The sequence below is a fragment of the Mycobacterium sp. E2733 genome (genome assembly GCF_001667585.1).
Lineage (GTDB): Bacteria > Actinomycetota > Actinomycetes > Mycobacteriales > Mycobacteriaceae > Mycobacterium.
On record NZ_LZJZ01000086.1, the window covers coordinates 1 to 57,671 of the forward strand.

Sequence of the window (57,671 nt, forward strand, 5' to 3'; positions counted from 1 at the left end):
GAAACGTTCGCCATCCGCGCCACGTCCTGAACGCTCGTGCGCTGGATCCCGAGCTGTGTGAAGCATTCGTTTGCCGCGTCGAGAATCTGGTCGCGGCGGTCGAACTCGTCGGTGATCTCCGCTTCGCCGGTCTTCGGGTCGGTCAGCATCTCACTCCTCCACGCCCTCAGGGCTATAGCCTCACCCCTTGATGCTATGCGACGCGCGCTGTCACGGTGTTGAAGCGCACCGACACGGCGTTGTCAGCAAGACCTTGAGCGTCGGCATCAGCCGAGAAAAGTCGTCTTGGTGTCGAGGTACTCCAAGAGTCCCAGGCGACCGTTTTCGCGGCCCAGCCCCGACTGCTTCATCCCGCCGAACGGCGCGTGCGGCTGCAACGTCCAGCTGTTGACACCGACGTTGCCCGCTCGCAGGGCGCGGCTTACGCGCAGCGCTCGCCCGACGTCGCGGGTGTAGACGGCGGCTGCCAATCCGTAGGGGGTGTCGTTGGCCAGCCGGATGGCGTCGTCTTCGTCGGCGAAGGGAATCACACACAACACCGGCCCGAAGATCTCGTCTTGGGCCACGGCCATCGAGTTGTCGACGTTGACCAACACGGTTGGTGCGACGAAGTTGCCGGACGCCGGGGCGCCTGCAGCACGGCCCCCGCCCGCGGCGACCTCAGCCCCGTCGTTGACGGCACGGTTGATGTGGGCCACCACGCGGTCCATGTGCTGCGGGCTGATCATCGGGGCCGCCGACACTGCCGGGTCGAACGGGTCACCGAACGTCGCGGCGGACGCGAAGCCGATCAGAGTGTTCACCACGTCGTCATAGATGTCGCGATGCACCAGGATCCGTGACTGGCATACGCAGACTTGGCCCGATAATCCCAGGAATGCATTGCCCGCCGCGATGCCGACCGCTCTGTCTACGTCCGCGTCGGGGAAGATCACCGCCGGACTCTTACCGCCGAGCTCCAGCGACACATGCCCGATGCGGGCTCCGACACCGGCGGCGATCGCACCGCCCACCGCGCGGCTGCCGGTAAATGACACTTTGTCCACTCGAGGGTCGCCGACGAGCGCCGCTCCCACCGGATCGCCGGGTCCGGTCACCACGTTGAACACGCCCGCCGGCAGGTCAGCCTCGGCGATCAACTCCGTGATACGCAGACTGACGAGAGGGGAAAGCTCCGAGGGCTTGGCCACCAAGGTGCAGCCCGCTGCCAGAGCGGGAGCCACTTTCTGGGCAAACAGGCTCATCGGGGCGTTCCACGGGGTGATGATTCCTGCCACGCCGACTGGTTCGTGAGTGGTGAAGGTGAATGGTTGGGTGGGCTCCCACTGTGGGTAGGTCTCGCCGGTGAGCTTGTCTACCCAGCCTGCATACGTGTCGAAGACGTCGGCCGGATATTCGGCACCCATTTGATAGAAACCCACGAACGAACTTGGGGTCGCATTGTCCAGCGACAGAAGGGCATTGAGATTTGCGGCATCTGCGCGGATGAGGTCGGCAATCTTGTGCAGATAGCGTGCCCGATCCCGACCCATCAGGTGCGGCCAAGGGCCGCCATCGAATGCGGCACGCGCCGCCGCCACCGCCGCATCAACCCTCGACTTGTCGGCGTTGGGTGTTCGAAACACGCCTTCGCCGGTCGCCGGGTGGACATGTTCGATCGTGTCCGCGGCCCCGTCCACCCACGAACCGTTGACGAACATACGGGCCGGCGGCAGGTTCGCCGCGGACAGATGAGGCAGGATCGAGATCGGTGTCACAGCTCTGAACAATACGACATAGTCTGTATCGCTGTATCCAGTCTGATCGCGTATGTGGGCCCTACGTTGGTGCTAGGCATCTCGGGCCGGCTAGGCGAAGACGGCCGTGTCATCGTGCTTTGCGCGTCTACACGTGTGTGGTCGATGCCCCGGTGAGTCGTGGCGTCGACGGTCTGCAATCATCGAATAACTGAACGTATAGTGTGTCATTGTACATCGCGGCAAGGAGTGGTCTTGGCTCGTTTGGAAGACAGATACGCATTGGTCACCGGCGGATCCCAGGGGTTGGGCGGCGCGAGCGCCGAGGAACTGGCCGCCCTGGGCGCCGATGTCACCATCGTCGACCTGAACGAGGAGAAAGGGCTTGAGCGCGTCGAGCGGATTCGAGCGAACTACGGGCGCGCCTCCTTCATCAAAGCCAATGTGGCGCAACGTGAAGCGATCGAGGCCGCCGTGAATCAGGTCGCCGAACGCGGAGGCGGCCGCATTGACATCCTGGTCAATGCGGCCCAGTTCTTTGCCATGCCGAAGGCGCTCGAACTGGTCACCGAAAAGGACTGGGATCTGTCTGAGGCGACGGGCCCCAAGGCAACCTTCCGATTCATGCAGATTGCGTTTCCGTACCTACGGGAGTCGGGGCGCGCGTCAGTGATCAACTTCGTATCCGGGTCCGCCCTGGCCGGCATTGCCTACACATCCCCCTACTCGGCGGCCAAGGGTGCCGTGGCCGCACTGACGAAGGTCGCCGCCAACGAGTGGGCGCGCCACCGCATCAGGGTCAACGCGGTGTGCCCATTCGCCCTGACCGATGCCCAGCGCAAGATGATCGGTACCGAATGGGACAACTACACCCGGACCGCGGCCGCCTCGCCGATGAAACGGGGCGCCGATCCGGGCGAGATCGCACCCGCGGTCGCGTTTTTAGCGGGTGACGGCTCCGCATTCGTGACGGGAACCGTGCTGCACGTCGATGGTGGCATGACCGAGCTTTCGACGGTGGACTACTCGCAATCGCCCGGGGTCTTCGGATAGCTGCCGGGCGACGGAAAGTGCAACGCGTCACGCAGATGCCAGGGGTTGAGCGGGCTGCTCCGGCGCTGACCGAGCTGAACCGGCCCTTCTGGACTTCGGGTGCGCAAGGCGTGCTGTGTATGCAACAGTGCGCCGGCTGCGGGCGGCTGCTTCAGCCGCCAGCGCTGCGTTGCCCCTACGACCACGCGGTACCCGAATACGTGGAGCTCAGCGGTCGCGGCCGGGTGGAGTCGTGGACTATTAACCGCCACCAGTGGTTCCCCTGGCTTCCCCCGCCCTATGTGATCGCATTCGTCAACCCAGTCGAGGACCAACAGGCGCGGCTGCTGACCAACCTGGTGAATGTCAATCCCGATGAGGTCGCGGCGAACATGCCCGTGCGGGTCACCTTTGACCGACGCATCGTGGGAGACGACGAGGTGTTCATTCCATTGTTCGAGCCGGAGCGCTGATGGGTCATACGTTGACCGACCGGACCATCATCAGTGGTATCGGTCAGTCGGCAATCGGACGTCGACTGGGACGTGACGGCCTAGAACTCACTGTCGAAGCGTGTTTGGCCGCAGTCGCGGATGCCGGTCTGACTTTAGACGAAATCGACGGCCTGACAACGTATCCCGGTGCATCCCAGCCGGGCCGGGGCTTCTCCGGGGCCTCACTGCGCGACATTCACGACGCCCTGGGAATCAAGCCGAACTGGGTCGCCGGAGGGGTGGAATCACCGGGCCAACTCGGCGCGGTGGTGGACGCGATGCTTGCTGTTGCCGGCGGGCTGGCCAGTCACGTGCTGTGCTGGCGCAGCATCTGGGAGGGCACCGCGCAGGGCGCCGGGCGACGTAAGGGTTATGGCTTTGAGGGTGGACGCCCCAGCGGGATGATGGCCTGGCAGATGCCATTTGGTGCCACGGCGGCGAACCTGGCCGCACTGCAGATTCGCGCGCGGATGCTGCGATACGGATTGGCCCGTGAGGAGTTGGCGTCGATCGCCATCGCGCAGCGGGCGCACGCGGCGCGCAACCCCGCGGCGATCTATCGCGATCCGCTCGACCTGGATACTTACCTGAGCGCACGAATGGTCTCCGACCCGTTGTGCATGTTCGATTGCGACATCGCCTGCGACGGGGCGACCGCGTTTGTCATCTCGCGTGCTGAGCACGCAACGGGTCTCGATCACCCGGCGGTGACCGTCGAAGCCCTCGACTGCGCCCACCATGACCGCTTCATGTGGGAAGGGGGACAAGACATTACCCGCATCAGTTCGCGTTGGTCCACCATCTGGGAGCGCACTGATTTCCAGGTCGCCGACGTCGACGTCGCATCTTTGTATGACGGCTTCAGCGTCTTCGTGCTCTGCTGGCTGGAGGATTTCGGCTTTTGCCCGGTTGGAGAATCCGGCGCATGGGTCGCGAACCCCGCGCGCATCTCGCTCGGCGGAGAGCTGCCCGTCAACACCGCCGGAGGGCAGTTGTCGGGGGGGCGGCTGCACGGCTTCGGGCATCTCCATGAAGCTTGTCTGCAAATCCGTGGGCAGGGTGGTGCGCGACAGGTCGACAATGCCAGGCTAGCTGCCGTCGGGGTGGGAGCGGCCAACAGCGGCACCACCGCAATGTTGCTGCGGCGGGCGTGAGAATGCGGTTGAGCGAAGAGAACGTCCACTGCGAGGAGGAATACCCGTGGCCAAAGAGCAAACGCTGATGTTGGGCTTCATTGGGCTTGGGAATCTGGGTGCGCCGGTGGCCAAGCGCCTGCTCGACTGGCCCGGTGAATTGATCGTCTTCGACATTCGGACCGATGCCACAACGCCATTCGCCGAAGGCGGAGCGCAAGTCGCCCACAGTGTGCGTGACGTGTCCGCGGCTGACGTCATCAGTGTCATGGTGCTCAACGACGACCAAGTGCGCGGCGTGGTGGCCGAACTCGCCCCGCACACAACGCCGGGTACCGTCATCGCGATCCACTCTACGATCCACCCCAACACAGCGGTCGAATTGGCTAGAGAGCAGGCAGCTAACGGCATTCACGTCATTGACGCGCCAGTGAGCGGCGGCGTGGAAGCGGTTAAGACCGGCGAATTGGCTGTCATGGTGGGCGCCGAGCGTGAGGTCTACGAGCGATCAAGCCGGCGTTCAAATCGTGGGCTTCGATGGTGGTTCACGCCGGAGCTCCGGGCGCTGGGACACGGATGAAGCTGGCACGCAACATGTTGACTTCCACTTCGTTTGCGGCTGCCTGCGAAGCGATGACGCTTGCTCAGCGGGCAGGCTTGGATATTCAAGCACTCGGCCGAATAGTGCGTCATACCGATGCGCAGAGCGAAGGCCCCGGCGCGATGATGTTCCGTGACGACATGAGCCGGCCGCTCGCTGCGGATCACTTTCTCTATCAGCCCTTCCTGCATACCCTTGCGCTCGGAGAGAAGGACCTGGGACTCGCGCTGGATCTCGGCAAGGAACTGGACGTGAAACTACCGCTGGCCGAGATCGCCTTGCGGGATCTCGCCGAAGGGCTCGACGTGCCGCACTCGAATGTGACCGAGTCTCCTTGACCGACAGGCAGCGAGCACCATAGCCAGAGTGCTGCGTGGCCTACGGATCTCAGCTCGGCAAAGTCGAATCAGCTGACGCCATGCAACGTGTTGTTTAGCTAAGGCTTCCCGACGGCCGAACCCAGCTATTTCTTGTCGCGCGGTAATCGGCAGCCGGTGTAGCCGGAGACGACGAGGTTTCCCCGGTAGCCGACCTTGATGAAGATCCCGGTGGGGCCGTAGAAGCCCACGTCGTGGTTCCCGGGGTTGTTCTGCATCACCTGTATCTCGGTGGCGTCGATCTTGGCGGCCGCCTGCTTGGCGGCCTCTTGGATCGCCGCCCACTGTCGCTCGGAGACGGCCACGTTGGCGGCAACGGCGTCGGGCAGGAAGTACCGTTTGCCGTCGGTTTGCTCGTACGGCCGCTCGCAGTTGTCGCCCGAGCCCTCGTGCGGTGTCTCCCACGTGATCGAGGGGATCAGTTTGCTTGCGGCCGCGGTGATTTCGTTCATCGCTGCCTGCACCTGGGTCTGGGTGTCCTCGAACGAGGGCAGGGATTTGAGCACCTGGAGGGCCTTGACCGCGTCGTTCGGTGGGGTGGGCGCGTAGGGCTGGTTCACGTGGCATCCTCCTGCGGCTAGTGCGATTGCGGCCACGGCGGTGCAGAGAATTCCGTGGCGTTGCAGGTTCCGGGGGCTGGTCTGGTGATTGCTCACTTCGTGGGAACCGCCTTGTCTCCGAGTCCGGCGAGGACGGCGGCGATGTTGTAGTTGGTCGTCCTGGTCCCTCCGCCGTCGGGGAAGCGGGGGTAATCGCTGTGGCCGTGCGCGCCTTCGAGGTTGATGGTGCCGCCGTGACCGTCGGGCACGGTCGCGGGACCGGTGGCCAGGTGGGTGAAGTTGGGGTTGGTGGCCGGGTTCGGGCCGAAGTGGCCGGCGCCGGAGGCGTCGGCCGCGCCCAGCACACTTTCGGCGAGGTCTCGGAGGGGCGGCGGCAGGAACGGTGCCACGTCGTGAGCGATGGCGGGTCCGTCGTACGTCCACTGGATCGGGTCGTCGGGCGTTTCCATGGCGAACACGTGACCCGGCTGCAGGTGAAGCTGTTGCGGTGTGGAGGCTTCGATGCCCGGGGAGCCGTAGAACAGCGCCCGCGACACCCCGTGGTCGCCGGGCTCTTGCAGGGCCAGGCCGGTGGTCAGCGACCCGTAGGAGTGTCCGATCGCCGTGAGGTCGGCGGGCCCGCCGTGGTGGGCGGCCTGTATCCCGTCGTAGAAGCCGGCCAGGTCATGGGCACCGGCTCTGGCGACCGCGTCATGGCTGACGTCCCACCCACCGACGAGCGATTTGCCGACATCGTCGAAGCCGGGCACCTGCGGCGGGTCGTAACCAATCCACGCGATGGCCGAGACGGTGTCGTGTTCGTGACCGGGGGTGAGGCTCAATTGGCGGAGGGCTTCCTTTCTGGCGTCGGTCGCCTCGGACACCATGCCCCCGATGGCGCCGTGGACGGTGGTGTTCAACCCGGGTGCGGTGACCGATACGTGGGTGGCCGTGTCGGGGTCTCCGACCGCGACCGCGGCGCGCGCCTGCTTGCCGGTTTTGGTGTCGAGCAGCATAAGCTTTCGATCCGGGCTCGCTTTGACGGTCTTATCGACGGCTTGCAGGTCGGGCAGGTACTTGGCCCCGTCCCGGGCGGCATCGTATTGGCGTTGCCAGGCCTCGTACGCGACGCGGTCGTCGAAAATCGCCCCGGGCTCGTTGAGTGGCGGAATGTTCTTGCCCGCCGCCCAATCGGGATGCTGGGCCCTCAGTCCGTCGGCCTGTGCGGCGGCGGCCTGAGCGCGGCCCAGTTCGTCGGCGAGATTGAGCCGGTTGTAATGATCCCGGTCCACCGCGGGCATCCCGTTGTGATTTCCGATCATCGGGTTCCGTTGGTACTCCCGGTCTTTCTGCGCGGGCGTAAGAGTGTTCCAGACATCCGCGAATTGCTTGGGGTCATCGGGCAGGTCCGGTACCGGCGACAGCGGACCCTCGACCGCCTGGATACCGGACTGGTCGTATCCATCGCCGTGCAGGGCGCCCAATGACTGCTGCAGTGTGTCGGAGTAGCCGTCGCGGATCGACTGCAGCTGGTGCAGGGCAGCCCTGGTCTCGTCGGCGGCGTCGGCTTCGGCGTCCTTGATCAACGATTCCAGTTGGGACCTGCTGTTGGGGTCGAGGCGGGGGTCCTCCAAATCCTTCATCGCCGCGCCGATGAGTTTGTCGAGCAGCTGCAATTGCCGTTCCAGCGCGGCGATCTGTTGAGCTCCGGCTTTTTGCGCCTCGGCGAGTGCGGCGGCAATGGTCTCCAGGTCGGCGGCGATCTTGGGCAGTTGGAGCGATTGCGCGCCAAGCGATTTGACGGTGCGCTGGACCTCGGCGGAGTCGTTGATCGGGTGGTCGCCATTCTGGTGGTTCCAGGCGGCGTCGAAACGCTGACGGGCTTGCTGGAACGCATGGTCCGCCTCGGCCGTGCATCGGCCGGCGTCGTGGAAGGCGTTCGCCAGTTGGGAGATCTCGAACGGGTTCCCGGCTTGCAGGCTGCGGTTGATCGCCCACGGATCGCCGCCGGCCTGGGCGATCAGATCGGCAACATTCAGCCAGACCAGCTGCATCGCACCGCCAGAAAGTTCGCCATTTGTTCCCCGGACAGGCTGATGACGTTACTCCCCGCGGCGGGATCCCGCGTTCAAGTAGCCGGTCACGGGTGGGTGACGAGATAAGTTTCGTTGTCCAGGTCGGCGGTCAGTTCCTCGACGTCGAAGGGCCGGTCGAGCCGGGCGTGCAACGCCTTCGGATCGATCAGGAGGCTGATCTCGGCGGTCTGACGGGCGAACATTCGTCCAATCAATGGGTAGATGCGGCGCATGACCGCCCGTTCCCCGGCGGTGCAGCGCGATGCGCAGTAACCGACATGACCGATCTCGTCGGTCAGGATCTCCTTGTACAGCAGCTCAATTCGCTCGGCGACCTCCGGTTCGTCGGCGAATAGCTTGATGCCGACCCGGCGTAGTTCGTCGAACATGATGCAGCCCGCCATCTCGCCGGCTCCGACGAAGCAAAAGCTCGCCCGCTCGGGAAGGAACACGTTGGTCTTGACGAATTGGCGCATCACAAACGGTGGGGGGACGACCTGGAATGTCAAGTCAAAGATGTCCAGGGCGTAGGCCAGCAGCCGAGTGTGGTAGTGCTCTTCGAGTTCGAGGTAGACGTTTTCGGGCGGCAGGTTCTGATCGCTGTTACGCCCATAGGTTTCGCCGAGTCCGACGCCGAACCTCTCAGCCTGGTTCAGCTTGGCCGTTGCCAGCAGGAACAGCATCTTCGGGTCGAGCCCGGCTTCCGGACGCCGGCGGCCCAGGTTGCGAAGGAATGTGCCTCGGTCGGCGGGGTGGGCCGACCGGACGGGGTTCGCTTCCAGTTCGGTGAAGAACTGTTCGCGGTTCGCCAACCGCCTGTTGAGCAGGTCGGCTTCGCCGTCACGCCGGGCCAGAAATTCCCGGTATCCCTCTATCCCGTTCATCGTTTCTCCATTCCTTTGACAATCGTTGTCACGTAACGGCTTAACTGCGCAGGATCGTGGGTTCCGGTCGCCAGCAGCGCGAAGAGCCCGGTAAGAAAGAACGTCCCGAGTTCCCTGGCATCCGCCTCGGGCGAGACTTGCCCTGCGGATTGCGCCCGTCTGATCAGGCCCACCAGAAACTCTGCGATGGGGTGTTGCGCCAGCTCGTCTTCGACGGGACGCGATGACGAAAAATGCAGACCGAGCATGTCGCGGAAAACGGCTGCGCCCAAACGCCGTTCGGCATCGAGCACGTGCGTGATGAGTTGCGAAAGGATCGACGCCAGATCGCCCTTGGCGTCGCCAAGTTCACTGATGATGCGCGTCTCCTCGCTGCGCTCCAACTCGCTGAGAACGTGCTCCTTTGTCGGGAAGTGGAAATAGAACGTTCCGCGGACCACCCCCGCCGCAGCCGCGATGGCACTGACGTCGGCAGCGGCCAACCCGCGCTGCGCAATCTCGGCCAACGCGGCGTCGAACAAGCGCGCCCGGGTTTCGAGTCGTCGAGCCTCCCGGCCGTTTCGCGCCGTCGTTGCAGCCTCGGCAGGCGCCGGTGACTCCATGAACGCAAAATAGGCCAATTGCTGACGCCCGTCAATGACGGACGTCAGCGGAAGGGCGGCGCGTGTGCCGGCGATTGCACACCACCTGACGCGGGTACTGATCCCTCGGACGAGCCGTGAACCCGAAAGGACCGAATGGCGACGCGCGAGGACAGCGCCACCGATGGCCTGCTGCAAGAACTCCTGTGGGCATACGGGCCTTGCGGTCAGGAGGCCGACGTACGCGCCGTGTGTGCCCGGGAACTGCAATCCGTCGTCGACGACATGTGGACCGACGACGCCGGCAATCTGATCGGGTACGTCGCCGCCGACCCTCCTCCCGCCGAAGGCGTGGGGCGCGCGCACCGGCACCGGGTGTCCTCGGCGGCCGAACCCGGCGTCGCGACGCGGATCATGGCGCACATGGACGAACTGTCCATGCTGGTCAAGCGGGTGGAACCGGACGGCACGCTGCACCTGACCCAACTAGGCACGATGTATCCGGGCAACTTCGGCCTCGGCCCGGTCGCCGTGCTCGGCCAGCACGAGACGCTCACCGCGGTGCTCACGCTCGGCTCCGAACACACCACACAGGAGAGCCCGCGGATCTGGCAGACCAAGCCCGACCAAGGTGACCACGCGCTGGATTGGCATCACGTCTACGTGTTCACCGGCCTGAGCACCGACGAGCTCGAGGTCGCCGGCGTGCGCCCGGGCACCCGGGTGTGCGTCGACCGCAGCAAGCGGACGCTGGTCGAGTTCGGCGGCTACCTGGGCTGCTACTTCCTCGACGACCGCGCCGCGGTGACCGCCCTGCTGCGCGCGGCCGCCCAGCTGCGCGAGCGCGGCCAGCGACCCGTCGACGACCTCTACCTCGTGTTCACCACCAACGAGGAGATCGGCGGGGTGGGCGGCACGTACGCCAGCGGGTCGCTGCCCGGCACCCTGACCCTCGCGCTGGAGGTCGGCCCGACCGAGCAGGAGTACGGCACCACGGTCACCGGCGGGCCGATCGTCGGCTACAGCGACGCCTTGTGCGTCTACGACAAAGACGTCGCCGACCGCCTGATGAGCATCGCCACCGAGCAGGGTCTGTCACCCCAGGCGGCCGCATTGGGCGCCTTCGAATCCGATGCATCGCACTCGAAGGCCAACGGGCTGACGCCGCGCGCGGGCCTGCTCTGCGTGCCCACGCTGAGCACCCACGGTTACGAGGTCATACCCCGGCGCGCGATCGACGACATGGCGGCCGTCATCGTCGAGTTCGTCCTGCAGCCCGGCGCTCATGCGCGCGCCGAAGATTAATACCGCCCCAAAATTTGCCTGAACATTGCTTAAGAGGCGCGTGGCGGCGCCCGGCGCGCCGGAATACCCGTCCTACGGTCGACGGATGAACGTTGACTACTACCTGCAGAAGGTGCCGGTTGAGTCCGTGCGGCCGGGGTTTTCGCTCGCCATCGAGCAGGGCGGTGACTATCGCCTGTTCCGGGTCGAATGCACGCAGATGACGCAGCGCAGCGGTCAGCCGGTGATGTTCACCCTGACATCGGAACCCAGCTCAGGGCTGTTCGAAGGCGGCGATCCCTGGGTGCTGGAGTGTGCGGCGGGCACGCCCGTCGTCCGGGTCCTCGGCGTGTGCAAGGTGGCCTCCTAGCGCGGCTTTGCGGCGGCGACGAACTGCAGCGCCCGCTGCGTCTGTTGCTCGACGTCGACCAGCCCGGCCGAGGAGAACACGTCGACGAAGGCGTGCCGGTCGAACATGGTGAGCCCGATGACACGGGCGCCGGCGGTCATCGCATGCCGGACCGGCGGCAGGTCGGGGACGTAGCTGGTGAGGACCGCGATGCGGCCCCCGGGCTTGAGCACCCGCACCATTTCGTGTGCCACGCGGAACGGCTCGGGCATCAGGTACAGCGCGCCGAAGCAGCAGACCGCGTCGAACGTCGCGTCGGCGAACGGCAGCGTGCGGGCATCGCCGCGGACATAGCAGGTGCGCGGCGCGCTGTTGTCCAGAACGGCGCGCGTCAGCATCGGCTCGGAGATGTCGAAACCGACGGCCAGGCCGCCGTCCGGTAGCTGTCCTGCCAGCGACCCAGTGAAATTGCCTGGGCCGCAGGCGACGTCGAGTAACCGGCCCGCGGTGGACAGCCGCAGCGCCGACGCCGCGCGCCGCTGCTCGGCTCCGGTGGTGACGCCGCTGGCCGCATAGAACGCGGCCGGGCGCCACAGCCGCTCATAGACCGTCGCGACGAGGGGGCTGTTCATGGCGCGCTGCGCGAACGTCGGCGCCGGCGAACTCGTCGATTCGCCCAATACGTCGAGGAAGCCGTGCCGCGACACCGCGGCCTCGGTAAGGAGAGCGCGGGTCAATTCGACTGCATCCTGGCTCATTTCATCGCTTTCGTGAAGGATTGGACGGGTCCGCATAATCCGCAGGTGAAACCCGATTTTTCTGCCGGTCCGACTGTTACGCTAGGGCTCTTCTCGAGAGGCGATGCAGTGGGGCCTCGCGCAGGCAATGGATGGGGTTGAGACGTGGCGCACCTTTCGCTGACGATCGCGGGACGCGCGTCGGCCGGCTGAGCGGATTACGTCGACAGTGAATTCCCTGCCCCGGCCCCGAATCCGCGCGCGTGCGCCGCTGCGGATTTCCTTCGCGGGGGGCGGCACCGACGTACCGCCGTTCCCGACCACCGAAGGCGGCTGCGTTCTCTCTGCGACCATCGACCGGTACGCGCAGGGATCGCTGTCGCCGCGCACCGATCGCCGGGTCACGATCGAGTCGGTGGACTTCAAGACCACCCACGAAATGACGCTCGACAGCGAGATCCTCTACGACGGCAGCCTGGATCTGATCAAGGCCGCCGTGCGCAGGTTCGGCAAGGAGGGCACGGACGGCTACGACCTGGTGCTGCGTTCGAGCGCGCCGCCGGGCTCGGGGCTGGGCTCGTCGTCGACGATGATGGTCGCGCTCACCGGCCTGCTCGCCGAGCACTACGGCGTGCCGATGGGCGAATATGAAACCGCGCAGCTGGCCTGCGCCATCGAGCGTGAGGACCTTGGGATCACGGGTGGCATGCAGGACTTGTACGCCGCGACGTTCGGCGGATTCAACTTCATCGAGTTCACCGACCGCGTGATCGTCAACCCGCTGCGCATCCGCGAGGAGACCGCGTTCGAGCTCGAACTGAGCCTGCTGCTGTGCTTTACGGGAATCACGCGGGACTCCGCCCGGGTCATCGAGGACCAGACCCGGCGCGCCACCACCGGCGCGGACGACACCCTGGCCGGGCTCCGGGCGCAGAAGGAGCTGGCGGTTGCCATGAAGGCCGCCCTGCTCACGAACAAGCTGAACGATTTCGGCGCCCTGCTGGGCGAGGCCTGGACCCAGAAGAAGCGCATGTCCCCGTACATCACCAACGAGCGCATCGACGAGCTCTACGACCTGGCACTGCGCAATGGCGCACTCGGCGGCAAGATCACCGGCGCGGGTGGTGGCGGTTACATCTTGCTGTTCTGCGACTTCGCGAAGAAGCACCGCCTCATCGAGAGCCTCGAGTCGGCCGGAGCCACCATCACCGAATTCGCTTTCGAGAGCAAGGGATTGACTACATGGCAGGCATGAGCCGCTCGGATGTCGTCACGCCAAGCGCCGAGCTGGTCCGGGAGCGATTGGCCGACACCATCGCGGTCAAGCAGCAGATGCTGTCGGGCGCCATCGCCGAGCAGACCGTCGAGATCGCAAGGCTGATGATCGAGTCGCTGCGCGCCGGGGGAAAGGTGATCTTCTTCGGCAACGGCGGGTCCGCGCAAGACGCGGGGCATCTGGCCGCAGAGTTGATGGGGCGCTTCGCTTTTGACCGCCCGGGTCTCGCCGCGTTCAGCCTGCCGGACGCCACCGCGGCGATGACGGCGATCGGCAACGACTATTCGTATGACGAGGTGTTCGCCCGTCAGGTGCTCGCCGCCGGCCGCGCCGGCGATGTCGTGGTCGGCCTCACCACGTCGGGCAACTCACCCAATGTCGTCCGCGCGCTCGAGGCGGCCGCCGGCGCCGGGATGACGACGGTGGCGCTCACCGGTGCGAGCGGGGGAAAGGTGGCCGCTGTCGCCGGGTTCTGCATCCGGGTACCGAGCGACAACACCGGACGGGTCCAAGAGGCCTGCCTGCACCTGGGCCACTCGATCTGCGAGATGGTCGAAGCGGCGCTGTTTCCCCGGCCCTGCTGAGACTGTCGCGACCGATGCCCGATCTGCCGACATTGAGCACCGTCTTCCTGGATCGGGACGGGACCATCAACGCCAAGGCCGCCGACGGCGAGTACATCCGGTCGCCCGACGAGCTGGTGCTGTTGCCGGGCGCCGCCCGGGCGGTGGCCGCCTTGAACGCGGCCGGCCTGCGCACCGTCCTGGTGACCAATCAGCGTTGGCTGTCCGAGCCGGCCGCGGACGCGGCGCGTTTCGCCGCCGTTCATGACCGCCTGGAACAACTGCTGGCGCACGAAGGCGCCCACCTGGATGCCGTGTACCACTGCCCGCACGCGGCGGCCAGCTGCGATTGCCGCAAGCCCGGCGCGGGCATGTTGGTGCGCGCGGCGCAAGAGCATGGTTTCGCCCTGGCGGAGTCGGTGATGATCGGCGACAGCGAGACCGATGTGGAAGCGGGCCGAGCGGCCGGGACGGCGACGGTCCTGCTGCGCCCCGGTGACGGCGAGGCGACAAGCGCCGACGTCGTGGCCGACGACCTCGCGGCCGCCGTGCGACTCATCTTGCGCGCCAGGGAATCTAGTTGCGCCTAAATCGTTGGGCCGCAGAGCGAATCACCAATGCCAGAGCGAACGGCAGATCGTCCCGCAGGTACCGGCGGGCAAGGCGTCGCGGCTCGAGCGCCAGCCGGTGCACCCACTCGAATCCGAGCCGTTGCAGCACGGGGGAAGCCCGGCGGACGACCCCGGCGGTCATCGCGATGCCGCCGCCGCAGGCGAGGCACCACGCGCCCGGGAGCTCCTGGCGTATCAGCTCGATAAGGCGTTCCTGCCGAGGGAAGCCCAAACCCACGAAGACCAGATCGGGTGCGGCTGCCGCCACCGCGGCGACGGCCCGTCGCGTCCCGTCCGCCGTGTTGTCGAAGCCGAACGGCGGCGACTGGGTGCCGGCGATGCGCAGGTTGGCGGACCGCGCCACGAGCGCCCCGGCCGCCCGCTCCGGCACTCCGTCGGCGCCGCCCAGGAGGTACACCGACTTCCCGTCGGCGGCCGCCGCGGCGCTCAACGGAAAGATCAGCGACGAACCGGCTACCCGCTCGGGCAGCCTGTCGCCCTGGGCCCGCGCCGCCCACACCAGCGGCATCCCGTCGGCGACGACAAGGGATGCCCGGGCAATCAGGTCGGCGAGCTCGGGGCCGCGTGTGGCCGCCCGGGCCACATCGACGTTCACCGGGACGATCGAGCCGCCGCGGCCGGCCGCCCAGGATGTGCGCACGACGTCGACGACCTGGTCTTCGGTCAGGGCGTCGAACCAGAGGCCACCCACCTGGACCTTGCCCGCAGCCGCGCCGGCCAGCCTCGGCGCACTTCGGTGGGCTGCGTTCACCCGATCATCATGCCCCGGGAATCGCGCCGGCGAAGTGTCATCCCTCGCGTCCTTGCCGCGGCCGGAACCCAGCCCATAACCTGGGCAACATCCGACCGCGACCAGGATTGTCGGGCTGGCGCGGTAGACGACGGCAACGCAGGCGGGCAGGTCATGGCACAGCGGTCACCGCGACGCGCAGAGACACGGCGCGACGGTGTGATCGGCGGGCTATCGCAGTGGCCTTGACCGGCGCGCGAGCGGACGAGCTGGCGACGATGGACATCTTCGACGGGTGTCCCGCCTCCGACCTGGTGCCGTTGGCCGCCTCGCTGCAACCGCTGCGCGCCACGGCCGGCCAGGTGCTGATGCAGCAGGGCGAAGATGCCGTGTCGTTCCTGCTCATCTCGTCGGGCATCGTCGAGATCACCCACGTCGGCGACGACGGCGTGGTCATCGTCGAACACGCCTTCCCGGGCATGCTCATCGGCGAGATCGCCCTGCTCCGCCACATCCCGCGGACCGCGACGGTCACCACCGCCGGAGCGCTGACCGGTTGGATCGGTGACAACGACGCCTTCGTCCGCATGGTCCACATCCCCGGGGTCATGGAGCGTCTGCTGCGCACGGTGCGGCAGCGTCTGGCCGCGTTCATCACGCCCATCCCGATCCGGGTGCGCGACGGAACGCATCTGATGCTGCGACCGGTGCTGCCCGGTGACAGCGAGCGGACCGTGCACGGACACATCGAATTCTCCAGCGACACGCTGTATCGGCGTTTCATGACACCGCGCCTTCCCACGCCGGCGTTGATGCACTACCTCTCGGAGGTCGACTACGTCGACCACTTCGTCTGGGTGGTGATCGACGGCAAGGACCCGGTGGCCGACGCGCGCTTCGTGCGCGACGACGGCGACCGCAGTGTCGCCGAGATCGCGTTCACCGTCGCCGACGCCTACCAGGGTCGCGGGATCGGAACCTTCCTGATCAACGCCCTGTCCATCGCGGCTCGCGTTGCCGGCGTCGAAAAGTTCTCCGCGCGAATGCTTTCCGACAATCTGCCGATGCGCACCATCATGGAGCACTACGGGGCGGTCTGGCAGCGCGAAGACGTGGGCGTCATCACCACGGTCATCGACGTGCCGCAGCGGCGCGACCACGGATTTCGGCGGGACGTGGCCGCGAAGATCGAACACGTCGCCCGCCAGATGATCGAGGTGGTCGGCTGAGCCCGCTCGTTGTGCTACCAACGGGCATGCGGCCGTTCCGGTTTGGCCCGGTGATAATTTCCGCGATCGCGTTGCTGGTGGCGGCGTGCGCTCAGGCGCCGGCTCCCGCGCCGTCGCGGGCGCCCGCCCAGGCGCCGCCGCCGACGGCCGTCAACCCCGCCAACATCAAGCGGGTGGTTCGCGACCTGCCGCCGGGCTACGAAGCGACCACGGGAATCCCCAGCGGCGCTTCCCCCGCAGTGATCTGGAGCCTGGGGCCCGACGCGTCGGATGGCAAGGCGAGGCCGCCGCAGTGCGCGACGCTGGCCGACCCCGGGAACGGGCGCGATCAGTCGGCGCAGGGCGTGTCCGGTTCCGGCAGCGGGGGCATCGTCGACGCGGTGGTGGTGGCATTGCCCGGGTCGGTTGACCTGCCCGGCGACGTCGTCGCCGCATGTGGCCAGTGGACCATGACCGCCGGGCGTACCACGGCAAGCGTGCACCTCACCGACGCCCCGCATATCGATGGCGCCCAAACCGTCGGGATGGTGGCCGACGTCAGGTCGACCGTCGAATCGGGCACCGAAATCGATTCGCGCACATACACCTTCACCGCCTATCTGGGCAACTTTTACGCGTTCACCACGTTGACCACCGACCCGGGCTCGGTGGTGCCCGCGCTGCCGCCGCGATTCGCGGCCGATCTGCTCGTCAAAACGGTGTCCACGTTGCGCAGCTGATGCATCGGCCTTGGGTAGATTGGCCACGATGTTCAAGGTGGCGTTCACAGTCGCGGCGGTGGGTGTGCTCGCCGGCTGCTCGTCAGGGGGGGCGACCTCGGCCAAGGTCGACATCAAGAGGGTCTCCGAGGTGAAGTCGAGCTTCGGGCCCGACTTCAAGGTCACCGACATCGGTGAACGGGGAATCGATCCCAAGGTGCTGTCCGGCCGCAAGCTCCCCGACGGCCTGACGTTCGACCCCGCCAATTGCGCGAAAGCGGTGGCGGGGCCGGAAATGCCGCCGGACCTGCAGGGCAACATGGCCGCGATTTCCGCCGAGGGTAAGGGCAACCGGTTCGTGGTCATCGCCGTGGAAACATCAAAAGCCTTGCCCCTCAACGATCCCGGTAAGGACTGCGCCAAGGTGGCGTTCTCCGGTCCGCAACTGCGGGGCGGCATCGAGGTGGTCGACGCGCCGCAGATCGATGGGACCCACACGCTGGGGGTGCACCGCGTCCTGCAGGCGCTGGTCGCGGCCGGCCCCCGCACCGGCGAGCTATACGACTACTCCGCCCAATTCGGCGATTACCAGGTGATAGTCACCGCCAATCCGTTGGTGATTCCCGGGCAGCCGGTCGCCCCGGTCGACACGCAACGCGCCCGCGACCTGCTCGTCAACGCGGTGAAGGCGGTCCGTAGCTAGCGCGATTGGACCTAGCGGACGCCGCGGGGTCGGAACTGGATGCTGATGCGCGGGCCCACCGGGGCCGACGTCTTGGGCACGGCGTGCTCCCAGGTGCGCTGGCACGATCCGCCCATCACCAGAAGATCGCCGTGCGCCTGCGGCAGCCGCAACGACGGGCCCCTAGAAGGACGGGCGCGCCGCCGCATGGCGAAGGTGCGGGTGGCGCCGAGGCTGATGATCGCCACCATGGTGTCCTCGGAACTGCTGCGGCCGATGGTGTCGCCGTGCCAGGCGACGCTGTCGGAGCCGTCGCGGTAGCAGCACAAACCCACCGTGGTGAACGGCTCGCCGAGCTCGCCCGCGTAGATGTCGTTGAGCCGGCGCCGCAGCCGGGCCAGCAGCGGGTGGGGTGGGTCGTCGACGGTGAGGTCGTGAAAGCTCACCAGCCGCGGCACGTCGACCACCCGGTCGTACATGTGGCGGCGTTCCTCCCGCCACGGCACGGCCGCCCGCAGGCCTTCGAGGAGCTCGTCGGCGTCGGTGAGCCAGCCCGCGCGGATCTCGATAAAGGCGCCGTCACCGAGTTCTCTGCGCTCGGTGTGCTGGAACAGGGAGCCTTGTACCGCCATCTCCACGAGGGCAAGTCTATCGCACATCCGTTCGATGAAAGGTGGACCGGCGGAACGAGCGGCTACGGTTTCACTGTGGGTGTGGTTGAGCTGGGCACTGATTCCGAGGTGGGCACGCTGCGGGTCGCCATCCTGCACCGCCCCGGTGGCGAGCTGCGGCGGCTCAACCCGCGCAACATGGACCAGTTGCTCTTCGACGGATTGCCCTGGGTCGCCCGCGCGCAGGACGAACACGACCAGTTCGCCGAGCTGCTGCGGTCCCGCGGCGTGCAGGTGCTGCTGTTGTCGGACCTGTTGGCCGAGGCGCTGACGCACAGCGGGGCGGCGCGGATGCAGGGGGTCGCCGCGGCCGTCGACGCGCGCCGGCTCGGAGTGCCGCTGGCGCAAGCGCTTTCGGGCTATCTGCGGGGACTGGACGCGGGCAGGCTGGCCCAGGTGCTGATGGCCGGCATGACGTTCAACGAATTGCCGTCGGACATCCGTACCGACGTGTCGTTGGTGCTCCGCATGCACCACGGGGCCGACTTCGTCATCGAGCCACTGCCCAACCTGGTGTTCACCCGCGACTCGTCGATATGGATCGGCCCGCGGGTGGTCATCCCCACGCTGGCGCTGCGCGCCCGGGTGCGCGAAGCGTCGTTGACCGACCTGATCTACGCCCATCACCCGCGGTTCACCGGGGTGCGACGCGCCTACGAGTCGCGCACCGCCCCGGTCGAGGGCGGTGACGTGCTGCTGCTCGCCCCCGGGGTGGTCGCGGTCGGCGTGGGCGAGCGCACCACCCCCGCGGGCGCCGAAGCGTTGGCCCGCAGCCTCTTTGACGATGACCTCGCGCACAAGGTGCTCGCCGTGCCGATCGCCCAGCGGCGCGCGCAGATGCACTTGGACACGGTGTGCACGATGGTCGACACCGACACCGTGGTGATGTACGCCAACGTCGTCGACACGCTTTCGGCATTCACCATCGAGCGCACGCCAGAGGGCGTCGCCATCAGCGACGAAGCGCCGTTTCTGGAGGCCGCCGCCAAGGCGATGGAGATTGACCAGCTGCGCGTCATCGACACCGGGCTGGACCCCGTCATCGCCGAACGCGAGCAGTGGGACGACGGCAACAACACGCTGGCGCTGGCGCCCGGCGTGGTCGTCGCCTACGAGCGCAACGCGCAGACCAACGCCCGCCTGCAGGACGCGGGCATCGAGGTGCTCACCATCGCGGGCTCCGAGTTGGGCACCGGCCGCGGCGGGCCGCGCTGCATGTCCTGTCCCGTCGCGCGCGACCCGCTCTAACGGGCGCCGAGATTGCCGCCATGATTGTGGACAACGCGGATATCACAGCCATAGCGGCAATCTCGACGCAACTCAGCGCCAGCTGGGCAGCCAGATCTCCATGTCCCAGGTCTGCTGCGAAATCGGCAGACCGGTGAGCACCGGGAAGAGCCAGGCGAAGTTCGTAACCACCAACGCCACGTAGCAACACACGGCGATCAGCCCGAGCGTGCGTCGTTCCGAGCTCACCCCGCGGGCTCGGCCCGGCTGGTAGAGGATGTCGCCGCAGATCAGCGCAATCCCCATCACCAGGAACGGCGCCATCGTCGCCGCGTAGAAGAAGTACATCTGGCGGTCGATGTCGGCGAACCAGGGCAGCCACCCGGCGCAATAACCGGTCAGCACAACGGCGTAACGCCAGTCGCGGCGGACGAAGGTGCGCCAGGCCGCATACAGCAGGACGGGGACCGCCAGCCACCACATGGCCGGAGTGCCCACCAGCATCTCTGCCTTGACGCACGACTGTGCGCCGCATCCGGAGACGTTCTGCTGATCGATCGCGTACAGCACCGGCCGCAACGACATCGGCCAACTCCACGGCTTGGACTCCCACGGGTGGTAGTTCCCGGCAGCGTTCGTCAGGCTCTTGTGAAAATCGAAAGCCTTTGCGGTGTAGTGCCATAGCGAACGGATGGCGTCGGGCAGCGGCACCACCGAATGGGGTCCGATCGACTGGCCCACCTCGTGTCGGTCGATCGCCGTCTCGGACGCGAACCACGGCGCGTAACTGGCCAGGTACACCGCGAACGGAATGAGCACGAGCGCGTAAGCGGTGGGGATCAGGTCACGCCGGAAAACGCCCCGCCATGGGTTGGGCACCTGGTACTGGCGGCGCGCCGCCACGTCGAACGCCAACGACATCACGCCGAAGAACAACACGAAGTACAGCCCGGACCACTTTGTGCCGCAAGCCAATCCCAGCAGGACACCCGCCAGGAAGCGCCACCAGCGCACCCCCAGCCGCGGGCCCCACACCGTCTCGGCGGCGCGTCCCTCCAGCAAGACGACGTGCATGCGCTGGCGCACCTGATCCCGGTCGACGATGAGCGCGCCGAACGCGGCGACCACGAAGAAGGTGAGGATGCCGTCGAGCAGCGCGGTCCGCGCGGCGACGAAGCTGACGCCGTCGCAGATCACCAGCACGCCGGCGATGGCGCCGACCAGCGTCGAGCGGCTGATCCGCCGGACGGTCCGCGTCACCAGAACCACCAGCACCACGCCGAGCAGCGCGCCGGTGAACCGCCAGCCGATGCCGTTGTAGCCGAAGGTCGCCTCGCCGATCGCGATCAGCTGCTTGCCGATCGGCGGATGGACCACCAGGCCGAACCCGGGATTGTCCTCCACCCCGTGGTTGTGCAGCGCCTGCCAGGCCTGCGGCGCGTAGTGCTTCTCGTCGAAGACGGGTGTGCCGGCGTCGGTCGGCGAACCCAGGTTGAGGAATCGGGTGATCGCCGCCAGCAGGGCGATCACGCCCGTGACGACCCAACCGCGGATGTGATCGATCGGCCCGAAGTCGGCCACCGGAACCATCGGTCCCGGGCTGACGACGGGCACGACACGCTCCGGGCCGGCGTCTTCCACGTCCAAGGACGTTTCGCGGGGCGGGGCGGACATCGGTGTCGATCGTAGGCTGTCCGTCATGACCACCGGCCGCCTGTTGCTGGGCGCGACCCCGTTGGGCCAGCCATCGGACGCCTCGTCCCGCCTGATCGACGCCCTCGCCCACGCCGACGTGGTGGCGGCCGAGGACACCCGAAGGGTGCGGACGCTGGCGAAAGCGCTGGACGTCGCCATCTCCGGTCGGGTGATCAGCCTGTACGACCGGGTCGAGGCGGCCCGGGTGGACTCGCTGATCACCGCCCTCAAGGCCGGGGCGACGGTGCTGGTGGTCAGCGACGCCGGGATGCCGCTGATCAGCGACCCCGGCTTCCGGCTGGTGGCGGCGTGCGTGGAGGCCGACCTACCGCTGACCTGTCTGCCCGGCCCGTCGGCGGTGATGACCGCGCTGGCCCTGTCCGGCCTGCCGGCCGAGAAGTTCTGCTTCGAGGGTTTCGCCCCGCGCAAGAAGGCAGCGCGGCGCGCCTGGCTGGACTCGCTGTCCGACGAGCGGCGCACCTGCGTGTTCTTCGAATCGCCGCGCCGGTTGGCCGCGTGCCTGCGCGACGCCGTCGACCAACTCGGCGGTGACCGCCGGGCGGCGATCTGCCGGGAACTGACCAAGGTGCACGAGGAGGTGGTGCGCGGACCGCTCGACGAGCTGGCGGCGTGGGCGGACGACGGAGTGCTTGGCGAGATCACCGTGGTCCTCGCCGGCGCCACCCCGCGCGCCGACCTGCCGTCGCTGGTCGCGCAGGTGGAGGAGCGGGTCGCCGACGGCGCGCGCGTCAAGGACGCCTGCGGTGCGGTGGCCGACGCGAATCCGGGGGTGCGCTCGCGCCAGCTCTACGACGCGGTGCTGCGGTCGCGGCGGGCGTGAGGGTCAGCCAGCCGAGAACGCGGCGGCGATGCGTGGCTGCCCGACGATGGGGGACGCCTTGTGCAGGCACTCGGCCCATTCGGCGTCGGGATCGGAGTCGGCGGTGATCCCCCCGCCGACGCCGAGCACGGCGCCGCCGTCGGCGTCGAACTCGACCGTGCGGATGGCGACGTTCAGCTCGCATCCGGCCGCGGGGGAGGCCAAACCTATTGTGCCGCAGTAGATCCCGCGGCGGTGGGGCTCCCATCGGGAGAGCAGTTGACGGGCCCGCTGTTTGGGCGTTCCGGTGACCGAGGCGGGCGGGAAGGCGGCGTCGAGCAGCGCCGACGTCGGCAGCTCCACGGGGACCTGCGCCGACACGGTGGACACCAGGTGCCACACGCCGGGGGCGCGCCGCACCACCAACAATTCGGGCACGGTGACGGTCCCGACCAGCGCCACCCGGCCGAGGTCGTTGCGGACCAGGTCCACGATCATGATGTTTTCGGCCACCTCTTTCGCCGACGCCCGCAGCGCCGACGGCCAGGCGTCCAGCGGCAGGGTGCCTTTGATCGGGCTGGACGTCACGAGCGTGCCGCGCCGCCGCAGGAAGAGTTCCGGGGACAGCGACGCCACCGCGCCCCAGGGCCCGGCGACGTACGCCGCCCGCGCCGGCGCGGTGCGGGCGATGCCGTCGGCGAAGAACTCCAGTGGGGCACCCGTCACCGTCCCGGTGAAGTGCGTGCATACGCACGCCTGGTAGACCTCGCCCGCGCGGATGGCTTCGAGGCAGTTCAGCACCCCGTCGCGGTGAGCCGCCCGGTCGGCGGGCGCCCAGTCGATGCGGCAGTCGCGCTCCGGGGGCGGCGCCGTCGCCAGCGCGGCGGCCAGCCAGTCCGGCATCGGCATGCCGGACAGGCTTTCGTACCACCACTGCCCGTCCCGGTCGCGGCGCAGGACGCAGTCGGTCCAACCGCCCGCGGCCTCGGGGATCCGGCTCGGCCCGCCCTCGGCGCCGGGGTCGGGATAGGAGAGGTAGCCGATCCAGCCGCCGCCCACCGCAGGCGGGTCGACGGTCTGCGTGGCCAGCTGGACCGCGAAGGCCGCGTCGAGATCGACCGGCTGCGCCGCCACGCTCGGGGCGATCACCGCCAGCGCGCCGAACCAGTCGCCGGTCAGCGCGGCCGGCGGCGGCAGCCCGAGGCGTGCCGTGGCGTCGCCCACGGCACGCAGCACCTGGGGTGCGGCGCCAAGGTCGCCGAGCCGGTCGATACGCACCGCCCTAGCTTGACAGAAGGGCGGTCAGCTAGCCCCGGCTGACGTCACGGGAGGTCGCCAGGGCCACCAGTTTGTCCGGGTTGCGCGTCACGTAGAAGTTGGTGATCTTGTCGTCGGCGATCTCCAGCGTGATCACGCCTTCGAGCTGATCGCCGAGGTAGAGCAGCACGGCCGGCGCGCCGTTGCACGTCACCATGTCGACGCGGAACTCGCCGAACTCCGCCGCCTTGCGGATCAGGCCGACGATGGCGCGGGCCACCCGATCGGCGCCCACCACGGGCCGGCGTGCCGCGGACACCTTGCCGCCGCTGTCCGCCGTCCATGTGGCGTCGGGGGCGAGCATGGTCATCAGCGTCTCCACGTCGCCGCTGGCCGCCGTCGCGAGGAACTGGGCGGTGATCTGCGCGTTGCGTTGCGGGTCGGCCGCGTCGAACCTCTTCCGCCGCGCCCGTACGTGTTCGCGTGCCCGGTGCGCCACCTGCCGCACCGTCGGCGCCGGCTTGCCCACCGCCTCGGCGATCTCGCCGTAGTCGAATCCGAAGACTTCGCGCAACACGAACACCGCCCGCTCGTCGGGGCTCAGCGTCTCCAGCAGGACCAGCATCGCCATCGAAATCGATTCCGCCAGAACGACATCGGTGGAGGGATCCTGCTCGTCGAGCAGCAGCGGCTCGGGCAACCACGGCCCCACGTACTCCTCGCGGCGGCGCGCGTCGGCGCGCAGCGCGTTGAGCGCCTGGCGGGTCACCAGCTGGGCCAGGTATGACTTGGTGTCGCGCACCGTCGACAAGTCGACCGCGGCCCACCGCAGATAGCTGTCCTGCAGCACGTCGTCGGCCTCGGTGGCCGAGCCCAGCATCTCGTAGGCGATGGTGAACAGCAGCGGGCGCAGCAGGGTGAACCGTTCCGCGTGCTCACTGCGCGCCGGCGGGCGCGTCATCGCAGTGCGATCTCGGCCGGCGCCGGCGCGGGCCTCTTGCCGCCCTTGAGCCAGAGGTACGACCCGGGCTTGGCGGCCTCGCGCCGGATGGCCCACAGCGTTCCCTTGCAGATGGCCTCTTTGATGGACGCGCCGGTCCGGCCGCCCAGCGCCAGGTTCACCGGGGTGTCGTCGGTGTGCGACAGCTGCACCGTGCCGTAGGTGCGGCCGAGGCTGATGCACTGACCGACGAACGCCTGGCTGAGCAGGGCCGGGGCGGTTCCGGCGATGCGGCTGAGCACGGTGTTGGCGGCTTGCACACCCAACGGCCCGGCGGCCTGGCAGCTCATCCGCAGAGGCTGTCCCGATGGTGCGGCGGCGTCGCCCGCCGCGACGACGTAGGGGTTGTCGACGCTGGTCAGCGTCTCGTCGGTGATCAGCCGGCCTACCGCGTCCGTGCTCAGCCCGCTGCGCGCGGCCAGGTCCGGCACGACGAATCCGGCCGTCCAGATTGTCGCCGCGCTCGGCAGCACGGCGCCGTCGCCAAGCACCACCGCGTCCCAGCGCACCTCGGTCACCATCGCCGATTCCAGCACGTTGACGCCGTAGCCGCGTAGGCGCTTGGCGACCGAACGCCGGCCCCGCTTGCTAAGCGACGGGCCGAGCGCCTCGCCGCACACCAGGGTCACCTGGCGGCCCTGTTCGGCCAGCTCGGCAGCGGTTTCGATGCCGGTCAGCCCGCCGCCGACGACCGTGACGGGCGCGGCCAGCGGCAGGTCGGCGAGCGCGTAGCGCAACCGCTGCGCGCTTTCCAGGTCTGCCACCGCGTACGCGAAGTCGGTGAATCCGGGCACCGTCGCCGGTGTCGCGCCGGTGCTGCCGACCGCGTAGATCAGGTAGTCGTAGTCGAGCTCGGCGCCCGAGGACAGCAGGACGCGCCGCGCGGTGGCCTCGATGCGATCGACGGTGTCGACGACCAATCGGATGCCCTCGCCGAGCAACGTGGAGTAGTCGGCGGTCGCCGCGCCGGTGTCGGCGACCAACTGGTGCAGGCGGATTCGCTCCACGAAGACCGGGCGGGGGTTCACCAGGGTGATGTCGATGTCCGGACGTTGACGTAGATGGTTCGCGGCCAGCGTTCCGGCGTATCCGCCTCCGACCACGACGACATGAATTTTCTGGGCGGCAGTCATTGCTGTCTCCTGTTCTCACGGGCCTGATGCCCTCGAGACACCGCAGGTCCGCAGAGCGTGACAGGCCCGCCCCACATTGTGACGCGTCTCACGGGAGCCACCGCCGCGGCGGGGCCGTGCGGCGTCGGACCCGGGGATGGCCGGGTGGTGCGTGTTACGCTGCGCTACGCCAATTTGACCTGCCCCGCGTCGGATACACGCACCGGATAACCCAGGCAGTATGGGGCCACTTCAGTGTGCATCGGTGTGTGTTGGGAGAAGCGACCGTGAAGACGAGGAAGAGCGCGCTGGCCGCTGTCGTGTGCACGGCAATGGTGCTGAGCGGATGCGGTGGCAAAAGCGATCCGGGCCCACTGTCCGCGATGGTGAGTCCGGCCATCCCGCCCAGCGCTCAGGAGATCCCCAATCCGCTGCGCGGCCAGTACGAAGAAGGCCTGAATCCGCTTTTCCCGCAAGGCAATCCAGCGCAGCAGCGGTACGCCGCCTGGCCCGCTTCGGATGACGCCAGCTTGCGGGTTTCCTGGCGGCAGCTGCAGCCCGTCGACCCGCGCACGCTGCCCCCCGACGCTCCCGACGACCGCAAGTTCGACTTCAGCGTGATCGATGACGCGCTGACGAAGCTCGCCAGCCGAAACATGCGGCTGACCCTTGGCGTCTACGCCTATGAGTCCTGCTGCAACGATTCCTATCCGGACAACACCAACGTCGCGATTCCGGACTGGATCCGCTCCGCGGCCACCAGCTATCCCGCGGCGCCGAGCGGTTCCGGACCAGTTGTGGCACAGGCGGTCCCGAATTGGAACGACGCCGACTACCTGAATGATTTCGGGCAGCTGCTTGCCGCGCTCGGGCGGCGCTATGACGGCGACGAGCGCCTCAGCGTGTTCGAGTTCTCCGGATACGGTGATTACGGGAAGACCAGCCTCGCGTACGTTCGTGACGCGCTCGGTGCGCCCGGGCCGACGCCGGACGACAGCGTGTCGAAGTTGGGCTATTACAGCCAGTTCCGCGATCAAAGCATCACCAAAGCGTCCATCGGGCAACTGGTCGCCGCGAACGTCGGCGCGTTCCCGCATACCCAACTGGTGGTCGCTGCCGAGAATCCCGAGATAGTCCGCGAATTGTTCGCCGACGACGTGACGAAGAAGCTGTCCGCACCGGTCGGCGTCCGCGCGGATTGCCTTGGGGTGCAGTCACCCCTGCCGGAATGGGCCGAGTCCAGCGACTCTCACTATGTGCGGTACGACGACGCCGCGGTCAACGCGATCAAGCAGCGGCTCACCTCGGCGCTGGTGATCAGCCAGTGGTGCCGGCTGCCGAGCGGGACCGACCCGCGGTCGTACTACGAGAAGGCCCTCCATGACGTCGTCAGGTATCACGTCTCGATGACAGCGAGCGCCGACTTCCCCGACCGGGATGCGCCGTCGGCGATGGACCCGAAGCTATATCTCCTCTGGGCCAAGGCGAACACCTCTGCCGGTTACCGCTATTCGGTCGAGGCCAAGCCGGGATCGCAGTCGATCCAGGGCAAGGTGGCGTCCATCTCGGTCGTCTGGACCAACTACGGCTCGGCGGCGGCCACCGAGCGATGGGCACCGGGTTACAAGCTGGTCGATTTCTCGGGAGCGGTGGTCCGCACCATTCCGGCGACGGTCAATCTCAAGACGCTGTCGCACGACGACTCCAGCCAGTCACGCGAGGAGGCGGTTCCGGAATCGTCGACCGAGTCGGTGCACGTCGACGTCACGGGCCTGGCACCCGGGCACTACACGCTGCGCGCGTCCGTGGAATGGCAACAGCACAAGCCGGGCGCCTCACACGTGGTGAACTACGCGCCGATGGCGCTCGCCCGCGACGGGCGGGACGGTTCCGGCCTGTATCCGATCGCCACGCTCGACATTGCCAGCGACGCCTCCGCCAACGGTCAATGACGTCCTCGACGACCGCCTGTTCTCGCCGTCGACCAGCGTTCGCACAAGTTGCTCGTCAGCCCGGATGACGCGGGTAGTGCGTGATACGTTTTTGCTGACCAAAACCGATCGTGACCTGCCCGGGCCAGCGTAAACCCGGGATCCGCCCCGAGACCGTCCCCCGCCCGGCTGGGATGCATGCCCGTATCGGAGGAGACCGTGCCGCGCAGCCTGGACCTGGTTGTCACCTCCGTTGCAGCGCAGCTGATGGAAGCGACGGCAGCCACGGCCCCGTTGGTGAGTCAGAAGGTGCTCGCGCAACTCGTCGAGCAGTTCGACGTGGACGCGAGCTTCTTGCGACACCTCGACCCGCACACCCGGGCCTCGGCGCTGGTTGCCGAGTGGCCGCCCCGAACGGACGCCGCGGGCCCGGATCCGACGGCCTTTGCCCAGCTGGACATCGCGGAGTCGGTCCTTGCGCAGTGCGGGCACGGCCGCAAACCGGTGGTGATCCGGCCGGCTCAGTCCAAGCGCTACTTCCGGCGCCGGCTGGGCCCGGGCAAAGTGCCCGCTTCGCCCTCGGTGGCCGCCGCACCGCTGGTCTCGGGTGAGACGACCACCGGCTTGCTGGGTTTCGTCAAGTTCGGCGCCCGCAAGTGGGAGCAGGACGAGATCAACACTCTCGAGGCCGTCGCTGCGCTGTTCGCGCAGGTGCAAGCGCGCATCGCGGCCGAAGAAAAGCTTCGCTATCTCGCCGAGCACGACGATCTGACCGGCCTCTACAACCGTCGTGCCCTGGTCGCGCACCTGTCCGAACGGCTCTTGGCGGATCGCCCCGGGCCGGTCGCGGTGCTCTACCTCGACCTCGACCGGCTCAAGCCGATCAACGACTACCTGGGCCACACCGCCGGCGACTGGTTCATCCGGGTCTTCGCGCAACGCATCCGGATCTGCGCTCCCAACAGCACCATCGCCCGGCTGGGCGGGGACGAGTTCGTCGTGGTTCCTGACCAGCCGATGACGCCGGAGGCCGCGGAGGCGTTCGCCCGTCGCCTCTCGGCGATGCTGTGCGAGCGCCTGGCCGTCGGCGGCCACGTGATCAGCCGCACCGTCAGCATCGGGCTGGCGGTGGGCGTCCCGGGCCGGGACAACTGCACCGACCTGCTTCGCCGCGCCGACGAGGCGGTGCTGACGGCGAAACGCGGGGGCGGCAACCAGATCGCGGTGTCCACCGATGACATGTCCCTCAAACGCGCGTTCCGCAACGACATTGAGCTGCACTTGCAGGGCGACATCGGCAGCGAAGCGTTGCTGCTGCACTACCTTCCGGAGGTCGACCTGTCGACGGGCGCCATCGTGGGCGCGGAGGCGCTGGTGCGGTGGCGACACCCGATTTGGGGGCTGTTGCTGCCGGACTCGTTCATCGGGATCGCCGAATCGACCAATCTGGCGATGGACTTGGGCCGCTGGGTGCTGCGCACCGCGTGCGCCGAGTTCAGTCGCTGGCAGGCCAGCGGCGTCGGCCGGGAAGCCGTCATCCGGATCAACGTGTCGCCCGTCCAGCTCATCACCCGCGGGTTCGTGCGCGACGTCGCCGCCACCATCGACGGTTTCGGCCTCGACGCCGGCTCGGTGTGCCTGGAGATCACCGAGCGCGCCGTGGTCCACGAGATCGAGACCACTCGAAAAACCCTGGCGGAGCTGAAGGAAGTCGGGGTCCAGCTGGCCATCGACGACTTCGGTACCGGGTACGCGGTGTTGTCGCACCTGAAATCGTTGCCGGTCGACATGCTCAAGATCGACACCGGGTTTGTGCGCGATCTCGGCAATAACGCCGGTGATCTGGCGATCGTTCGCGCCATCATCGGGCTGGCCGAGGCGTTCGGCCTGGAAGTGGTCGCCGAGGGGGTCGAAACACCGGCCGCGGCAATGACATTGATGCAGCACGGGTGTCGCCGGGCACAGGGTTTCCTGTTGTCGCGCCCGGTTCCCGGCGACGCGATGGAAGCGCTGCTGGCCGCGCGGTGGCTGGCGATGCCGTTTTTGGCCGACCTCAAGGCGTTGCCGACGGGCGCCATCTAGCATCGCACCGATGGTCCGAACTTTGAGCAGATGCGCGGCGGTGATCGTCGCCTGCGCGGCGTTGGTGCTGACCGGATGCGGTGGCCACAGCGACCCCGATCCGTTGTCCGCCGTGATCAGCCCCGCCATCCCGCTCAATGTGCAGGAGGTGGCGAATCCGCTGCGCGGACAGTACGAAGACCTGATGATGCCGCTTTTCCCGCAAGGCAATTCCGCGCAGCAGCGGTATCCGGCGTGGCCGGCGTCGTACGACGCCAGCTTGCGGGTGTCGTGGCGGCAGCTGCAGCCCACCGACCCGAACACGCTGCCCGCCGACGCGCCCGACGATCGCAAGTTCGACTTCAGCGTGATCGACGACGCGCTGGCGAAGCTGGAGAGCCGGAACATGCGGCTCACCCTTCGCGTGTTCGCCTACAACTCCTGTTGCGACGCCACCTATGCGAACAACACGAACATCGCCATCCCGGACTGGATGCGCCCCGCGTCCACCAGCTATACGGGGCCGCAACGATACTGGTGGACGCCCGGGGTGGCGCACGTGGTGCCCAACTGGAACGACCCCGCGTACCTGAACGCCTTCGGGCAGCTGCTCGCCGCGCTCGGGCGCCGCTACGACGGCGACGAGCGGCTCAGCGTTTTCGAGTTCTCCGGCTATGGGGACTTCAGCGAGAACCACATCGCCTATCTGCGCGACACGCTGGGCGCACCGGGTCCCCCGCCCGAAGACAGCATCGCAAAGCTGGGCTACTACAGCCAGTTTCGTGATCAGAGCATCACCAAAGCGGCCATCGGACAGCTCGTCGCGGCGAACGTGAACGCGTTCCCGCACACGCAATTGGTGACCACCGCGCTGAATCCCGAGATTGTTCGCGAGCTGCTCGCCGACGACGTCGCCAAGAAGGTGTCCGCGCCGGTGGGCATTCGCTCGGATTGCCTCGGCGTCTATGCGCCGTTGCCCGTGTGGGCGGAGTCGGATGGTTCGTACTACGTGCACACGAAGGATCCGCTCGTCGGCCAACTGAAAGAGCGGTTGGCGTCGGCGTTGGTGATCACCGAATGGTGCCAGTTGCCCGATGGAACCACTCCGCAGTCCTACTACGAAAAGGCCCTGCGCGACGTCGTGAAATACCACGTGTCGATGACGTCGAGTTTCAACTTCCCGGCCGTGGATTCGAAGACCCCGATGGACCCGGCGTTGTATCTGCTGTGGGCGCAAGCCAACGTGTCGGCCGGCTATCGCTACTCCGTGGAAGCGCGGCCGGGGTCGGAATCGTTTCGCGATCGCGTGGCGACCATATCGGTGGTTTGGACCAACTACGGCAGCGGCGGGGCGATCGAGAAGTGGGCACCCAGCTACCGGTTGGTGGATTTCTCCGGCGCGACGGTGCGCACGCTGCCGACAGCCGTGGCGTTGAACAAACTGGTCCCGTCCGGGGAGAGCTCGGGTAACCAACCGGTCCCGGCATCGTTCACCGAATCGGTGCGGGTCGACCTGGCGGGTTTGCCGCCCGGGCACTACACGCTGCGCGCTTCCGTGGATTGGCAACAGCACAAGCCGGACGCGTCGCACGTGGTGAACTATCCGCCCATGCGGCTGGCCCGGCCCGGACGCGACGAATCGGGGGCGTATCCACTCGCAACGCTCGACATTTCGCGCCAGGCCCTGACTTCGGCGCCGCGCCAATGATCGAGGGCGCCAGCAAATGCGTCATCGTGCGGGCGGCAATGCATTGCGATTAGGACGATGCTGCGTGTCGAGTGCTGCATAATGTGCACCTGGGCTTTGCGCGGCGGGTGTAAAGCAAATCAATTCGGCGCCACGTGGCGTCGCCCCAGAGAGGTTAGTGGATGGATTTCCGCACCTTTGTCCGGACTCTGCTCACGCATTGGAAACTCGCTTTGGGGGCGTTGCTGGCGTGCACAATCGGCGCCGCGGCGGTCACGGCATTGCAGACGAAGCATTACCAGTCGACGGCCACCATCCTGATTTCCTTTCCCGGTGCCACCGACCTCACCGAGTTGTACAACGGCACGCTGACCGCGCAGGAACGGTTGTCGTCCTACGCGCAGATCGCCGGCGGCCGCACGGTGGCCGAGCGCGCCGTCAACCAGCTGCAAGCCCCGATGAGCGCGGACGCCCTGGTGACCCAAACCCAGGTGAAATACACCGCCAAATCCCAGCTTTTCACCATCACCGTCAAGGACACCGACCCGAACCGCGCCGCGGCGCTGGCGGGGGCGATGGCCGATCAGTTCGCCGCGCTGGTGCCGACGCTCGGCGCGACCGCCGGTCCGAACGGCCGGCCCGTGCCGGCGGCACCGGGCTCGCGCCCCGACGTCGGCGAGTCGAATCCGCCCGCGGCCCCGCCGTCGGAAGTGCCCGGTCAACCGGCGGCCAAACCCATGCCGGTGGCCAGGGCGCGGGTGGTGGAGGCGCCGCGGGTGCCCGATCACCCCGTGACGCCGGTGCCCGCGCGCAACATGGCGATGGGGTTTGTCGCCGGAATCCTGCTGGCCATCGCGGTGGCGGTGGCCCGCGAGGCCAGCGATCGCACCGTGCGATCTCGGGAGAAGTTGGAAACCCTCTCGGGCCTGCCAACTTTGGCCGAGCTGCCCGGCCGGCGCGGGAACACCCCGCGGTTCGGCGTCGACTCCGCCCTCGACGACGCCGTGCGGGGCTTGCGGGCCCGCCTGCTCAGGGCCGTGGGCCCGGAGGCGCGCCGCGTGCTGGTGGCGGCGCCTTTCGGCGGGGAGGGGACCACGACGACGGCGCTGAACCTGTCGCTGGCGCTGGCCGAAATCGGAGAGGACGTGCTGCTCGTCGAGGGGGATACGCGCCGGCACGTGGTTGCCGGCCTGCTGCGCGTCGAGTCGGGGGAAGGGCTGGCCAATGCGCTGGCCAACCCCGAGATCGCCGCGGAAGCCGTGAAGCCGACGCCGATCGCGAAGCTGTTCATCCTCGCGTCGCGTTCCGCCCGTCGCGAGACCCCGCCCTGTAGCGCGTTTCTGCCGGAGGTGGTCGACAGGGTGCTGCTGGACTTGTCGTCACGTTTCGACCGGATCGTGGTCGACGGACCGCCGGTGCTGGCGACGCCGGACAGCGGCCTGCTGGCCGGCGCCGTGTCGGCCACGGTGCTGGTGGTGCGGGCGCGCCGGACCACCGTCGACGAGCTCAACGACGCGCTGACCGCCCTGCGCTCGGCCGGTGCTCAGGTGGTCGGCACCGTGCTGACCGACGCCCGGCCGTCCCTGCACATCAGGGCCGCGGCCAAGACCTATCGGACGAAGGTCAGCGGGCCGGCGTGATTCCCTACCTGCCCGGTCGCCCTCGCCTGGCAGTAGACGGCGTCCTGTTGACGATATTCCTGTTCGGCTGCTTCGTCTTTGGCGTGCTCGCCGTGCGCCGGACCACCGAGGGAGTGTTGCTGATCGCCGCGACGTTCTGCCTGGTCGTCTACTGGGTGAAGCGCGAGGGGCTGGCGGGGGTGACGCTGTTTCTGGCGTTCGCGGCGCTGCCCGAAGGATTGCACATCGGCAAAGTGATTGGGCCGGTGGCGATCTACGCGTACCAGGTGGCCGCGGTGCTGGCGATCTGCTACCTCATCCCGATCGTCAGGCCGCGGTTCAAGGATTTCCTGCTGCCGGGGATGTTCGTGTTGACGGTCGTGTACTTCACCGTGGTCGGGTTCCAGATGGGACATGACGCAACGATGGTGCTACACGAATCGACGACCTTGATCGAGATGGTCATCGGGTTCGTGCTGGCGCTGCTGATCGTGTACGGCGGCTACCTGAAGTTCTGCATGCGCGTGCTGGTCGTGACGCTGTGGTTCTCGGCGGCCATGGCGATCTTCAGTTCGTTGCATGCCATCCGGCTGGCCGGCCGGGCCGAAAGCCTGGAGGGCGCGACGGGCGCCGGCCAAGCCCTCCGCATCGTCCTGTCCACCCAAACGCCGGCCACCGCCGCGCTCACCGCGCTGGTCGCCGCGTCGATCATCGGTCGCGTCCGACCCATGACGTACCTCGCCTTCGGGCCGCCGGCGCTGGTCATTTCGCTGCTGGCTTTCTCGCGGAACACGCTGATCGCCGTGGCGGTGGGCGCGAGCGTCGCCTTCTTCGCCAACTTCGGCTGGCGGGCCCTGCGCCGTTCGGCCATCGTCGCCGCGGTCAGCGCGGGCGTGGTCGCGCTCATATTGCCGGGATCGCTTTTCCTGCTGCAGCATTCGGAGGCGGGTTCGTGGCTCAGCGATCAGTTCACCGCCTTCAACCAGCGGGTGTTCGGCGGGGTTTCGGCCAGCGCGCTCGCCACCGACGAATCGACGCTGGACCGGCTGCGGGAAGTCGCCCGACTCAACGCCGCGATCGCGCAGGCGCCGGTGTTCGGCCACGGCCTGGGCTACGCCTACCAGCTGCCGTCCGGCAACGACCCGAAGGCCTTCGCGTGGACGCTGGGCCCCACCTACTCCCACCTCTTCTACCAATGGTGGCTGGCCAAGGCCGGCGCCGTGGGCATGGCGGCGTTCGCGTGGATCGCGTTGACACCGATTGTCCGGGCGCTGCGCTGCGCGACGGCGCCGGCGAAGATCAGCGCGGCGGTCTGCGCCGGTCTGCTCGCGATATCCGCCGTCTGGCCGCTGCCCGAAATGCCCATGGACGCACTGGCATTGGGCCTTGCCCTCGGAACGGCCATGGGATTTGCCGGCCTAGGCCGCAGGGACTCCGAAGCGGACCGCGCGGACGCCAATTCCTCGCCGGCCCTGGCCGCCGCCGGCGGACAATGATTGCGGTCACTCACGTCGGTCCCGACATGTACAGCTTCGGCGGGACCCAGTCGGTGATTCGAGTCATCCGCGACAACAGGATCGGCGCCGACGAGATCCGCGTGCTGTCGACGTGGAAGGGGCGCCACCACGCCAGGAACCTGTTGCTCACCGCGCGCGCGGGCGCGGCGCTGGCCCGGACCCCGCGCGGGAGCGTCGTGCACTTCCATATGTCGAACGGCGGCGCCTGGTTGCGCGAAGGTCCGCTGATCCGCCTCGCACGGGCGCGAGGTTTCCGGGTCGTCGTCACCATCCACGGCTCCGACTTTCCGCAATTCTCCCGGTCGCACCCCCGTTTCGTGGGCTCCATCCTGAGCAAGGCGGACCATCTCATCGTCTTGTCGGACGAAGCCCGTGCCGCCGTGAGATGGGTTGCGCCCGCGGTGCCGGTGTCGATCGTGGCCAACCCGATCGGCATCGATCGGGACGCGCCCGGGGCCGGCTCGACGCCGCCCGTGGTGCTTTTCGCGGGCACCATCGGCCGCCGCAAGGGTGTCGACACGCTGGTGGCGGCCTGGCGGCTGCTGCTGGCCGAGGGCATCGAAGGGTGCTGCCGCATAGTCGGTCTCGTCGACGACTACACGCCGCCGCCAACGGAGCGCCTCACCGTCGAGCCCCCGGTGCATCCGGACCGGGTCCGGGACCTGCTCCGGTCGGTCCGGGTGGTGACGCTGCCGTCGTGCGCCGAGGCAATGCCGATGATCCTGACCGAGGCACTCGCCGGCGGACGACCGTTCGTGGCGACCCCCGTCGGCGGTACACGGGAGATCGCCCCGGACCCGGGCATGCTCGTCCCCGTGGGTGACGCGCCGGCGCTGGCGGCGGCGATCGGCCGGTACTTGCGCGACCCGGAGCTGGCCGAGCGTGACGGGCGGCGCGGTCAGGAACACATCGCGGCGACACGCAGCCCGCAGATCATCGACGCGCAGCTGCGCCGGATTTACGAGGGCTGCGGTGTTGATGCAGGTTGAGCTCGAAGGACCGCAGTTGAGGGTGAGCGCGGTGGGCTTCGGATGCGGCGGTTTGATGCAGTCGCCGTCCCGCCGGGAACGCATGGCCGTGCTGGGCGCCGCGCTGGACAGCGGCATCACCCACTTCGACGCCGCACGGATGTATGGGCTGGGAAGGGCGGAGACGGAACTGGGGGTGTTCCTGCGAACCGTCCCGCGCGACGCCGTCACCGTCGCAACCAAGTTCGGCATCGACATCGGTGGGGTGGCCCGGCGGCTCGGTCGGTTTCAGGGTCCGGCGCGGGCACTGCTGCGCAAGGCGCCGGCGCTGCGGCGCGCGGTCAAGCGGCAGCAGGCGGCACCCGCGGTCGCGCGAGTGTATGACGCGGCCACCGCGGCCCGCAGCCTCGACGAGAGTCTCGCGGCGCTGGGCGTCGACTACGTGGACATCCTGTTCGTTCACGGCCCACGACCGGGGGACACCGTGGCCAGCGGTGAACTTCGCGAATTCTTCGAACGCGCCCGCCGGCAGGGCAAGATACGCGCGTGGGGCGTCTCGCAGGACGAGGGTCTTGACACGGATTTCGCCGCATCCTTCGCCCCGGAAGGGGTCAGCCAGGTGCGCGCCGACTTGCTCCATCCGCCGCCGCGCCCAGCGGATCTCGCATTCGGCGTGCTGCAAAGGTCGCACGCGGCGCTTTCGAACGCGTTGCGGGCTGACGCGGAGTTGGCGGAACGCTGGCGCCAGGCCCTCCAGCTCGACCCGCTGGCGCCCGGGGCGCTGCCCAGGCTCATCCTCGGGTCTTCGGCCGTCGGAACGGATTGCCGCGCAATCCTTTACAGCACCACCGACCCACGCCGGGTCCCGGAAGCGGCCCGCGCGGTCTGGGCGCCGCCGGACGGGGAGACGCTGGCGCGGTTCCTCGCCCTGGTGGCGGAGGTGCGCGGGGGTGCTGTCGCGTGATTCATGGCCCCCGGGAGTTCGCCCCGAACATGACGATCCGGACCGACGTCGTAATCGTCGGGGCCGGCGCGATCGGCATTGCGACGGCGCTGGAACTCGCGCGATCCGGCATCCAGGTGGCGTTGATCGAGAGCGGACTGGAACGCAAAGACGCGGCGGCCCAGGACTTGTCGGCGCTGGATTCCCGGCAGGACGACGATCTCCATGCGCGCAGCGACCTCATGATCCGCCGACAGGTGGGCGGGACGACGGCGCTCTGGGGAGGCCGCTGCGTCAAGTTCGACCCCATCGATTTCGAGGACCGCCCGCTCACCGCCCAGGCGCCGTGGCCGATCCGGTACGAGGACGTCGAGCCGTACCTGCAGCGCGCCTGTGATTGGGCGGCGTGCGGTCGGGCGGCATTCAACGCGCGCGAAATTCCGGAGCTCGCGCACCGAGACCTCGTCGCAGGGCTGCCCGACGGTGATGTGCGCACAACCGATCTCGAGCGCTGGGCCCTGCCGACGCGCTTCGGCCGCGAATACCGGACCGCGCTGCGGGACACCCCTTCCCTTGCCGTGTGGACCGGCCTCACCTGCACCGAGATCGTGACGGCCCCCGACGGTGGCTCCGTTGACCACCTCGTGGTCAAGACGCTAGACGGCCGCCAGGGGAATGTGGTCGCCGCGGACTACGTCATCGCGACCGGCGGCCTGGAGGCGACCCGCCTGCTGCTCGCCTCCGACCGCCACCATCCCGCGGGGCTGGGAAACGCGGGCGGCCACCTTGGGCGCTGGTACATGTCGCACGTCGAAGGCCGGGTGGCGCGGGTGCGGTTCGCCACCGACCGGGTCAGCTACGCCTACGAGCGGGACGGCGACGGGGTGTACGTGCGCCGGCGCTTCACCCTCGATCCGCACCTGCAGCGCGACGCCCGGTTGCCGAACACCGCTGTGTGGCTGGTCAATCCGCCGATCGGCGACCCGCGGCATGGCAGCGGGATCTTGTCCGGCGTCTATCTCACGCTGATCTCTCCGGCTGGCCGGTTCCTGCTCGCGGAGGCCATTCGTGCCAAGCACACCCAGACCGACGGTTCGCCGCAGATCCTCGCGCACCTGCGCAACATCGTGCGAGACCTGTTCGGTTCGATCCGGTTTGCGATCACGTTCTCCTATGCCCGTTTTCTCCGCAGGGGCCGCAAGGCGCCGGGCTTTTTCGTCAAGAGCGCGGACAACCGGTACCTGCTGCACTACCACGGCGAGCATCTTCCGCACTGGGAGAGCCGGGTCGAGCTCGCCGACGACCGCGACGCCCTGGGCATGCCAAGGATCCGCACCCATATCCACTTCTCCGACACCGACTACCAAAGCGTCCGCACCGCCATCACCGCGATCGATGAACACCTTCGCCGCCATGGTGCCGGACATGTGGAGTGGCTGACCGACGATGTCGAGGGTGCCGTGCGCGAGTTCCTGGTCGGGCACGCCGGCTACCACCAGGCCGGAACCACGCGCATGTCGCACACTCCCGACGGCGGCGTCGTCGACCCGCACCTGCAGGTTCACGGCGTGCGCGGCCTGTACGTCGCGAGCACATCGGTCCTGCCGACTTCGAGCCAGGCCAACCCGACGCTGCTGGGCATTGCGCTGGGTGTCCGGCTCGCCGAACGCCTCAAGAAGGCTCGAATGACCTGTGAGGGCTTGGATTTCAGGACCACTTGAGCAAGTCAGCGCCGGCCGGCCAGCACCTCGGCGATGACCTCCAAGAAGCGCTCCGCCACGATGTCGACGTCGCAGTGCTGCGCGTAATAGCGCGCCGCCTCGGCGCCGAGCTGCGCCGCGACGGACGGGTCGGCCAATAGGTCGAAGGCGGCGGCGAGTCCGGACACATCGTCGACACCGATCGGGGGGCAACCGGGTGGCTGGTATTCGGGCAGGCCGCCGGCCGTTGAGACGATCGGCATCACACCCAGCTGCTCCGAGAGCACTTGAACACCGCTTTGGGTCGCGCGGCGGTAATGGGAGACCGAACCTTTCGCCGCGGCCAGTGCCGGAATGACGTCGGCGTAGCGGTAGCTGCCGTTGCGCCAGCGCGTGTGCTTGGGCAGAACCCCGGCGTCCAGTGGCCCGTCACCGATGAGCACCAGGTTGTCACCGCGCCAGCCGCCGCCGACGATGTGGCGCTGCCACGCCTCGAGCACGACGTCGACGTTCTTATAGGGATTGAGCCGGCCGAACATGACGAAGTCGCGGCGTCCTTCGGGCCCCACGAATGGTGGAATCCGTTGCGGATCAATATCACTGGCGAGAGGGACGACGTACACGGGCGTCCCGGCGACGTCCCGACGCGCGGCGACGGCCGCCGCAACGTACTCGCTGTAGGTGATCGTGGCCGCCGAGCGGGCGCCCCACCGGTCGAATACCGCGCGTTCGTAGGACGGGACCTGTTCGCCGGGGTCGTGCGGCCGGTCGTCATGCACCACCTGGATGCGGGGAACGCTCCCGGCCAATGCGATCCAGCGGGGATCGCGGACGATCTCGGCGATCACGACGTCGGGTCGAAACTCGCGGATTCGGCGCCACGCCTTGGCGGTTGGAAGCCAAGTCGCGGCGGTTTTGAATCGCGGGTCGAGCACCAGTTCGTAGGCGCGGGCGGCGTCCGACTCCGGGTGCCGGTCGGACGTCACCAGCAACACGTCGGCGCCGCGCCGCAGCAGGCCCTCGGCCTGCACGCGCACCGCCGGCCGCGTCCACGGCGAAAGCCAAAGCACCCGGGGCGATTTCATTGGCCGTTGTCAGCCTGCAGGAAGACGTCGGCGTCGGTCCACATCCGGGTCTGAAGCGCGCGTCGTGGCAGGCCCTCGAGGAGGCCGGTGATGTGGGGCGAGGCCAGCAGCCGCCAGGCCAGCGGATTGAGTTTCGCCCGGGTCCAAATGTGCAGGCCCATGCCCCCGAGCTGCCACCACCGCGTCTTGGAGGTGTGGAACCGCATGCCGAACTGCTTTCCGATGAGCGCCAACGTCGATTTCTGATAGAAGGTGATGTGCTGGCCGGTGGCAAAGGCGTAGTACATCCATTCCTCTGGAGGCGGCGGCCGGCGGTCGAAGAGTTCGGTCGTAAAAACGACGGTGTCGGTGCCCGTGGTCTCCAGCAATTCGGCAACGAATCCGACCGGGTCGGCGAGATGCTCCATCACTTCGAAGGCGGTGACGACCGTGTACGGCGGGCCGGGGCCCGCGTCCGCCTCGAAGCCTTGCGCGGTGAGGTTGGGGGAGTGTTTGTCGGACCAGTAGTAGTCGAAGCCGACGTCGCGCATCAGGCGGGTGAACACGCCATAGCCCCCGGCCGCGTCGAGAAACCGGCCGCGCCGATCGAAGAGGAAGTACAGCAGCACCGACATTGCCCGTGCAAGATACTGATTGCGCCACAGCACGGTGGTGTCCGCCGCCGCGATGGGGCTCGCGTAGGCCTCTTCCAACCAATACGGTTCCTCGGTCTGCAGGCCGCCGCAGTTGTCGCACAAGTAGTACTTGCAGTCGTATTTGGTGAGGACTTTGTGAGTGAACGCCAGACTGGTGCTCGAATTGCAGATGCGGCACAGCACGCCTATCGAATCCTCCCGAGCATGTCCCGCGCCTTGAGCAAACATCGGGACAATGGAGAACCTACGGCACCTTCAACGCCAGGGGCAAGCAATTGGGGCCGGAATTTCGACACGGACCGGCGTTGTGCAGCAGCGCTATTCACCGAATGCCGGGGATAGTCAGCCGGGGCCGTGATAGCTTTAGTCTCCAATGGCCAGAAGCGCTACCCCGCCGCCGAAAGAGACGCTCCGGCAGAAGGTCCGGCGCATTCTCGGCAGTGAAACGCGGGACCAGCTCAAGGATCTGATCCTTTTCGATCATTCCCGGTCGCTGAAGGCGAGCCATCCCAACCCGCTCAACCGGGCGGGCAAGAAGTGTTTTTCCGCGACCGACGAGGACGGAATAACGCTGGAGATCCTGCGCCGGATCGGCCGGCTCGACGACGGCGTGTTCGCTGAGTTCGGCGTCGGTGACGGGACGGAGAACAACACGCTGATCCTGGCCGCCCTGGGCTGGAAAGGCTTCTGGGTCGGCGGGCAGGACCTGGCTGTGGCCGTCGAGGACCATCCGCGGTTCGCCTACGAGAAGGCGTGGATAACGGCGGACAATATCGTTGCGCTGAGCCGGTCCTGCCTGCAGAGGATCGACGCCACCGGAGTCGACGTGGTCTCCCTCGACCTGGACGGCAACGACATCTACCTGGTCGAGAAACTCTTGGCCGATGGCATTCGGCCCAAGCTGTTCATCGTCGAATACAACGGGAAATTCCCGCCGCCGGTGAAGTTTCAGATCGACTACGACCCCGATCACGTGTGGCAGTCCGACGACTATTTCGGGGCTTCGTTGAGCAGTTATGCCGCGCTGTTCGGCCGCTTCGACTACCGCCTGGTCTGCTGCAATTCCCACTCCGGTTCCGACGCCTTCTTCATCGACTCCGCGCTTTCCGAGCACTTCGCCGATGTGCCGACGGACATCGCGCAGATTTACGTCGAACCGAGGTACTTCCTCTACAGCGGGTTCGGGCAGCACAAGACGTCCCCCCGCACCGTGGCCAGGATTCTCCGATATCAGCGGTAGCGCCTGCCGCGAGAGTCATTGCCTGCGGCAAGTATTCACAGCACCGCGTTGATCGCGTCGAGGTAGGCGTCGGTCATCGCCTCGACGGTGTAGTGCTTGCGCATCCGCTCGAAGCCGCGTCTCCCGACCGACGGCAGCGCGGCCGGGTCCGCCAGGATCCGGGCCAGGCTCTCCCGCCATCCCGCCACCGACACGGGCTCGACCAGGAAGCCCGCCCTGCCGAAGTCGAGCATTTCCGGCACAGCGCAAATCGCCGACGCCGCAACGGGAACCGCGCGGGCCATCGCCTCGAGAATCACCAACGGGAACGCCTCGGACCGGCTCGGGACGCACAGCAGGTCCGCATCCGCCAGCGCGGGCCCGGGGCCGGCCGACCATCCCCGCCACTGGACCCGATCGCGCAAGCGCGCCGGCGTAAGCGCCTGCAGCCTCTCGCGATCCGGGCCGTCACCGAAAATCGAGAGCCGCCATGGCATGTTCGGGAGGTCGCCGAGCGCCTCGATCAGCAGGTGGGGGTTTTTGTGCTCGACGATGCGCGAGAGCATGACCAGATGCAGCGGCTCACCGGCGGTTCGGACCCGGGTGGCCGGGTCGCCGGCCAGGGCGACGCCGTTGGGCGCGACGAAGTGCCGTCCCGACAGCGGATGCTGGGCGACCAGCATGTCCCAATGCCGCTGGGCCAAAACGATGAAACCGTCGGCGCGGCGCATGGCGGCGGTCAGCGGCCGTGAGTAGATGGGCCGGTCCTCCTCGGGTGGGACATGCGGAGCCACCAACCAGCGCCGGCCGGGCGCGCGCGCACGCCACAGCGTGGCGAAGCCGGCCTCCGTGTTGGTGTCGGCGGTGATGAGCACCGCCGGGCCTGCGGGGATATCGACGGCGGGCGCCCACCAGGGCTGGCGCACCACCCGTACGGTGTCCGGGATCTCGGAGATCATTGGCCCGAACCGTTGCACGCAGACGATGGTGACCGAGTAGCCCCGGCGATCCAACTCCGTTGCCAGCAACGCCTTTTGCCGCTCGGCGCCACCGTAGACCAGGCGGTTGGTGGTGATCACGATCGCGGGCAGATCCGTGCGGCGGCCGGCGTGAGCGGTCCGCCCCGGCCGCCCCAGCAGTGTGGTGCCGGCCAGATAGGCGTCGGCGTGGTGCACGTTGTGTTGATGCTCGAGCAGCAGCGCGGTGTCGCCTCGCGCCAGATCCCGCTTGCGGCGGCGTGCGGCCGGGGTGTCCCGGTCGTCGTCGAGGCCGGTGCGGTCGACGCCGAGTTCGTCGGCCAGCAGCATCCGCCAGCCCGCCGCCCGGGCGCGGGCCTGCCAGTCGGCCGCCGCGCCGAAGCCGCGAAACTCTTCGTCGAAGCCGCCGACGGTGTTCCACGCCGCGCGGTTGATCGCCAGGCAGGCGGCGCCCAAAGCGCCGCCGACGGCTCGCGATTCGGCGGGACGGCGCGCGTAACGGAGTGCGATCGGCGAGCCGCGTCGCGCGGGCGGGTAGCCCGCGGCCAGCTCGCGAATCAGGGTTTGACGTCGTGTCGCCATGTCCCACGGGGCCCAGCCGGGTGCGGTGTCGTCCCGCGCCAGCGGCGCGACCGCGGCCACGCCGGGCCGGCGCAGCAAATCGCGGGTGCGGGTCAACGGTCCCAGCAGGCGGCCTTTGGCGTCGAGCAGCAGCAGATCGGCGTCGCTCGCGGCGTGCTCCACCAGCACGTTAAAGGCCTCGGCGAAACCGACTTTCGCCGTTCCGGACACCCAGCGGACTCCCGGGTGCCGGGTGGCCAGTTCCGGACGGTCGCTGCAGTAGACGTAGACCGGCGACTCGGGAATCTGCTCGGCGGCACCCGCAAGGCACCTCTCGAGCGCGTCGTCTCCGCAGTCGGCCACGATCAGCACGGCAAGCGGCCTGCTGGGCGGCAGCGCGGATGCGCCGCCGACCGGGGCCTTCAGGTATTGCCGGTCCAGTTCACGCTTCATGCGCCAGCCGATTTCGGCGCAAGGAGGCCAAGTCCGACCAGCGCAGCGGGCCGGCTACCGCGCTGGTGGCCAGGTAGACAACTGCGGCCACCGCCAGGACGAGAACCACGTGGTCACCCCTCAGCAGCAGCGTCACCGCGACACTCGCCCCCGTCGGGATCAGCACCCGCAGCAAGAACATCACCGGCGTACGGTAACCGCAGTGCCGGCGCAGCCACCAGCTGCTGATCACCATGTTGAAGAACTCCGTGCACACCAGCGCGATTCCGGGCCCGACGGCGCCGAACCGCCCGGCTAGGGCGACGTTGAGCGCGACGTTGAGCGCGAGGGTGGCGATCGTCAGCCAGAACAAGATCCGCTGGTGATGGCTGGCGACCAAACCCTGCCCCAGGGTGCCGCTGACGAATCGCAGGGCCGCCGCGACGAACAGCAAGGCCAGTGTCGGCGTCCCGCGCGCGACGAACGCCTTGTCGCCGAACAACCCGATCAGCGGCCCGGCCAGCAGCGCGCCGACAACCGCGACCGGGACCGCCACGAAGTACATCAGTTCCACGCTGCGACGCAGGAATCCGGCGAACGCGGCGACGTCCCGCGAGAACAGCTCGGTGGCCGTCGACAGGGTCGACTTGAGGAAGACCAGCGACACCACGATGGTGTTGAACGCGATCGTGAAGGCCAACCCGTACACGCCCACCTCGGAGTGGGTGCTCAGCAGCGACAGGATCACGCCGTCGGCGCGGCAGTACAGGAGTCCGACGACCAGAAACCCCATCAGCGGCAGGCTTTCCCGCAACAGGTCGGCGGCCTCCCGGGGCGCGAAGACCGGGCGCACCGAAATGTGCCGCATCGCCGCGCTGCCCTGGATCACCAACTGCAGGGCGGGCGGAATCAGTTGCGCGACAGCGAACCAGATGACGTCGGCCCGCGCCGCGACCAGGCAGGCGACCATGGCCAGCGCGGCCAGGCGGCCGGCGACATCGGAGATGGCCACAGCTGAGAACCGGACGGTGGCCAGAAAGACCGGCTCGAACCGGGTCGTCATGGTCTGCATCAGCAGCGCGCCGGACAGCACGACGAGCATCACTCGGACGTCGGCGTCGTGATAGATGAGCAGCCCCGACCCGGCCGCCAACAACGCCAGCGGAACGCAATAGATCAGGGCCATGCCGCTGTTGACGCGCACCAGACGCTCGAGGTCGCCCTGGCCGGAGGTCACGCGGCGCACGATCACGGTCGCGATGCCGAGATCGGCCAGGCTGGTCCACACGGCGATGAAGAGCACCGCGATGGACAGCTGGCCGTAGCGACCCGGACCCAGGTAGCGCGCCGTCATCGCCACCGAGACCACGGAGGCCAGCATCCCGAGCGCGCGGCAGATCAGTTGAATCGAGAACGCGTGAGCCATCCGCGAGAGCGGCACCGACGGGACGACCGCACCAGGCGTCGTCGGCTCAGTCATGACTCCCTAGTATGCGCCGTGACTGGTGAGAACGGCCTTCATCGTCTTCGCGATGATCATCAGATCACCCGACATCGACCAGTTGTCGACGTATGAGAGGTCCAACCGCACCGACTCTTCCCAGGACAGGTCGGAGCGGCCGCTCACTTGCCACAGTCCGCTGACGCCGGGCTTCACCAGCAGCCGCCGTTTCACGTCGCCGTCGTAGTTTTCGACTTCTCGCCGCAGCGGGGGGCGTGGCCCGACCACGCTCATGTCCCCCTTGAGCACGTTGATGAATTGCGGCAGCTCATCGATGCTGAACCTGCGCAATATCCTGCCGACCGGCGTGACCCGCGGGTCTTGGCGCATCTTGAACAGCATGCCGCCGGCGCCTTCGTTCAGTGCCAACAGGTCCTCGAGTTGGGTGTCGGCACCGTCGGTCATCGTGCGGAACTTCAGCATCGTGAAGGGCTGGCCATCGATGCCGATCCGTTCGGACAGGTAGAACACCGGGCCCTTGCTGGTGAGCTTGATGGCGATAGCGGCCGCGACGAGGATGGGCGCCGTCCCGATGAGGGCCACCAGCGAGAACAGGAAATCGAAGACCTGCTTCTGAAAGCGTTGCGTCCCTTCGTATTGCGGCTTCTCGACATGCAGCAGAGGCATGCCGGCCGTGGGGCGCAGGGTCAACCGCGTCTCCGCGACGTCCATCACCCCGGGCGACACGACGACGTCGACGTCCATCGTCTCCAGCTGCCACATCAGCTCTCGGATCCCGTGCATGCCAAAGTGATCCGTCTGCGTGACCGCCACGGTGTCGGCGCCGCAGCGCTGAATCGCGGCGACGGCGTCGGCGACGTCACCGAGTATCGGCACCGCGCGGCCACCGATCGTGAGGGTGTTCCTGCGCGGTGGCCCGTAGCCCGGGATGCACACACCGGCCACGACGTAGCCGTCCATCGGGTTCCGCGCCAGTTCGTGGGCGAGGTGGGAAACCGCCTGCCGGTCCCCGATCGCCAAAACCGTCGTCTGGCATCGGCCGTTCGCGCGCATCTGACGGATGTGCTTGCGCCACAGGCTACGGCTTCCCAGCAGGCCGATGGTGCCGACCGGAAGCGCGATCGCGAGATATCCGCGGGCCAGGTCGACCTTGGCGAGCAGCGTGACCATCGCGATGATTCCGAACGTCCAGAAGGACGCGCTGCCGATCCGCCGATACTCGTCGATGCCGGCACCGATGACTCGCGTTGAGCGCGTTTGGAATACCGCCAGCGATGACAGCCACAGCGTCGCGAACAGGAATGACAACATCGTCATTACGACGTCCGAGTAACCCGAGGTGTTGGCGATTTCGCCGAATCGGACGTACTGCGCGAGCAGCACCGACGCGCACACGATCACGGTGTCGCTGATGCGCAGATGCTGCGAATACTGTTGCTGCCAGCGCCGGACGGCATTCCCAGCGGGGGCGGGGGCCGGAGCGGCGGTGACCGGCAAAGCGCTGGCTCGCGGGCGAGGCAACGCCGTCATGCCGGCCGCTTTCCGCTTCTGCGGTCTGGGTTCGGTGTGCACGACGTCCACCAATTCCTGGGTCATCAACGACTTAGACATGACGCTGCACTCTCGATCGGCGTGAGGCTCGGGGTTCGCGAGGGCCAACTGGCGTCCCGCTCGGAGATGACCGTGACCGGCAGCGGCCACACGATGCCGAATTCCGGGTCGTTCCAGTGGAATCCCTGCTCGTCGGACGGCGCGGGCTGCCCGCTCACCTGGTAGCTGACCTCGGTGTTGTCGATCAGGGTTTGGAAGCCGTGCGCGACAAACGGCGGCAAGAACAGCGCCCGGTAGTTGTCCGCAGTCAACTCGACCATCACATGGTCGCCGTACGTCTGCGACCCGGGGCGGATGTCCACGGCAACGGCGGCGATGGCGCCGCGGGTGCAGCGGACCAGTTGGGTTTGGGCGTAGGGCGGCACCCGATGGTGCAGACCCCGCACGGTGCCACGGGTGTAGTTGAAGAAGATATTCGTCTGGGCGACATCGAAAGTCAGCCCGCGGCTGGCGAATTCGTCGGCACAGAAGGAACGGGAAGAGAAGCCTCGGTGGTCGCGTTGCGGTTCGAGGTCAATGATCGTCACGCCGGCGACCAGGGTGGGCGTGTACTTCACTTACCGCTCCTTCCGTGACGCGTGCTTGGTCGGTTCATGTGATGGCCTATGCGTATCCACCAGACGGCGGGCGTGTCATCACGGTCGGGATTACCCCGTACCGGGGCCCGAGGTTTTTGCCCGACGCGGCGGCCAGGCGCGGCAGCGACCCCATGATGCTGGGCGGCGTATTGGCGCCGGCGAGACTGATGGCCGGCAAAGCGGAAGCGGCGCTGTGCGCCGCCGGGATCACGCTGGTCCAACTGGCCGGCACCGCAAGCGGCCCCAGCGAGGCCGCGCTGCCCAGGCTGCCGATCACGCCGGATCCGAGCGAGCCGAGCGCCCCCGCGCCCGCGCTCGCCGCGCCCGCGGCCCCCGAGGCGGCAGCGCCCGCAGCGTTGGTGGCCGCCATCGCGCCGTTCGCCAAACCCTGCCCGGTCTGAGCCATCCCGAGGATGGACGACATTCCGTACAGCGGGGTCGCTGCGGCCATGAAATAGGTGGGGATGGCGCTGGGGACGCTGGACGCCAGGCTCGACATCAGCGATGAACTGGCCGAGTTGGTCACGGTCCCGACCGCGCTACCGGCACTTCCGCCGGCATCGGTGAGGGTGGCGACGCCGGCGGTCATCGGCGACGAAAGCCCGTGCAGGGCGTTGGGCACCGAGGACACCACGTTCGAGAGCGAAGTATGGGTCGCCGTCAACGTTTCGGCCTGGGCGAGGGCGTTGCTCTGGCAGGCCACACCCGCCGGGTTCGTGACGTCCGGCGGCGGACTGAACGGGGTCACCTCGCACGCGCCCGCCGAACCCGCGGCGTACGCATACATGGCCGCTGCGTCCTGCGCCCACATTTCGCCGTATTCGGCTTCGGTGGCCGCGATCGCCGCCGAGTTCTGGCCGAAGAAGTTGGTGGCGATCAGCGTTGCGAGCTGGACGCGGTTAGCGGCGACGGCCGGCGGGGGAACGGTCATCGCGAAAGCGGCTTCATAGATTTCGACGGCGAGCCGGGCTTGACCGGCCGCCTCGGCCGCCCGCGCGGCCGCGCCGGCGGTCCACGCCATGTAGGGGGCGAAGGCGGACGCCATCGCCAACGACGAGGGACCCATCCAGCGCCCGGTCGTCAGTCCCGCGATCACCGACCGGTAACAGGCTGCCGCTGAATGCAATTCGGCGGCCAAGCCGTCCCAGGCCACCGCGGCGGCCACCAGCGAGACCGGGCCGGGACCGGCGTACATCCGCCCGGAGTTGAACTCCGGGGGAAAGGCGCCGAAATCGAGCACGTCAGATCCTGCCCCGGGTGGCGGCCCGGCTCGCCGCAGGCGAACCCCCGCTGACCCGGGAAGGAAACGGATCGGCTTCGGCGGTGGGCACACCGTACTTCAACACCGGCATTCCACAGCTGAACATACTTAAAGTATGGAAGAATGCCATCCCGCTGGCGAAGAGTATTTCGCCTGCAGTCACGAAGGCACTTGGTCCCTTCCCTGGTGGTCCACCTGCTGACCCCGCCCGCGCGCGTGGCCTCGTGGTCACGACCGGCATCTGCTTCTCCTCACGCCTGCGGGTGGCCCAGGACCGGGCGTATTGGCTGCTCAAGCGCCTGAACCGCGGGTTTCGCCCGCTTCTGGCTACAAACTGGCAAACTGATAATAGCGTATAAAACATACTAATAGTTTGTAAAGGTAGTGTGATCCGCACTACAGGTATTTACGGGACCGTCAACCCGGTCGCTTGCGGCTGCTAATCTCGGAAGTGGCCCAAGTACTGCCCGGGGGTGGCCGGTCGGTTTCGCTTCAGACCGCCAAAGAACCGAGGTGTATGCCCTGCTCATCAACCTGATGGCGATCGACCAGGCTCGGGTCGCAGCCCGGGACAACGACGCTCGCGTTATCCGCCCCGACGTGAGAGGTCCCGGCATTCCTGCCGGGTTCACGCCTTCGCATCTGGGTGGCGTCTTCGCGGCCAAAGAGAGCTGAGCTGGCAATCCGATGACGACCCACTCGCCCGATGGACGCGCCGACGCGACGCGGCGACAGATCCTGCGGGCCGCTTCGCATCAGTTCGCGCGCCGGCCGTACCACGAGGTCGGTCTCGATGACATTCTGGCCGACGCGCAGCTGACCAAAGGCGCGATGTATTTCCACTTCAAGTCGAAACACGCCTTGGCCGTGGAACTCATCGACAAGCAGATCGCCGCGGCCACGGTCGCGGTGGAGGACCTGTTGACGAGGGGGCTTTCGGGGCTGGAAACCCTCATCGACTTCTCCTACCTGATCGCCGTTCAAGACATCACGACGGATCTGGTCAGGGCCGGCCTGAATTTGATCGAATCGGTCGGGCAGCCGGAAGGTCTGCAGGACACGTTGCTGAGCGGATGGGTGCAAGCCCTGTCCGGGGTGGTTCAGCAGGCCATCGACGAGGGCGACATCGGCGAGAACTGCGATCCCCACGACGTCGGCCGCCTGATGGTGTCCCTGCATATGGGGCTGCGGAAAACCAGCGATCTGGACGAGCCGGCGCGATTCCTGATCGACCTGGAGAAATGCTGGGTGCTCATCCTGGGCGGCATTCTGCAACCGGACCGGGCCGATTACTTCCGTCAATTCCTAAGGCGGCGTGCGGCGCTCGCCGTCAACGCCAGTTCTACCGAAGAAGGTTCGCCCTAAGGAAGTGAGGCCGGCCCAGACGGGACGCCCACCGTGGCGGCGGCTGCTAACCTTGGACGTCTTGGCGGTCGACGCGAGACCAGATCAACGAAGTCCTCGCATCCGTCGCGGATCGGGAGGTGCAGGGACTATGCCGCGCCAGGTCCGATCCGAAGCCACTCGACGCAAAATTCTCGATGCCGCGATCGAGGTGTTCGGCGAAGTCGGATACGCGGCCGCCGGGTGGGGAGCGATCATCGAGCGGACGGGGATGACCAAGGGCGCCCTGTATCACCACTTTGATTCGAAGGAATCGCTGGCGTCAGACATCCTCAGGGAAGGCTCCGACGCGCTTCTCACCGCTTTCCGGAACGTATGCGGATCGTCATCGCCGGGGCTGGAGAACCTATTGCACGGCGCCTTCACCATCGTCGAGGTGCTGAACTCGGACAAGATGGTTCGCACGGCCGAGCAATTGGCCTCTGCCCTAAGCGGATTGAATGAGGCCGCCGCCGGCTTCTATGCCGACCTGGCAGCGAAGATCGCCGAGGAGGCCAGGCGGGCGATCAGCGAGGGAGACCTCCGCAAGGACGTCGACCCCGAAGTGCTCTCCGAGTTCCTCGTCGGGGCCATGTTCGGAACACGGTTGGTGTCCAACGCGATAGCGCGCCATGGCGCGAACAGGGGCGTCGGCGTCGACATCGCCGGGCGCCTGCGTCAGGTCCTGGAACTCCTGCTACCCGGCACTGTCACGGAGGCGTCGCTCCCGTATTTTCGGCAATTCCTCGGTCGCGAAATGATGCGCCACGGCCCGGCCGTTGCCGCCCGCACCGACGCCGCCGCGGAGGTCTGATCGGCTGGCACCCCGCGCGCATGAGTTCGGGCCGGGTGTGCCGCACACTCTTTCGCGATCCTGAAGACAGTGATTCGGTAAGTGGGGCTTGACGCGCACCCAACGATGCATACTGTTCCGGTGATGTACCCGAGACGTCTGGGCAAAGCGGTTGCGCTGGCCGCTGTGGCTGGATTTTTGGTGATCAGCGCCCCGGCATCGTGGGGTGCGCCCGGCGACCCGGCTACGGCGGTCGACTCGCCGACCCTGTCGCTGACCGACATTGGGTCCGCCCCCACCCTGGAGTTCTGGGGTCTGACGAGCAGCCAGCAGCTGACCGTGCCCGTGCTGCACGGGCTGACACCGGCCGCGCTGAACACCACGGTCGAACTGCCGATCAACTTGCGGTCCGGGTTGCTCACCGTGACGCAGGGCGAGCGCACCATCGCGCGCCTGAATCTGCCCTCCGCCGACCAGACGCCGCTCGTCATTCCGCTGGCCGGGGCGGAAGTCAACGACAACTGGCTGACGGTGACGCTGCGTTCCTACCTGGTGCCGCTGGACGGGTACTGCCTGTACCCGGAGAGCCCGCTGCGCCTGACCAACGGGTCGATCACCTACACCGGGGTTGAACTGCCACCCACCACGGTGGCCCATTTCCTGCCGCCGGTGCTGCGGAAGCTTTCCATCTTCGTGCCGCCGTCGCCGTCGGCAAACGAGTCCGACACGGCGATCCAACTGGCCGCGTCCGCGGCCGCGCACTACGGCAGGCAGACCCCCGAGATATCCGTGACCCCATTGGCCGAAGGACAGGTGGCGCCCCCGACGCCGCCGCAGTCGCTGGAACGTCAGATCGTCGTCAAAGAGGGCCCCGACAACGGCCTTTCCCTACAGGGCGCCGCCGGTGTGCCCTGGCTGCTGATGTCGGGACCGCTCGGCCAGTCCGACGAATCGAACACGGCCGTGCTGTTCAACGACGTGTCGCAGCTGGCGTTGTCCTCCAAGGCGGCGGTGGAGCAACTGAAGCCAAGCCTGCCGCAGGTCGGCAATAGCGTCGCGCTGCGCGAACTGGGGCAGCCCGTCGTCAACGCCACGTCGCTGCAACCGCGAGTGTCGATCGGACTGGACCAGACCAAGTTCGGCAGATCGGTGCACGACGTGCGCGTGCATCTCCAGGGTTCCTACACCCCGACGCCGGGAAGTATCGCCGGCCAGATTGCGGTGACGATCGGCCCGGAGACCATCGACCACTGGCCGACCGACGGCCATGGCACCATCGACCGCTGGGTCGATGTGCCCGATCGACTCTTGCAGCGATACACCAGCCTTGACCTGGTCCTCGACGTCGCGGCCAACACCGGGCATTGCGGCGACTTCTACACCGCCGGGCCCGGCAACCAGCTCCTCACGTTGAACATCAACGGCGACAGCACGATACAGAGCAGTCCCGCCGCGCCACCGGTGCCGGACGGCTTTCAGTCGGTGCCGCAGTCATTGATGCCCCGGGTGCAGGTCGGCATCGAGCCGCACTCGTTGATCGACACCGTGCGCGCGATCAATCTGGTGGTGGGTCTGCAGCGGATAAGCTCCCTGCCGATCTACACCACGGTCACGAGCGTGCAACAGGCGATCGACTCGTCGGATCCCGCGATATTGATTTCCGCCGACGGGTGGAACCATTCCAATGTCGCGCTTCCCGTTTCGGCGGGGCCCAGCGGGCCGATCACCGTCAACGCCGTCCAGTCCGACGGTAAGCCCGCCAAGCTCGCGCTGGACCCGAATCTTCGGTTCGCCTCTCTCCAAACGGTTTTCAACCGGGGCCGGTCGCTGTTGGTGGCGACGTCCAACGGCGCGCCGGCGCAGCTCGACGAGCTGCTCCGGTGGCTCAACGGCGATAACAAGCGCTGGCAACGACTCAAAGGCGTCGCGGTGGTGTCCGCACCGGGAGCGCAGGACCCGGTGACCGTCGAGCGCCCGCCGATGGCCGGCCCGGCCGCTGGATCGCAGGGCCACTCAGACCTTGGCTGGCTGTGGTGGTTCGGCGCGGGCTGGATCGCCGTGGCCATCGTCGGCGCAGGGGTGATCGTGTGGCGCACCAGGCGCGAATCATGGCGTCGCCGTTAGCTTTTGGCGCTTGATGACACGGCTCAGGGACTGGGCGGCGCGCCCGGCCGTCAAGAACGTCGCGGCCGCCTTGCTTTGCGCCGCTGGGGTGCCGATGTTCGCGCGGCGGCGGCACCGCGACGCGCTCGCCATCGTGATGTTCCACGGAGTGGAGGACGAACCGCTGTCGCCGGTCTGCCGGCACGTGCTCGGCTCGGCGCTGTACCGCCGTCAATTGGAATACCTGCGTAGGCATTTCAGCGTTCTCCCGTTGGAGGAGGCGCTCGATCGGCTGGCCGAGGGCACATTGCCGCCGCGCGCGCTGGCGATCACGTTCGACGACGGCACCCGCAACCTCGCCACGCACGCCCTTCCATTGCTGCGCGAACTGGGACTGCCCGCGGCGGTGTTCCTGGCGACCGGGCCGATGGACAGCGGCGAAACCTTGTGGCCCGACCGGCTTTGGCTCGCGATCGCCCGCACCGCCGCGACCGAGATCGATCTTGCCGCACTGGGGCGCGGTGTTTGCTCGCTCGACGGCAGCGCCAACCGCGGCCGGGCATACGCCGCCGCGGTTGAGGGGTTGAAGGGGCTGGCCGACGCGGATCGCATCACCGCGCTGGAGGGGATGCTCGGTGCGCTGGGCTACCGCGACGACGATGGTCCGTTCCGGATGCTCACGTGGGACGAAGCGCGGGCCCTGGCCGGCGGCGGTCTGGTGACGCTGCATCCGCACTCGGTGACCCACCCGATCCTGGCCCGCTGCGACGACGACAAGGTCGAACGGGAGATCGTTGCTTCCTGCGCGGCACTCGAACGCGAGACCGGGTGTGCACCGACGATTTTCGCTTACCCCAACGGCCGCCCGCAAGATTTCGACGACCGGGCCAAGGACGTGCTGCGCGGCCGGGGCGTCCGCTGGGCGTTGTCCACCACGGCGGGCTTCGCGGATCGCCACTGCGACCCGCTGGCGTTGCCGCGACTGGCGATGGCGAGCGACGAGTCGTTCGGACACTTCCGGCTGATGGTCTCCGGCGGCCTGCCGCGCCGCTACCGGGGACGGCGCGAGACGGCCGTCGCGACCGGCCGCTGAAGGGCTAGCGGTCGTCTTGCCACAACTGTTCGGTCAGATCCTGGAAGGCCGCGAGCACGAATTGGTCGTCGGCTCGCATCGCCGCCGACTTGCTCATCAGCGCCCGCACGACCGAGCCGTCCTTATGCGCGAGTTCGACGACCATGTTCGCCAGGGAATGAACGACCGATAACAACGATTCCGAGGCCGGGGCTTGATGGAAGATCTGATGGAACTTCAGCGATAAGACCTCCTCGGGCTCGTAACCCATCATCTCGGCGAACGCGGCGTTGGAAAACAGGATGGCGCCGTCATGTTCGATGGCCAGCACGGGAATCGGGATCCGCTCGAGCACAACAAGTGCCGGCAGCTGTTTCAGGGTCGTCATCGGCGAATCTTCAGGTTGCCGATTACGTCGTCGCTCCACTGGCCGATTATGGCGCATAACATAGGCTATACACGAGGTCTTCGCCGAGATGAGCGCGCCGGACGTGGCGACTCTTCTTCCTTCCCACTCGATCGCGGTGGCCGCCGGGTCGCCTTGGCGACAGCTGTTACGGCGGTGTGACCGTTTCAGGTGGTTGGTGTGGTGGCGCCGCAGAGCCCGCTGATCAGCATCTCGACGCGGGCCGCATGCTGGTCGGGGCGCAACCGGCCGCTGCGGTCGAGGGTGACCAGGCCATGCAGGGCGGCCCACACGACCTCGGTCAGCGTGTCCGGGTCCCGCGCGCCCGCGACCATGTCGACGGCCGCCCGCAATTCGGCGAAGGCGGCGGTCAGCTCGGCCGGGGTGTCCGCGGCGGCGAACCGCAGCGTTGTCGTGCGGGTGAACATCGCATCGAACAGCGCGGGATTGTCACGGGCGAATCCGATGAACTCCTGGGCGACTCGGGAAAGGGCGTCCCGCCCGTCGGTCGCGCCGCCGCGCGCGGTGCGGAGCGCGTCCGCGAGTTCGCCGAATCCCTCGACGGCGACCGACGCCGCGATGTCTTCCATGCCCGAGAAGTGTTTGTAGAGCACCGGTTGGCTGTATTCGATCTCGGCGGACAGCCGACGGGTGGTGACGGCGTCCCAGCCCTCTTCCTCGGCCAGCTTGCGCGCCGTGGAAGTGATCAGTCGACGGCGGGCGGCCCGTTCGCGTGCCCGGCGGTCTTCGATGGCCATGCGCACATGTTAGCGTCGATATGAGCGCTAGCGTCGCTATTTGCACTTCTTCTCGCAAGCGTTAGTCGACTTGGTAGCGCGGGAAGACGCCGGTCGGCGCCGGTAGTGCCGTGCCGGGCGCCAGTCGTGTCCCGATGGCGTCGAAGGTGCGCTGCTCAGGCGTCTGGCCGAGCAGGTCGAGTAGCTTGCCCCCCGAACCGGGCATCACCGGCTGAATCAACAGCGCCGCAATGCGAACCGCTTCGCACGTGGTGTAAAGCACTGTCGCGAACCGCTTCTGGTCTGCTTCCGACTCACTCTTGCGCAACACCCACGGCTGCTGAGCCGAGAAGTATCTGTTGGCCGCGCCCAGCATGAGCCAGATTGCTTCCAGCGCCAGATGCATCGCCTGACTGTCGAACTCGGCGCGAACACGTTCGAGCAGGCCGTCGGCGAGCTCGAGCAGTTCGGTGTCGTCGGCGGTGAATTCGCCGGGGGTCGGCACCACTCCGTCCAGGTTCTTGGCCACCATGGACAGCGACCGTTGGGCCAGATTGCCCAACTCGTTGGCCAGGTCGGTGTTGATCCGGGTGATGATGGCGTCTTCGCTGTAGCTGCCGTCCTGCCCGAACGGGACCTCCCGCAGCAGGAAATAGCGGAGTTGGTCCACGCCGAAGGTATCGATCAGGGCAACCGGGTCAACGATGTTGCCCACCGACTTGCTCATCTTCTCGCCGCGGTTCAGCAGGAATCCGTGCGCGAAAACCCTTCGCGGCAACTCGATCCCGGCCGACATCAGAAACGCCGGCCAGTAGACGGTGTGGAACCGGATGATGTCCTTGCCGATCATGTGCAGATCGGCGGGCCAGTAGCGCCGGAACAATTCCGCCCCGGTGTCGGGGTACCCAACTCCGGTCAGGTAATTGGTCAGCGCGTCGACCCAGACATACATGACGTGGTCGGGATGATCGGGTACCTTCACCCCCCAGTCGAATGAGGTGCGCGAGATCGACAGGTCGCGCAGGCCGCCGGAGACGAAGCTGACCACTTCGTTGCGCCGCACCTCGGGCGCGATGAAATCCGGGTTGGCGCCATAGTGGGCCAGCAGTTTGTCGGCATACGCCGACAGCCGGAAGAAGTAGGTCTGCTCCTCGGTCCAGGTCACCGGCGTGCCGGTCTCGACGGCGACCCGGGTCCCGTCCACCAGGGCGGTCTCGGATTCGACGAAGAAACGCTCGTCGCGCACGGAGTACCAGCCGGAGTAGCTGTCCAAGTAGATGTCGCCCGCCGCGTCCATCCGCCGCCAGATCTCCTTGGAGGCTTCGTGGTGGTCGGCGTCCGTGGTCCGGATGAACCGGTCGAAGGAGATGTTCAGCTTCTCCTGCAGCCGCTGGAACACATCGGAGTTGCGCCGCGCCAGCTCGGCGGTCGGGAGGCCTTCCGCCGCCGCCGTCTCGACCATCTTGAGGCCGTGCTCGTCGGTGCCGGTCAGGAAGCGCACGTCGAAGCCGTCGAGTCGCTTGAACCGGGCGATGGCGTCGGTGGCGATGTATTCGTAGGCATGCCCGACGTGCGGATCGCCGTTGGGATACGTGATCGCGGTGGTGACATAGAAGGACCTCATCGAGAGTCCACCTTATTGTGTGCGCGTGAGCTCCAACCGACGAGAACGAGAAGCCCCACCCGCGCCGGAACGGCTGGCACCCCTGGTCGACGCCCACACCCACCTCGACGCCTGCGGTGCGCGGGACGCCGAGGACGTGCGCGCCATCGTCGACCGGGCCGCGGCGGTCGGGGTGGGGGCGGTGGTCACCGTCGCCGACGACCTGGACTCGGCGCGCTGGGTGACGCGGGCCGCCGAATGGGATCCGCGGGTATATGCCGCGGTGGCGCTGCATCCGACCCGCGCAGGCGCGCTGGACGACGACGCGCGGGCCGAGATCGAGCGACTCGTGGCGCACCCCAGGGTGGTGGCCGTCGGCGAGAGCGGCCTGGACCTGTACTGGCCCGGGCGCCTCGACGGCTGCGCGGACCCCAAGACGCAGCGGGAGGCCTTCGCCTGGCACATCGACCTCGCCAAACGGTGCGGCAAACCGCTGATGATCCACAACCGCGACGCCGACGCCGAGGTGCTGGACGTGCTGGCGGCCGAGGGCGCCCCCGACGCCGTGATCTTCCACTGCTTCTCGTCGGATGCCGCGATGGCCCGCCGTTGCGTGGACGCCGGATGGCTGCTCAGCCTGTCCGGGACCGCGAGCTTCCGCAACGCCCGCGACCTGCGGGAAGCCGTCCCGTTGGTACCGCTGGAGCAGCTTCTGGTGGAAACCGATGCGCCGTTCCTGACACCGCACCCCTACCGCGGGTCGCCGAACGAGCCGTACTGCCTTCCTTATACTGTGCGAGCGATCGCTGAACTGGTTGGTCGTCCGGCCGAAGAGCTGGCACAGGCCACCACGGACAACGCCCGGCGGGTCTATGGACTTGCTCACGGTTAACACGTAAGAACCTGGCGATTCCGTAAACAAACTCGCGCCGGAGTTGCTCAACATTGGCCGGTTCGTTACCGTCTTGTGATCGAAAGGGTAGGGCCTACGGGCCCTTATTTGTCGCTTGGTGCTGATTAGGTCGTTGGAGTGCTTGCTGTGGTCGGGATAGACGCGCGTTGACTGTATTAACAAAACTTCATCAGACCCCATCTCCGATGTTGCGGTTCGTTGTCGGAGGACTGCTAATAGTTCTGGCGTTCGCCGGCGGGTTCGCGGTCTCCGCGGTCAAGACGGTGACGCTGACCGTCGACGGAATCGCGATGCGGGTGACGACCATGAAGTCGCGGGTCATCGACATCGTCCAGGAGAACGGCTTCGCCGTCGACGAGCGCGACGACCTGTACCCCGCCGGAGACGTCAAGGTCCACGACGCCGCCAACATCGTGCTGCGGCGCAGCCGGCCGCTGCAGATCTCGCTGGACGGCCACGACACCAAGCAGGTGTGGACGACGGCATCGACCGTCGACGAGGCGCTGGCCCAGCTCGCCATGACGGACACCGCCCCCGCCGCGGCCTCCCGCGGTAGCCGGGTCCCGCTGGCGGGAATGGCGTTGCCCGTCGTCAGCGCGAAGACGGTCCGCATCAACGACGGCGGTGCGACCCGCACGGTCCACTTGCCGGCACCGAACGTCGGAGGGCTGCTCAGCGCCGCCGGCGCACCGCTCCTCGAGGGTGATCAGGCGATCCCCAACGCGTCGGCGCCCATCGTCGACGGCATGGAAATCCAGGTGACCCGTAACCGGATTCAGCGGGTCACCGAGCGGATGCCGTTGCCGCCGAACGCCCGTCGGGTCGAGGACCCGGACATGAACATGAGCCGCCAGGTGGTCGAAGACCCGGGCGCCCCGGGCACCCAGGACGTCACGTTCGCGGTGGCCACCGTCAACGGTGTCGAGACCGGCCGGTTGCCGATCGCCAACACCGTCATCACCCCGGCCCGTGAGGCCGTGGTGCGGGTGGGCACCCGGCC

At 67.6% G+C, this 57,671-nt stretch carries 51 protein-coding genes and 1 pseudogene (1 of these 52 running past the window's edge); 30 read left to right on the top strand and 22 right to left on the bottom strand.

Annotated features, from left to right (window positions below; all coding sequences use genetic code 11):
* Positions 1-266: 266 nt before the first annotated feature.
* Positions 267-1,757, bottom strand: coding sequence for an aldehyde dehydrogenase (locus A5678_RS15660; RefSeq protein ID WP_197502155.1), 1,491 nt, complete (start codon positions 1,755-1,757; stop codon positions 267-269).
* Positions 1,758-2,018: 261 nt separating this feature from the next.
* On the opposite strand from A5678_RS15660, the gene A5678_RS15665 reads away from it, so the two are divergent.
* The 4 genes and pseudogenes from A5678_RS15665 (at position 2,019) to A5678_RS15680 (ending at position 5,334) form a co-directional block, all read left to right on the top strand.
* On the top strand, positions 2,019-2,789 hold the full coding sequence (locus A5678_RS15665) for an SDR family NAD(P)-dependent oxidoreductase (RefSeq protein ID WP_231983680.1): 771 nt from the start codon (positions 2,019-2,021) through the stop codon (positions 2,787-2,789).
* A gap of 35 nt (positions 2,790-2,824) precedes the next feature.
* On the top strand, positions 2,825-3,241 hold the full coding sequence (locus A5678_RS15670) for a Zn-ribbon domain-containing OB-fold protein (protein WP_068044020.1): 417 nt from the start codon (positions 2,825-2,827) through the stop codon (positions 3,239-3,241).
* A 287-nt stretch (positions 3,242-3,528) separates the two neighbouring features.
* A complete protein-coding gene (locus A5678_RS15675; RefSeq protein WP_231983681.1) occupies positions 3,529-4,416 on the top strand; it encodes a thiolase family protein in 888 nt (295 codons plus the stop codon).
* Positions 4,417-4,483: 67 nt separating this feature from the next.
* A pseudogene (locus A5678_RS15680) lies at positions 4,484-5,334 on the top strand (NAD(P)-dependent oxidoreductase).
* A gap of 125 nt (positions 5,335-5,459) precedes the next feature.
* On the opposite strand, the gene A5678_RS15685 reads toward A5678_RS15680, so the two are convergent.
* The 4 genes from A5678_RS15685 to A5678_RS15700 form a co-directional block, all read right to left on the bottom strand.
* On the bottom strand, positions 5,460-5,933 hold the full coding sequence (locus tag A5678_RS15685) for an LppA family lipoprotein (RefSeq protein ID WP_068043906.1): 474 nt from the start codon (positions 5,931-5,933) through the stop codon (positions 5,460-5,462).
* 92 nt (positions 5,934-6,025) lie between these two features.
* Positions 6,026-7,966 (bottom strand): alpha/beta hydrolase, encoded by a 1,941-nt coding sequence (locus A5678_RS15690; RefSeq protein WP_068043907.1) that lies wholly within the window; start codon positions 7,964-7,966, stop codon positions 6,026-6,028.
* Positions 7,967-8,052: 86 nt separating this feature from the next.
* Positions 8,053-8,871 (bottom strand): hypothetical protein, encoded by an 819-nt coding sequence (locus A5678_RS15695; protein WP_068043909.1) that lies wholly within the window; start codon positions 8,869-8,871, stop codon positions 8,053-8,055.
* Complete coding sequence (locus tag A5678_RS15700) at positions 8,868-9,473, bottom strand: TetR family transcriptional regulator (protein ID WP_068043911.1); 606 nt, start codon at positions 9,471-9,473, stop codon at positions 8,868-8,870. Before A5678_RS15700 ends, A5678_RS15695 begins: the two co-directional genes overlap by 4 nt.
* 135 nt (positions 9,474-9,608) lie before the next feature.
* Here A5678_RS15700 and A5678_RS15705 point away from each other — a divergent pair, with 135 nt between their 5' ends.
* Both A5678_RS15705 and A5678_RS15710 read left to right on the top strand, forming a co-directional pair.
* Positions 9,609-10,757 (top strand): M20/M25/M40 family metallo-hydrolase, encoded by a 1,149-nt coding sequence (locus tag A5678_RS15705; RefSeq protein WP_068043913.1) that lies wholly within the window; start codon positions 9,609-9,611, stop codon positions 10,755-10,757.
* A gap of 85 nt (positions 10,758-10,842) precedes the next feature.
* Complete coding sequence (locus A5678_RS15710) at positions 10,843-11,106, top strand: hypothetical protein (RefSeq protein WP_068043916.1); 264 nt, start codon at positions 10,843-10,845, stop codon at positions 11,104-11,106.
* Here the strand turns inward: A5678_RS15710 and A5678_RS15715 are convergent.
* Entirely contained in the window at positions 11,103-11,843 is a 741-nt protein-coding gene (locus tag A5678_RS15715; protein ID WP_068043918.1) for a class I SAM-dependent methyltransferase, read from the bottom strand. The two genes, A5678_RS15710 and A5678_RS15715, sit on opposite strands and share 4 nt — an antisense overlap.
* A 217-nt stretch (positions 11,844-12,060) precedes the next feature.
* On the opposite strand from A5678_RS15715, the gene A5678_RS15720 reads away from it, so the two are divergent.
* Genes A5678_RS15720 through A5678_RS15730 form a run of 3 tightly spaced genes read left to right on the top strand, consistent with a single transcriptional unit; the run spans position 12,061 to position 14,251 of the window.
* Positions 12,061-13,077: a GHMP kinase gene (locus tag A5678_RS15720; RefSeq protein WP_066957790.1), complete on the top strand. Its 1,017-nt coding sequence runs from the start codon at positions 12,061-12,063 to the stop codon at positions 13,075-13,077.
* Complete coding sequence (locus tag A5678_RS15725; protein WP_197502156.1) at positions 13,065-13,682, top strand: SIS domain-containing protein; 618 nt, start codon at positions 13,065-13,067, stop codon at positions 13,680-13,682. The genes A5678_RS15720 and A5678_RS15725 overlap by 13 nt, the downstream gene beginning before the upstream one ends.
* Before the next feature lie 14 nt (positions 13,683-13,696).
* Positions 13,697-14,251 (top strand): HAD-IIIA family hydrolase, encoded by a 555-nt coding sequence (locus A5678_RS15730; RefSeq protein ID WP_068043922.1) that lies wholly within the window; start codon positions 13,697-13,699, stop codon positions 14,249-14,251.
* Here A5678_RS15730 and A5678_RS15735 read toward each other — a convergent pair.
* The gene (locus A5678_RS15735) at positions 14,238-15,044 is read right to left on the bottom strand and encodes a WecB/TagA/CpsF family glycosyltransferase (protein ID WP_231983682.1); all 807 of its coding nucleotides are present in this window, start codon (positions 15,042-15,044) and stop codon (positions 14,238-14,240) included. The two genes, A5678_RS15730 and A5678_RS15735, sit on opposite strands and share 14 nt — an antisense overlap.
* 257 nt (positions 15,045-15,301) lie before the next feature.
* On the opposite strand from A5678_RS15735, the gene A5678_RS15740 reads away from it, so the two are divergent.
* From A5678_RS15740 to A5678_RS15750, 3 genes are read left to right on the top strand one after another with little or no spacing between them, the layout of a single operon-like run.
* On the top strand, positions 15,302-16,252 hold the full coding sequence (locus A5678_RS15740; RefSeq protein WP_068044024.1) for a GNAT family N-acetyltransferase: 951 nt from the start codon (positions 15,302-15,304) through the stop codon (positions 16,250-16,252).
* Between the two features lie 26 nt (positions 16,253-16,278).
* Positions 16,279-16,971 carry a DUF5642 family protein gene (locus A5678_RS15745; protein WP_068043924.1) on the top strand — a complete coding sequence of 231 codons (693 nt, stop codon included), beginning with the start codon at positions 16,279-16,281 and terminating at the stop codon, positions 16,969-16,971.
* A gap of 28 nt (positions 16,972-16,999) precedes the next feature.
* Positions 17,000-17,653 carry a DUF5642 family protein gene (locus A5678_RS15750; protein ID WP_068043926.1) on the top strand — a complete coding sequence of 218 codons (654 nt, stop codon included), beginning with the start codon at positions 17,000-17,002 and terminating at the stop codon, positions 17,651-17,653.
* 11 nt (positions 17,654-17,664) lie between these two features.
* On the opposite strand, the gene A5678_RS15755 is transcribed toward A5678_RS15750, so the two are convergent.
* Positions 17,665-18,270 (bottom strand): alpha-ketoglutarate-dependent dioxygenase AlkB, encoded by a 606-nt coding sequence (locus A5678_RS15755; RefSeq protein ID WP_197502157.1) that lies wholly within the window; start codon positions 18,268-18,270, stop codon positions 17,665-17,667.
* A 69-nt stretch (positions 18,271-18,339) separates the two neighbouring features.
* On the opposite strand from A5678_RS15755, the gene arcA reads away from it, so the two are divergent.
* Positions 18,340-19,551 (top strand): arginine deiminase, encoded by a 1,212-nt coding sequence (arcA, locus tag A5678_RS15760; RefSeq protein ID WP_068043930.1) that lies wholly within the window; start codon positions 18,340-18,342, stop codon positions 19,549-19,551.
* A gap of 72 nt (positions 19,552-19,623) precedes the next feature.
* On the opposite strand, the gene A5678_RS15765 is transcribed toward arcA, so the two are convergent.
* Positions 19,624-21,204 carry a dolichyl-phosphate-mannose--protein mannosyltransferase gene (locus A5678_RS15765; protein ID WP_068043932.1) on the bottom strand — a complete coding sequence of 527 codons (1,581 nt, stop codon included), beginning with the start codon at positions 21,202-21,204 and terminating at the stop codon, positions 19,624-19,626.
* Between the two features lie 25 nt (positions 21,205-21,229).
* Here A5678_RS15765 and rsmI point away from each other — a divergent pair, with 25 nt between their 5' ends.
* Complete coding sequence (rsmI, locus tag A5678_RS15770; RefSeq protein WP_068043934.1) at positions 21,230-22,066, top strand: 16S rRNA (cytidine(1402)-2'-O)-methyltransferase; 837 nt, start codon at positions 21,230-21,232, stop codon at positions 22,064-22,066.
* A gap of 3 nt (positions 22,067-22,069) precedes the next feature.
* Here the strand turns inward: rsmI and A5678_RS15775 are convergent, their stop codons facing one another.
* From A5678_RS15775 to A5678_RS15785, 3 genes are read right to left on the bottom strand one after another with little or no spacing between them, the layout of a single operon-like run.
* Positions 22,070-23,323 (bottom strand): aminodeoxychorismate synthase component I, encoded by a 1,254-nt coding sequence (locus tag A5678_RS15775; protein WP_068043936.1) that lies wholly within the window; start codon positions 23,321-23,323, stop codon positions 22,070-22,072.
* Between the two features lie 28 nt (positions 23,324-23,351).
* The gene (locus tag A5678_RS15780) at positions 23,352-24,263 is read right to left on the bottom strand and encodes an RNA polymerase sigma-70 factor (RefSeq protein WP_068043938.1); all 912 of its coding nucleotides are present in this window, start codon (positions 24,261-24,263) and stop codon (positions 23,352-23,354) included.
* On the bottom strand, positions 24,260-25,435 hold the full coding sequence (locus A5678_RS15785; protein ID WP_068043940.1) for an NAD(P)/FAD-dependent oxidoreductase: 1,176 nt from the start codon (positions 25,433-25,435) through the stop codon (positions 24,260-24,262). Before A5678_RS15785 ends, A5678_RS15780 begins: the two co-directional genes overlap by 4 nt.
* 311 nt (positions 25,436-25,746) lie before the next feature.
* Here A5678_RS15785 and A5678_RS15790 point away from each other — a divergent pair, with 311 nt between their 5' ends.
* The 8 genes from A5678_RS15790 (at position 25,747) to A5678_RS15825 (ending at position 37,861) form a co-directional block, all read left to right on the top strand.
* Positions 25,747-27,366: a hypothetical protein gene (locus A5678_RS15790; RefSeq protein ID WP_231983684.1), complete on the top strand. Its 1,620-nt coding sequence runs from the start codon at positions 25,747-25,749 to the stop codon at positions 27,364-27,366.
* 198 nt (positions 27,367-27,564) lie between these two features.
* The gene (locus A5678_RS15795; RefSeq protein WP_068044028.1) at positions 27,565-29,427 is read left to right on the top strand and encodes a bifunctional diguanylate cyclase/phosphodiesterase; all 1,863 of its coding nucleotides are present in this window, start codon (positions 27,565-27,567) and stop codon (positions 29,425-29,427) included.
* 10 nt (positions 29,428-29,437) lie between these two features.
* A complete protein-coding gene (locus A5678_RS15800) occupies positions 29,438-31,114 on the top strand; it encodes a hypothetical protein (RefSeq protein WP_068043941.1) in 1,677 nt (558 codons plus the stop codon).
* 161 nt (positions 31,115-31,275) lie between these two features.
* Entirely contained in the window at positions 31,276-32,733 is a 1,458-nt protein-coding gene (locus A5678_RS15805) for a polysaccharide biosynthesis tyrosine autokinase (RefSeq protein ID WP_068043944.1), read from the top strand.
* Complete coding sequence (locus A5678_RS15810) at positions 32,730-34,208, top strand: O-antigen ligase family protein (RefSeq protein ID WP_068043946.1); 1,479 nt, start codon at positions 32,730-32,732, stop codon at positions 34,206-34,208. Before A5678_RS15805 ends, A5678_RS15810 begins: the two co-directional genes overlap by 4 nt.
* Positions 34,205-35,218 (top strand): glycosyltransferase family 4 protein, encoded by a 1,014-nt coding sequence (locus A5678_RS15815; protein WP_068043947.1) that lies wholly within the window; start codon positions 34,205-34,207, stop codon positions 35,216-35,218. The genes A5678_RS15810 and A5678_RS15815 overlap by 4 nt, the downstream gene beginning before the upstream one ends.
* Before the next feature lie 16 nt (positions 35,219-35,234).
* Entirely contained in the window at positions 35,235-36,161 is a 927-nt protein-coding gene (locus A5678_RS15820) for an aldo/keto reductase (RefSeq protein ID WP_068044030.1), read from the top strand.
* Positions 36,158-37,861, top strand: coding sequence for an FAD-dependent oxidoreductase (locus A5678_RS15825; protein ID WP_068043950.1), 1,704 nt, complete (start codon positions 36,158-36,160; stop codon positions 37,859-37,861). Before A5678_RS15820 ends, A5678_RS15825 begins: the two co-directional genes overlap by 4 nt.
* 5 nt (positions 37,862-37,866) lie before the next feature.
* Here the strand turns inward: A5678_RS15825 and A5678_RS15830 are convergent, their stop codons facing one another.
* Positions 37,867-38,910, bottom strand: coding sequence for a glycosyltransferase family 4 protein (locus A5678_RS15830; RefSeq protein ID WP_197502160.1), 1,044 nt, complete (start codon positions 38,908-38,910; stop codon positions 37,867-37,869).
* Positions 38,911-38,921: 11 nt separating this feature from the next.
* The gene (locus tag A5678_RS15835) at positions 38,922-39,788 is read right to left on the bottom strand and encodes a class I SAM-dependent methyltransferase (protein ID WP_068043953.1); all 867 of its coding nucleotides are present in this window, start codon (positions 39,786-39,788) and stop codon (positions 38,922-38,924) included.
* A 145-nt stretch (positions 39,789-39,933) separates the two neighbouring features.
* On the opposite strand from A5678_RS15835, the gene A5678_RS15840 reads away from it, so the two are divergent.
* Entirely contained in the window at positions 39,934-40,800 is an 867-nt protein-coding gene (locus A5678_RS15840) for a hypothetical protein (protein WP_068043955.1), read from the top strand.
* A gap of 35 nt (positions 40,801-40,835) precedes the next feature.
* Here A5678_RS15840 and A5678_RS15845 read toward each other — a convergent pair whose 3' ends face one another.
* The 5 genes from A5678_RS15845 to A5678_RS15865 are packed head-to-tail and all read right to left on the bottom strand — an operon-like array spanning position 40,836 to position 47,640.
* The gene (locus tag A5678_RS15845) at positions 40,836-42,770 is read right to left on the bottom strand and encodes a glycosyltransferase (RefSeq protein ID WP_068043957.1); all 1,935 of its coding nucleotides are present in this window, start codon (positions 42,768-42,770) and stop codon (positions 40,836-40,838) included.
* Positions 42,760-44,229, bottom strand: coding sequence for an oligosaccharide flippase family protein (locus A5678_RS15850; protein ID WP_068043959.1), 1,470 nt, complete (start codon positions 44,227-44,229; stop codon positions 42,760-42,762). The genes A5678_RS15845 and A5678_RS15850 overlap by 11 nt, the downstream gene beginning before the upstream one ends.
* A 6-nt stretch (positions 44,230-44,235) precedes the next feature.
* The gene (locus A5678_RS15855) at positions 44,236-45,822 is read right to left on the bottom strand and encodes a sugar transferase (protein WP_068043961.1); all 1,587 of its coding nucleotides are present in this window, start codon (positions 45,820-45,822) and stop codon (positions 44,236-44,238) included.
* Complete coding sequence (locus A5678_RS15860; RefSeq protein WP_068043963.1) at positions 45,807-46,379, bottom strand: dTDP-4-dehydrorhamnose 3,5-epimerase family protein; 573 nt, start codon at positions 46,377-46,379, stop codon at positions 45,807-45,809. Before A5678_RS15860 ends, A5678_RS15855 begins: the two co-directional genes overlap by 16 nt.
* A 46-nt stretch (positions 46,380-46,425) precedes the next feature.
* On the bottom strand, positions 46,426-47,640 hold the full coding sequence (locus A5678_RS15865) for a PPE family protein (protein ID WP_068043966.1): 1,215 nt from the start codon (positions 47,638-47,640) through the stop codon (positions 46,426-46,428).
* Positions 47,641-47,657: 17 nt separating this feature from the next.
* On the opposite strand from A5678_RS15865, the gene A5678_RS27180 reads away from it, so the two are divergent.
* From A5678_RS27180 to A5678_RS15885, 5 genes are all read left to right on the top strand, one after another.
* Positions 47,658-48,020: a hypothetical protein gene (locus A5678_RS27180; RefSeq protein WP_156746930.1), complete on the top strand. Its 363-nt coding sequence runs from the start codon at positions 47,658-47,660 to the stop codon at positions 48,018-48,020.
* 328 nt (positions 48,021-48,348) lie between these two features.
* Complete coding sequence (locus A5678_RS15870; protein ID WP_068043968.1) at positions 48,349-49,026, top strand: TetR/AcrR family transcriptional regulator; 678 nt, start codon at positions 48,349-48,351, stop codon at positions 49,024-49,026.
* A 130-nt stretch (positions 49,027-49,156) separates the two neighbouring features.
* Positions 49,157-49,858, top strand: coding sequence for a TetR/AcrR family transcriptional regulator (locus A5678_RS15875; protein WP_068043970.1), 702 nt, complete (start codon positions 49,157-49,159; stop codon positions 49,856-49,858).
* 105 nt (positions 49,859-49,963) lie between these two features.
* Complete coding sequence (locus A5678_RS15880; RefSeq protein ID WP_068043972.1) at positions 49,964-51,961, top strand: hypothetical protein; 1,998 nt, start codon at positions 49,964-49,966, stop codon at positions 51,959-51,961.
* A 13-nt stretch (positions 51,962-51,974) separates the two neighbouring features.
* Positions 51,975-53,033: a polysaccharide deacetylase family protein gene (locus tag A5678_RS15885; protein ID WP_068043974.1), complete on the top strand. Its 1,059-nt coding sequence runs from the start codon at positions 51,975-51,977 to the stop codon at positions 53,031-53,033.
* 4 nt (positions 53,034-53,037) lie between these two features.
* On the opposite strand, the gene A5678_RS15890 is transcribed toward A5678_RS15885, so the two are convergent.
* From A5678_RS15890 to metG, 3 genes are all read right to left on the bottom strand, one after another.
* A complete protein-coding gene (locus tag A5678_RS15890) occupies positions 53,038-53,400 on the bottom strand; it encodes a PAS domain S-box protein (RefSeq protein WP_068043975.1) in 363 nt (120 codons plus the stop codon).
* Positions 53,401-53,585: 185 nt separating this feature from the next.
* Positions 53,586-54,176 (bottom strand): TetR/AcrR family transcriptional regulator, encoded by a 591-nt coding sequence (locus A5678_RS15895; RefSeq protein WP_068043977.1) that lies wholly within the window; start codon positions 54,174-54,176, stop codon positions 53,586-53,588.
* A 61-nt stretch (positions 54,177-54,237) separates the two neighbouring features.
* Entirely contained in the window at positions 54,238-55,779 is a 1,542-nt protein-coding gene (gene metG, locus A5678_RS15900; RefSeq protein WP_068043979.1) for a methionine--tRNA ligase, read from the bottom strand.
* 19 nt (positions 55,780-55,798) lie between these two features.
* Here metG and A5678_RS15905 point away from each other — a divergent pair, with 19 nt between their 5' ends.
* Both A5678_RS15905 and A5678_RS15910 read left to right on the top strand, forming a co-directional pair.
* Positions 55,799-56,650 carry a TatD family hydrolase gene (locus A5678_RS15905; protein WP_068043981.1) on the top strand — a complete coding sequence of 284 codons (852 nt, stop codon included), beginning with the start codon at positions 55,799-55,801 and terminating at the stop codon, positions 56,648-56,650.
* Between the two features lie 167 nt (positions 56,651-56,817).
* Positions 56,818-57,671: the 5' portion of a resuscitation-promoting factor gene (locus tag A5678_RS15910; protein WP_197502158.1), read on the top strand. Its footprint extends 274 nt past the window's final position; only the first 854 of its 1,128 coding nucleotides appear in the window; its start codon is at positions 56,818-56,820; its stop codon lies beyond the right edge, outside the window.

What these genes read in the sequence shown, in the direction of transcription:
- A5678_RS15670 (WP_068044020.1), top strand. Translation starts at nt 2,825, where the DNA reads ATGCCAGGGGTTGAGCGGGCTGCTCCGGCGCTGACCGAGCTGAACCGG.
- A5678_RS15690 (WP_068043907.1), bottom strand. Translation starts at nt 7,966, where the DNA reads ATGCAGCTGGTCTGGCTGAATGTTGCCGATCTGATCGCCCAGGCCGGC.
- A5678_RS15695 (WP_068043909.1), bottom strand. Translation starts at nt 8,871, where the DNA reads ATGAACGGGATAGAGGGATACCGGGAATTTCTGGCCCGGCGTGACGGC.
- A5678_RS15700 (WP_068043911.1), bottom strand. Translation starts at nt 9,473, where the DNA reads ATGGAGTCACCGGCGCCTGCCGAGGCTGCAACGACGGCGCGAAACGGC.
- A5678_RS15705 (WP_068043913.1), top strand. Translation starts at nt 9,609, where the DNA reads ATGGCGACGCGCGAGGACAGCGCCACCGATGGCCTGCTGCAAGAACTC.
- A5678_RS15710 (WP_068043916.1), top strand. Translation starts at nt 10,843, where the DNA reads ATGAACGTTGACTACTACCTGCAGAAGGTGCCGGTTGAGTCCGTGCGG.
- A5678_RS15715 (WP_068043918.1), bottom strand. Translation starts at nt 11,843, where the DNA reads ATGAGCCAGGATGCAGTCGAATTGACCCGCGCTCTCCTTACCGAGGCC.
- A5678_RS15725 (WP_197502156.1), top strand. Translation starts at nt 13,065, where the DNA reads ATGGCAGGCATGAGCCGCTCGGATGTCGTCACGCCAAGCGCCGAGCTG.
- A5678_RS15730 (WP_068043922.1), top strand. Translation starts at nt 13,697, where the DNA reads ATGCCCGATCTGCCGACATTGAGCACCGTCTTCCTGGATCGGGACGGG.
- A5678_RS15740 (WP_068044024.1), top strand. Translation starts at nt 15,302, where the DNA reads ATGGACATCTTCGACGGGTGTCCCGCCTCCGACCTGGTGCCGTTGGCC.
- A5678_RS15745 (WP_068043924.1), top strand. Translation starts at nt 16,279, where the DNA reads ATGCGGCCGTTCCGGTTTGGCCCGGTGATAATTTCCGCGATCGCGTTG.
- A5678_RS15750 (WP_068043926.1), top strand. Translation starts at nt 17,000, where the DNA reads ATGTTCAAGGTGGCGTTCACAGTCGCGGCGGTGGGTGTGCTCGCCGGC.
- A5678_RS15765 (WP_068043932.1), bottom strand. Translation starts at nt 21,204, where the DNA reads ATGTCCGCCCCGCCCCGCGAAACGTCCTTGGACGTGGAAGACGCCGGC.
- rsmI (WP_068043934.1), top strand. Translation starts at nt 21,230, where the DNA reads ATGACCACCGGCCGCCTGTTGCTGGGCGCGACCCCGTTGGGCCAGCCA.
- A5678_RS15780 (WP_068043938.1), bottom strand. Translation starts at nt 24,263, where the DNA reads ATGACGCGCCCGCCGGCGCGCAGTGAGCACGCGGAACGGTTCACCCTG.
- A5678_RS15785 (WP_068043940.1), bottom strand. Translation starts at nt 25,435, where the DNA reads ATGACTGCCGCCCAGAAAATTCATGTCGTCGTGGTCGGAGGCGGATAC.
- A5678_RS15790 (WP_231983684.1), top strand. Translation starts at nt 25,747, where the DNA reads ATGGTGCTGAGCGGATGCGGTGGCAAAAGCGATCCGGGCCCACTGTCC.
- A5678_RS15800 (WP_068043941.1), top strand. Translation starts at nt 29,438, where the DNA reads ATGGTCCGAACTTTGAGCAGATGCGCGGCGGTGATCGTCGCCTGCGCG.
- A5678_RS15805 (WP_068043944.1), top strand. Translation starts at nt 31,276, where the DNA reads ATGGATTTCCGCACCTTTGTCCGGACTCTGCTCACGCATTGGAAACTC.
- A5678_RS15815 (WP_068043947.1), top strand. Translation starts at nt 34,205, where the DNA reads ATGATTGCGGTCACTCACGTCGGTCCCGACATGTACAGCTTCGGCGGG.
- A5678_RS15835 (WP_068043953.1), bottom strand. Translation starts at nt 39,788, where the DNA reads ATGTTTGCTCAAGGCGCGGGACATGCTCGGGAGGATTCGATAGGCGTG.
- A5678_RS15840 (WP_068043955.1), top strand. Translation starts at nt 39,934, where the DNA reads ATGGCCAGAAGCGCTACCCCGCCGCCGAAAGAGACGCTCCGGCAGAAG.
- A5678_RS15845 (WP_068043957.1), bottom strand. Translation starts at nt 42,770, where the DNA reads ATGAAGCGTGAACTGGACCGGCAATACCTGAAGGCCCCGGTCGGCGGC.
- A5678_RS15850 (WP_068043959.1), bottom strand. Translation starts at nt 44,229, where the DNA reads ATGACTGAGCCGACGACGCCTGGTGCGGTCGTCCCGTCGGTGCCGCTC.
- A5678_RS15855 (WP_068043961.1), bottom strand. Translation starts at nt 45,822, where the DNA reads ATGTCTAAGTCGTTGATGACCCAGGAATTGGTGGACGTCGTGCACACC.
- A5678_RS15870 (WP_068043968.1), top strand. Translation starts at nt 48,349, where the DNA reads ATGACGACCCACTCGCCCGATGGACGCGCCGACGCGACGCGGCGACAG.
- A5678_RS15875 (WP_068043970.1), top strand. Translation starts at nt 49,157, where the DNA reads ATGCCGCGCCAGGTCCGATCCGAAGCCACTCGACGCAAAATTCTCGAT.
- A5678_RS15880 (WP_068043972.1), top strand. Translation starts at nt 49,964, where the DNA reads ATGCATACTGTTCCGGTGATGTACCCGAGACGTCTGGGCAAAGCGGTT.
- A5678_RS15885 (WP_068043974.1), top strand. Translation starts at nt 51,975, where the DNA reads ATGACACGGCTCAGGGACTGGGCGGCGCGCCCGGCCGTCAAGAACGTC.
- A5678_RS15890 (WP_068043975.1), bottom strand. Translation starts at nt 53,400, where the DNA reads ATGACGACCCTGAAACAGCTGCCGGCACTTGTTGTGCTCGAGCGGATC.
- A5678_RS15895 (WP_068043977.1), bottom strand. Translation starts at nt 54,176, where the DNA reads ATGGCCATCGAAGACCGCCGGGCACGCGAACGGGCCGCCCGCCGTCGA.
- metG (WP_068043979.1), bottom strand. Translation starts at nt 55,779, where the DNA reads ATGAGGTCCTTCTATGTCACCACCGCGATCACGTATCCCAACGGCGAT.